The 57671-nt window shown below is 69.6% G+C and carries 53 protein-coding genes (1 of these 53 running past the window's edge); 39 read left to right on the top strand and 14 right to left on the bottom strand.

The genetic code is table 11. From position 1 onward, the window contains the following. The 3 genes from truB to VB080_RS07880 form a co-directional block, all read left to right on the top strand. Positions 1-653 carry the 3' portion of a tRNA pseudouridine(55) synthase TruB gene (truB, locus tag VB080_RS07890; RefSeq protein WP_416339618.1) on the top strand. It extends 277 nt beyond the left edge of the window, so 653 of the gene's 930 nt are visible here — the last part of the coding sequence; its start codon lies beyond the left edge, outside the window; the stop codon is at positions 651-653. Between the two features lie 105 nt (positions 654-758). Next, positions 759-1685 carry a bifunctional riboflavin kinase/FAD synthetase gene (locus VB080_RS07885; RefSeq protein ID WP_323417890.1) on the top strand — a complete coding sequence of 309 codons (927 nt, stop codon included), beginning with the start codon at positions 759-761 and terminating at the stop codon, positions 1683-1685. A 44-nt stretch (positions 1686-1729) separates the two neighbouring features. Further along, the gene (locus VB080_RS07880) at positions 1730-2170 is read left to right on the top strand and encodes a hypothetical protein (RefSeq protein WP_323417889.1); all 441 of its coding nucleotides are present in this window, start codon (positions 1730-1732) and stop codon (positions 2168-2170) included. 5 nt (positions 2171-2175) lie between these two features. Here VB080_RS07880 and VB080_RS07875 read toward each other — a convergent pair whose 3' ends face one another. The 3 genes from VB080_RS07875 to VB080_RS07865 all read right to left on the bottom strand — a co-directional run bounded on the left by VB080_RS07875 (position 2176) and on the right by VB080_RS07865 (position 5783). Then, positions 2176-2673: a GNAT family N-acetyltransferase gene (locus tag VB080_RS07875; RefSeq protein WP_323417888.1), complete on the bottom strand. Its 498-nt coding sequence runs from the start codon at positions 2671-2673 to the stop codon at positions 2176-2178. A 121-nt stretch (positions 2674-2794) separates the two neighbouring features. Beyond that, positions 2795-4222 (bottom strand): Re/Si-specific NAD(P)(+) transhydrogenase subunit beta, encoded by a 1428-nt coding sequence (pntB, locus tag VB080_RS07870; RefSeq protein ID WP_323417887.1) that lies wholly within the window; start codon positions 4220-4222, stop codon positions 2795-2797. A gap of 4 nt (positions 4223-4226) precedes the next feature. Beyond that, positions 4227-5783, bottom strand: a complete 1557-nt coding sequence (locus VB080_RS07865) for a Re/Si-specific NAD(P)(+) transhydrogenase subunit alpha (RefSeq protein WP_323417886.1) — start codon at positions 5781-5783, stop codon at positions 4227-4229. Between the two features lie 266 nt (positions 5784-6049). Here VB080_RS07865 and rpsO point away from each other — a divergent pair, with 266 nt between their 5' ends. Continuing rightward, entirely contained in the window at positions 6050-6313 is a 264-nt protein-coding gene (gene rpsO, locus VB080_RS07860) for a 30S ribosomal protein S15 (protein WP_323417885.1), read from the top strand. Between the two features lie 259 nt (positions 6314-6572). Next, positions 6573-8780 carry a polyribonucleotide nucleotidyltransferase gene (locus VB080_RS07855; RefSeq protein ID WP_323417884.1) on the top strand — a complete coding sequence of 736 codons (2208 nt, stop codon included), beginning with the start codon at positions 6573-6575 and terminating at the stop codon, positions 8778-8780. A gap of 107 nt (positions 8781-8887) precedes the next feature. On the opposite strand, the gene VB080_RS07850 is transcribed toward VB080_RS07855, so the two are convergent. Next, positions 8888-9394 (bottom strand): hypothetical protein, encoded by a 507-nt coding sequence (locus VB080_RS07850; protein ID WP_323417883.1) that lies wholly within the window; start codon positions 9392-9394, stop codon positions 8888-8890. Positions 9395-9530: 136 nt separating this feature from the next. Between VB080_RS07850 and VB080_RS07845 the strand changes: the two genes are divergently transcribed. From VB080_RS07845 to VB080_RS07830, 4 genes are read left to right on the top strand one after another with little or no spacing between them, the layout of a single operon-like run. Next, complete coding sequence (locus tag VB080_RS07845) at positions 9531-10799, top strand: HNH endonuclease (protein WP_323417882.1); 1269 nt, start codon at positions 9531-9533, stop codon at positions 10797-10799. A 41-nt stretch (positions 10800-10840) separates the two neighbouring features. Beyond that, on the top strand, positions 10841-11527 hold the full coding sequence (locus tag VB080_RS07840) for an ATP-binding cassette domain-containing protein (RefSeq protein WP_323417881.1): 687 nt from the start codon (positions 10841-10843) through the stop codon (positions 11525-11527). Between the two features lie 47 nt (positions 11528-11574). After that, complete coding sequence (locus VB080_RS07835; RefSeq protein ID WP_323417880.1) at positions 11575-14481, top strand: YhgE/Pip domain-containing protein; 2907 nt, start codon at positions 11575-11577, stop codon at positions 14479-14481. A 13-nt stretch (positions 14482-14494) separates the two neighbouring features. Beyond that, on the top strand, positions 14495-15112 hold the full coding sequence (locus tag VB080_RS07830; RefSeq protein WP_323417879.1) for a TetR/AcrR family transcriptional regulator: 618 nt from the start codon (positions 14495-14497) through the stop codon (positions 15110-15112). Positions 15113-15123: 11 nt separating this feature from the next. On the opposite strand, the gene VB080_RS07825 is transcribed toward VB080_RS07830, so the two are convergent. After that, on the bottom strand, positions 15124-15726 hold the full coding sequence (locus VB080_RS07825; protein ID WP_323417878.1) for a YdeI/OmpD-associated family protein: 603 nt from the start codon (positions 15724-15726) through the stop codon (positions 15124-15126). Positions 15727-15804: 78 nt separating this feature from the next. On the opposite strand from VB080_RS07825, the gene dapB reads away from it, so the two are divergent. Both dapB and VB080_RS07815 read left to right on the top strand, forming a co-directional pair. After that, the gene (gene dapB, locus VB080_RS07820; protein WP_323417877.1) at positions 15805-16545 is read left to right on the top strand and encodes a 4-hydroxy-tetrahydrodipicolinate reductase; all 741 of its coding nucleotides are present in this window, start codon (positions 15805-15807) and stop codon (positions 16543-16545) included. A gap of 1 nt (position 16546) precedes the next feature. Beyond that, entirely contained in the window at positions 16547-17245 is a 699-nt protein-coding gene (locus VB080_RS07815; RefSeq protein ID WP_323417876.1) for a DUF2993 domain-containing protein, read from the top strand. A 3-nt stretch (positions 17246-17248) separates the two neighbouring features. Here VB080_RS07815 and VB080_RS07810 read toward each other — a convergent pair whose 3' ends face one another. Then, the gene (locus VB080_RS07810; RefSeq protein ID WP_323417875.1) at positions 17249-17803 is read right to left on the bottom strand and encodes a GNAT family N-acetyltransferase; all 555 of its coding nucleotides are present in this window, start codon (positions 17801-17803) and stop codon (positions 17249-17251) included. A 95-nt stretch (positions 17804-17898) separates the two neighbouring features. Here VB080_RS07810 and VB080_RS07805 point away from each other — a divergent pair, with 95 nt between their 5' ends. After that, complete coding sequence (locus tag VB080_RS07805; protein ID WP_323417874.1) at positions 17899-19581, top strand: ribonuclease J; 1683 nt, start codon at positions 17899-17901, stop codon at positions 19579-19581. Between the two features lie 215 nt (positions 19582-19796). Further along, on the top strand, positions 19797-19982 hold the full coding sequence (rpmB, locus tag VB080_RS07800; protein WP_323417873.1) for a 50S ribosomal protein L28: 186 nt from the start codon (positions 19797-19799) through the stop codon (positions 19980-19982). Positions 19983-20026: 44 nt separating this feature from the next. Here rpmB and VB080_RS07795 read toward each other — a convergent pair whose 3' ends face one another. Both VB080_RS07795 and VB080_RS07790 read right to left on the bottom strand, forming a co-directional pair. After that, positions 20027-22813 (bottom strand): DUF2804 family protein, encoded by a 2787-nt coding sequence (locus VB080_RS07795; RefSeq protein WP_323417872.1) that lies wholly within the window; start codon positions 22811-22813, stop codon positions 20027-20029. Continuing rightward, on the bottom strand, positions 22810-24093 hold the full coding sequence (locus VB080_RS07790; RefSeq protein WP_323417871.1) for an MFS transporter: 1284 nt from the start codon (positions 24091-24093) through the stop codon (positions 22810-22812). Before VB080_RS07790 ends, VB080_RS07795 begins: the two co-directional genes overlap by 4 nt. A 51-nt stretch (positions 24094-24144) precedes the next feature. On the opposite strand from VB080_RS07790, the gene VB080_RS07785 reads away from it, so the two are divergent. From VB080_RS07785 to VB080_RS07720, 14 genes are all read left to right on the top strand, one after another. Then, positions 24145-26358: an ATP-dependent DNA helicase RecG gene (locus VB080_RS07785; RefSeq protein ID WP_323417870.1), complete on the top strand. Its 2214-nt coding sequence runs from the start codon at positions 24145-24147 to the stop codon at positions 26356-26358. Positions 26359-26374: 16 nt separating this feature from the next. Further along, positions 26375-26962: an RsmD family RNA methyltransferase gene (locus tag VB080_RS07780; protein ID WP_323417869.1), complete on the top strand. Its 588-nt coding sequence runs from the start codon at positions 26375-26377 to the stop codon at positions 26960-26962. Continuing rightward, positions 26959-27456 (top strand): pantetheine-phosphate adenylyltransferase, encoded by a 498-nt coding sequence (coaD, locus tag VB080_RS07775; protein ID WP_323417868.1) that lies wholly within the window; start codon positions 26959-26961, stop codon positions 27454-27456. Before VB080_RS07780 ends, coaD begins: the two co-directional genes overlap by 4 nt. Beyond that, positions 27449-27946, top strand: a complete 498-nt coding sequence (locus VB080_RS07770) for a hypothetical protein (protein WP_323417867.1) — start codon at positions 27449-27451, stop codon at positions 27944-27946. Before coaD ends, VB080_RS07770 begins: the two co-directional genes overlap by 8 nt. Before the next feature lie 87 nt (positions 27947-28033). After that, positions 28034-28570, top strand: a complete 537-nt coding sequence (locus VB080_RS07765; RefSeq protein WP_323417866.1) for a YceD family protein — start codon at positions 28034-28036, stop codon at positions 28568-28570. A gap of 46 nt (positions 28571-28616) precedes the next feature. Next, positions 28617-28808, top strand: a complete 192-nt coding sequence (rpmF, locus tag VB080_RS07760) for a 50S ribosomal protein L32 (RefSeq protein WP_323417865.1) — start codon at positions 28617-28619, stop codon at positions 28806-28808. A 17-nt stretch (positions 28809-28825) separates the two neighbouring features. Next, positions 28826-29533 carry a ribonuclease III gene (gene rnc, locus VB080_RS07755; protein ID WP_323417864.1) on the top strand — a complete coding sequence of 236 codons (708 nt, stop codon included), beginning with the start codon at positions 28826-28828 and terminating at the stop codon, positions 29531-29533. Between the two features lie 6 nt (positions 29534-29539). Next, the gene (mutM, locus tag VB080_RS07750; RefSeq protein ID WP_323417863.1) at positions 29540-30382 is read left to right on the top strand and encodes a bifunctional DNA-formamidopyrimidine glycosylase/DNA-(apurinic or apyrimidinic site) lyase; all 843 of its coding nucleotides are present in this window, start codon (positions 29540-29542) and stop codon (positions 30380-30382) included. 153 nt (positions 30383-30535) lie between these two features. Next, positions 30536-31030, top strand: a complete 495-nt coding sequence (locus VB080_RS07745) for an O-acetyl-ADP-ribose deacetylase (RefSeq protein ID WP_323417862.1) — start codon at positions 30536-30538, stop codon at positions 31028-31030. Between the two features lie 56 nt (positions 31031-31086). Further along, entirely contained in the window at positions 31087-31635 is a 549-nt protein-coding gene (locus tag VB080_RS07740; RefSeq protein ID WP_323417861.1) for a GtrA family protein, read from the top strand. Beyond that, positions 31635-35198: a chromosome segregation protein SMC gene (smc, locus tag VB080_RS07735; RefSeq protein ID WP_323417860.1), complete on the top strand. Its 3564-nt coding sequence runs from the start codon at positions 31635-31637 to the stop codon at positions 35196-35198. Before VB080_RS07740 ends, smc begins: the two co-directional genes overlap by 1 nt. 59 nt (positions 35199-35257) lie before the next feature. Further along, the gene (locus VB080_RS07730) at positions 35258-35515 is read left to right on the top strand and encodes a hypothetical protein (protein ID WP_323417859.1); all 258 of its coding nucleotides are present in this window, start codon (positions 35258-35260) and stop codon (positions 35513-35515) included. A 109-nt stretch (positions 35516-35624) separates the two neighbouring features. Further along, the gene (locus VB080_RS07725; RefSeq protein WP_323417858.1) at positions 35625-36173 is read left to right on the top strand and encodes a sigma-70 family RNA polymerase sigma factor; all 549 of its coding nucleotides are present in this window, start codon (positions 35625-35627) and stop codon (positions 36171-36173) included. After that, on the top strand, positions 36166-38259 hold the full coding sequence (locus VB080_RS07720; RefSeq protein WP_323417857.1) for a beta-propeller domain-containing protein: 2094 nt from the start codon (positions 36166-36168) through the stop codon (positions 38257-38259). The genes VB080_RS07725 and VB080_RS07720 overlap by 8 nt, the downstream gene beginning before the upstream one ends. Positions 38260-38280: 21 nt before the next feature. Here VB080_RS07720 and VB080_RS07715 read toward each other — a convergent pair whose 3' ends face one another. The 6 genes from VB080_RS07715 to VB080_RS07690 all read right to left on the bottom strand — a co-directional run bounded on the left by VB080_RS07715 (position 38281) and on the right by VB080_RS07690 (position 44534). After that, positions 38281-39273, bottom strand: coding sequence for a hypothetical protein (locus VB080_RS07715; protein ID WP_323417856.1), 993 nt, complete (start codon positions 39271-39273; stop codon positions 38281-38283). A gap of 13 nt (positions 39274-39286) precedes the next feature. Beyond that, positions 39287-40126, bottom strand: coding sequence for a carbohydrate ABC transporter permease (locus VB080_RS07710; protein WP_323417855.1), 840 nt, complete (start codon positions 40124-40126; stop codon positions 39287-39289). Beyond that, positions 40123-41064 (bottom strand): sugar ABC transporter permease, encoded by a 942-nt coding sequence (locus tag VB080_RS07705; RefSeq protein ID WP_323417854.1) that lies wholly within the window; start codon positions 41062-41064, stop codon positions 40123-40125. Before VB080_RS07705 ends, VB080_RS07710 begins: the two co-directional genes overlap by 4 nt. Before the next feature lie 10 nt (positions 41065-41074). Further along, entirely contained in the window at positions 41075-42358 is a 1284-nt protein-coding gene (locus VB080_RS07700) for an extracellular solute-binding protein (RefSeq protein WP_323417853.1), read from the bottom strand. A gap of 5 nt (positions 42359-42363) precedes the next feature. Further along, positions 42364-43269 (bottom strand): N-acetylglucosamine kinase, encoded by a 906-nt coding sequence (locus VB080_RS07695; protein WP_323417852.1) that lies wholly within the window; start codon positions 43267-43269, stop codon positions 42364-42366. Between the two features lie 119 nt (positions 43270-43388). Then, a complete protein-coding gene (locus VB080_RS07690; protein WP_323417851.1) occupies positions 43389-44534 on the bottom strand; it encodes an ROK family transcriptional regulator in 1146 nt (381 codons plus the stop codon). 109 nt (positions 44535-44643) lie between these two features. Here VB080_RS07690 and ftsY point away from each other — a divergent pair, with 109 nt between their 5' ends. The 12 genes from ftsY (at position 44644) to VB080_RS07630 (ending at position 57595) form a co-directional block, all read left to right on the top strand. Next, positions 44644-45789 carry a signal recognition particle-docking protein FtsY gene (gene ftsY, locus VB080_RS07685; protein WP_416339620.1) on the top strand — a complete coding sequence of 382 codons (1146 nt, stop codon included), beginning with the start codon at positions 44644-44646 and terminating at the stop codon, positions 45787-45789. A gap of 49 nt (positions 45790-45838) precedes the next feature. Beyond that, positions 45839-47395 (top strand): signal recognition particle protein, encoded by a 1557-nt coding sequence (ffh, locus tag VB080_RS07680; protein ID WP_323417849.1) that lies wholly within the window; start codon positions 45839-45841, stop codon positions 47393-47395. Between the two features lie 5 nt (positions 47396-47400). Further along, positions 47401-48510 (top strand): amidohydrolase family protein, encoded by a 1110-nt coding sequence (locus tag VB080_RS07675; protein WP_323417848.1) that lies wholly within the window; start codon positions 47401-47403, stop codon positions 48508-48510. A gap of 40 nt (positions 48511-48550) precedes the next feature. After that, entirely contained in the window at positions 48551-49330 is a 780-nt protein-coding gene (locus VB080_RS07670; RefSeq protein ID WP_416339617.1) for a radical SAM protein, read from the top strand. Between the two features lie 11 nt (positions 49331-49341). Next, entirely contained in the window at positions 49342-51759 is a 2418-nt protein-coding gene (gene hypD / locus VB080_RS07665; protein ID WP_323417847.1) for a trans-4-hydroxy-L-proline dehydratase, read from the top strand. A 207-nt stretch (positions 51760-51966) separates the two neighbouring features. After that, positions 51967-52407, top strand: coding sequence for a 30S ribosomal protein S16 (rpsP, locus tag VB080_RS07660; protein ID WP_323417846.1), 441 nt, complete (start codon positions 51967-51969; stop codon positions 52405-52407). A 2-nt stretch (positions 52408-52409) separates the two neighbouring features. Continuing rightward, a complete protein-coding gene (locus VB080_RS07655; protein WP_323417845.1) occupies positions 52410-52664 on the top strand; it encodes an RNA-binding protein in 255 nt (84 codons plus the stop codon). 10 nt (positions 52665-52674) lie between these two features. Continuing rightward, the gene (gene rimM / locus VB080_RS07650) at positions 52675-53253 is read left to right on the top strand and encodes a ribosome maturation factor RimM (RefSeq protein ID WP_323417844.1); all 579 of its coding nucleotides are present in this window, start codon (positions 52675-52677) and stop codon (positions 53251-53253) included. Then, entirely contained in the window at positions 53243-53965 is a 723-nt protein-coding gene (trmD, locus tag VB080_RS07645) for a tRNA (guanosine(37)-N1)-methyltransferase TrmD (RefSeq protein ID WP_323417843.1), read from the top strand. The genes rimM and trmD overlap by 11 nt, the downstream gene beginning before the upstream one ends. 200 nt (positions 53966-54165) lie before the next feature. Next, the gene (locus VB080_RS07640; RefSeq protein ID WP_416339619.1) at positions 54166-54807 is read left to right on the top strand and encodes a succinate dehydrogenase cytochrome b subunit; all 642 of its coding nucleotides are present in this window, start codon (positions 54166-54168) and stop codon (positions 54805-54807) included. Next, positions 54804-56837 (top strand): fumarate reductase/succinate dehydrogenase flavoprotein subunit, encoded by a 2034-nt coding sequence (locus VB080_RS07635; RefSeq protein ID WP_323417842.1) that lies wholly within the window; start codon positions 54804-54806, stop codon positions 56835-56837. The genes VB080_RS07640 and VB080_RS07635 overlap by 4 nt, the downstream gene beginning before the upstream one ends. Then, positions 56834-57595, top strand: a complete 762-nt coding sequence (locus VB080_RS07630) for a succinate dehydrogenase/fumarate reductase iron-sulfur subunit (protein ID WP_323417841.1) — start codon at positions 56834-56836, stop codon at positions 57593-57595. The genes VB080_RS07635 and VB080_RS07630 overlap by 4 nt, the downstream gene beginning before the upstream one ends. Positions 57596-57671 lie beyond the last annotated feature (76 nt).

The raw sequence follows: 57671 nt of genomic DNA, 5'->3' as shown, positions 1-57671 counted from the left end.
ACCTGATCGAGGCGCGCGGTGCGGCGGGGGTGAGCGTCGACCAAGTCTCGGCTGCGGTCGACGGCTACCGTGGCAGGATCACCCAGGTGCCCTCGGCGGTCTCGGCGATCAAGATCGACGGCGTGCGCTCCTACGCCCGGGTGCGGGCCGGTGAGGACGTGCAGCTCGCGGGCCGTGAGGTCACAGTCTCCCGCTTCGAGCTGATCAGGACACGGTGGGCGGAGGTGGGAGACGAGGGATACCCCCTCGACGTCCTCGATGTCGACGTCGAGATCGACTGCTCGTCCGGCACCTACATCAGGGCGCTGGCGCGCGACCTGGGCCGTGATCTCGGCACCGGCGGGCATCTGACCCGGCTGCGCCGCACCCGGGTCGGTCCCTTCACCTTGTCGGAGCCCCACCTGTCGCCCCATGGCCTCGACGCGGAACCGGGAGCGGAGGTTCCGCTGCTCGGGCTGGCCGAGGTCGCCAGGCGCTGTTTCCCGGTGGTCGAGGTGGACGGTGCCGGAGCCACCGATGTCCGCCACGGCCGGGCCCTCGCGGTGCCGGTCCCCGCCGATCCCACTGCTGTCATGGCAGGGGAGGAGTTCCTGGCCCTCTACCGTCCTGCCGGTGCCCGCTCCGTCCCCGTGGCAGTCTTCACCACCGGCTGAGCCCCCAGACACCGATGCCGCGCCCGTCCGGCACCTGGGGGGCGCTCCAGGTCGGGGGAGGCTGAGGGTTTTGCTATCGTTCATCGGGGCTCGGAAAGGGTGGTCGTGGAGCGTTCTGTCGTCGTCATCGGCAACTTCGACGGCGTGCACCCTGGGCACCAGGCGGTGCTCGCGGAGGCCCGCCGACGTGAGCCCGGGTTGCCGGTGGTGGTGGTCACCTTCTGGCCGCACCCGGTCTCGGTGCTTCGTCCGGAGTCCCCGCCGATGCTGCTGACCAGTCTCGACGAGCGAATCGAGTTGCTGACCGCTGCCGGGGCCGACCGCGTCGAGGTCGTCACTTTCACTCGCGAGTTCGCTGGCTGGCCGCCGGAGCGGTTCGTCGAGGAGGTGCTGGTGCCGCTGAACCCCGCGCGGGTGGTGGTGGGTACCAACTTCCGGTTCGGACGCGGCGCGTCTGGCACCGTGGCGATGCTGACCGACCTGGCCGCCGGCCGCTTCGCCGTGGACGGGTTGACTTTGGTGACCTACGGCGACACCGAGACCTGTTCGACGCTGATCCGCCAGGCGCTCGGTGACGGCGACGTCGAACTGGCCGCCGAGCACCTCGGCCGGCCGTTCTCCTTCCGCGGCGAGGTGGCCCATGGCGACCGCCGAGGACGCGAGCTGGGCTTTCCGACGGCGAACCTGCCGGTGCCTGCCGACCTCGCCTGCCCGCAGGACGGGGTGTACGCCGGGTGGCTGACCCGGCGGGACAACCTGGGTGCGCACGGTGAGCCGTTGCCGCCCGGCGGGCAGCCGCAACGCTGGCCGGCGGCGATCTCGGTGGGCACCAACCCCACCTTTGACGGCGTCGACCGCCGGGTCGAGTCCTACGTTCTCGACCGCGACGACCTGGAACTCTACGGAGCCGCGGTGACGGTGGAGTTCATCGCACGGATCCGCGGCCAGATCCGGTTCACCAGCATCGAGGCGCTGGTCGAGCAAATGACCGAAGACGTCGACCGGTCCCGCCGGATTCTCGCCGCCGGCTGATCCGGCCCCTGTCCCCGCCCGGTGAACACGCCCATAATTGAGGCATGTGGGCCGTGGACGGATTGCGGTCGTGGTTCCGGCGCACCACCGGTGCGGCGGCACTCGGCTCTGACCTCTCGCTGAGCCCCCAGGACGCCAGGGAACTCGCCGAACTGGCCGTGCGGGTGGCCAGCGAGTTCTCCGCCTGGTCGCCGGAGGTGATAGCCGGCTCACTCGGGCGGTTGCTGCGCCGGCGGGTGCCGCTGCGGGCGGTTCGGGGTCGCGAGGGTGCCCCCGGCGTCGGCGATCTGTGCTTCGCCGACGGGACGGTGGTCATCGTCCGCGCCGAGCATCCCGGTGAACTGGGACGGGTGGCGGTCGGCCTGCTCGCCGGCGGTGTGGTGCTGTCCTGTTTCGCCGCCGAGCGTGACCAGGTGGTGATCGAGATCGGTATTCTGCAGCGGCGGCTCCGGATGACCGCGCTCGGCGTCCTGCAGCCGCGCTGAGGAGCTCAGCGGGTCAGCAGCAGTGACTTGCGGTAGACCGCGTCGGTCTGGGTGCGGGTGTTGGCGCTACCGGTGGCGTCCACCCACTGGTAGTCGGTGGCGATGTGGTCACCGGTGGGGGTGTAGTCCAGGCCGATGTACATCGGGATCGCGGCGGCATTGTCCGGGTCGACCCGGAGAAAGACCTCCACGAAGCCGAGTTCACGGGCCTGGCCCTCCAGGAAGGTGGTGAGCGCCCGGGCGGCACCCTGACGGCGCGACTCGGGGTAGACCCACAGGCTCTTCAACTCCGGGCACAGCGAGCCGGACGGGTCGCAGTCGAGCGCGCTCATCCCGAGGATCACGCCCTGGGACTCGGCGAGGGCATAGAAGTAGCCGCCCGCCTGCTGTCTGTCCAGATGCCGCTGTGCCAGGTGCGCGTCGGGATGGGCCTCCCTGGCGTGCAGCGCCGCCAGATCCGCTGCGGTGATCAGCCGGACGGTGATCTGGTCGACAGCCATCATGCGGACTCCTCTGGTCGGGGACGCGGAACCCCAGTCTGACGGGTGGGTCACCTCCAACGCCACAGTCTTGCCCATCGGGCGAGGAATTCACCGCCGGCTCTGCAGCCGATCTGCGGTGTGTTCAGCCCAGCGCCTTCAGGATGTCGTCGACCCGCTGCTTGGCGTCGCCGAACAGCATCTGGGTGTTCTCCTTGAAGAACAGCGGGTTCTGCACCCCGGCGTAACCGGTGGCCATCGAGCGCTTGAAGACGATCACGCTGGCCGCCTTCCACACCTCCAGTACCGGCATGCCGGCGATCGGGGAGGTGGGGTCGTCCAGCGCTGCCGGGTTCACGGTGTCGTTGGCGCCGATCACCAGCACGACATCGGTGTCGGCGAAGTCGTCGTTGATCTCGTCCATCTCCAAGACGATGTCGTAAGGTACGTGCGCCTCGGCCAGCAGCACATTCATGTGCCCGGGCAGCCGTCCGGCAACCGGGTGGACGCCGAACCGCACGTCCACGCCCTGTGCCCGCAGCTTCGCGGTCAGGTCCGCGACCGGGTACTGTGCCTTCGCCACCGCCATGCCGTAGCCCGGGGTGATGATCACCGAACTCGCCGTGCGCAGCAACTCGGCCGCGCCGGTAGCATCGATCTCGCGGTACTCGCCCAACTCGGCCTCGGAAGTGCTGGCCACCGTCCCGCCCTCGCTGCCGAAGCCACCCAGGATGACCGACATGAACGAGCGGTTCATCGCCTTGCACATGATGTAGGACAGAATCGCGCCGGAGGAGCCGACCAGCGAGCCGGTGATGATCAGCAGGTTGTTGTTCAGCATGAAGCCGGCGGCAGCCGCCGCCCAGCCGGAGTACGAGTTGAGCATCGAGACCACGACCGGCATGTCGCCGCCGCCGATCGCGGCCACCATGTGGAAGCCGAGGGCGAAGCCGATCACGGCGATCGCGATGATCAACGCCCAGCCGAGCGCATTGTTGTGCTCCGAGGCGATGACGAACCAGATCATCAACGCGAAGAAGATCAGGAAGCCGATCAGGTTGATCAGGTTGCGTCCGGGCAGGGTGAGCGGCTTGGACTTCATCTTCGCCGACAGCTTCAGGTAGGCCACCACCGAGCCAGTGAAGGTGTAGGCGCCGATCAGGACGCCGAGCGCCACCTCGACCAGGTGGACGGTGTCCCCGGCCGCCTCCGGCGCGGCGAAGGAGTTGAACCCGACCAGGACGGCCGCCATGCCCACGAAGGAGTGGAAGGCGGCGATCAGCTGTGGCATCTGGGTCATCTCGACCTTGCGGGCGATCGGGGTGCCGATCGCGGCACCGATCGCCAGCACGACCACGATCAACAGCAAAGTGATCGCCGGGGAGAGCCGGTTCGGCTCGGTGGCCGACAGGTTGACCGAGTGGATGATGGTGGCCGCCAGGGCGAGCACCATGCCGATCATGCCGGCGAGGTTGCCCAGGCGTGCAGTGGTCTGCTTGGACAGCCCGGCCAGCGACAGGATGAACAGCACCCCGGCGACGATGTACAGGCCCTGGATGAAGTGGAGCAGCATGCCCTCACGCCTCCTTCTTGAACATGCTGAGCATCCGGAACGACACCAGGAACCCGCCGAAGATGTTGATCGAGGCGATCGCCGCCGCGATGAAGGACATCACCAGGACGGCGATGTCGGTCGACCCCAACTGCAGCAGGGCGCCGACCAGGATGATGCCGGAAATGGCGTTGGTCTGCGCCATCAGCGGGGTGTGCAGCGAGTGGGAGACGCCGCTGATGACGTAGAAGCCGACCACGACTGCCAGGGCGAACACGGTGAACGCGCCGACGAAGCTGGCCGGGCTGAAGGTGACCGCCAGGATCACCAGCGCGGCGGCGATCGCCGACCAGATCAGCCGGCGCCGCCCGGCGGCCTTCGCCTTCGTGGCCTCCTGGGCTGCCTTGGCCGCCAACTCCTCGGCGGTGGGCGGGGCGACCGCCGGTGGTGCGGCCGAGACCTGGACCGGTGGCGGTGGCCACAGCCGTTCGCCCGCCCGCTGGACGGTCATGCCACGCAGCACCTGGTCGTCCAGATCGAGCACCAACTCACCGTCCTTGGCGGGGGTGAGCAGCTTGAACAGGTTGACCACGTTGGTGCCGTACAACTGGGAGGCCTGGGTGGGCAGCCGTCCGGCGAGGTCGGTGTACCCGATGATCTTCACGCCGTTGGCGGTGACCACCAGCTGGTCGGGCCTCGAACCCTCGACATTGCCACCGTTGGCGGCCGCCATGTCGACGATCACCGAGCCGGGCTTCATCAGGGCGACCATATCGGCAGTGATCAGCCTGGGCGCGGGCTTGCCCGGGATCAGGGCGGTGGTGATGATGATGTCGACGTCCCCGGCCTGCTCCCGGTAGAGCTCGGCGGAGGCGCGGTTGAAGTCGTCCGAGGTCTCCTTGGCGTAGCCGTCGGTGGAGGCCTGTTGCTGGGCGACCTTGACGGTCAGGAACTCCCCGCCCATCGACGCCACCTGCTCGGCGACCTCCGGACGGGCGTCGGTGGCGCGGACGATGGCGCCCAGCGACTTCGCCGTCCCGATCGCCGCCAGGCCGGCCACGCCCGCGCCTGCGACCAGAACCTTCGCCGGGGGTACCTTGCCGGCGGCGGTCACCTGACCGGTGAAGAAGGAGCCGAACTCGTTGGCCGCCTCGATGACCGCGCGGTAGCCGGCGATATTGGCCATCGACGACAGCACGTCCAGCGCCTGGGCGCGGGAGATCCGGGGGACCGCGTCCATCGCCAGCACGGTGATCGACCGCTCGGCCAGCCGGTCGAGCAGTTCGGGGCTGCGGGCCGGGGCGATCTGCGCGATCAGGGTCGCGCCGTCGGCCAGCAGCGCGATCTCCTCGGCGGTGGGGGCGTTGATCGTCGCCACGACCGGCGCGGACCAGACCTGCGTCCGGTCACCGATAGTGGCACCGGCTGCGGCGTAGTCGGCGTCGGGGTAGGACGATTTCGCGCCCGCGCCCGCCTCAACAACGACCGTGTGGCCCAGCTTGATCAACTGGGCGACGGTCTTCGGGGTCGCGGCGACCCGCGTCTCCCCACCCAGGGTTTCCAGGGGGATCCCGATCAGCATCTTCGCGAGGTTCCTTTCCGGCCGAGGCTGCGCCAGCGTGGCCGATGGCAGCCTAGTGGGCAAAACCGGCCGTCGGAGCCGATTCGGAGAACCCTCCGGGCCGATTCGGAGATTAGGGTGCCCACCGGGTAGAGTATGGGCGCCGTCACGACGGCCGCGGACGCGTAAGAGCTCCCAGCGATGGGCGGATTCGACCCTGGATTCCCTTCGTTGCCTTCCGGCAGCGGGAGCGCCGCGCAACGGGAAACCGAGAGGAGCAGCCCTTCATGGATGCCGAGACCAAGCAGAAGATCATCGAAGAGTACGCCATTCACCCGGGCGACACCGGTTCGCCGGATGTCCAGATCGCGCTGCTCACCAAGCGGATCGCGCACCTGACCGAGCATCTCAAGGAGCACAAGGGCGACCACCACAGCCGTCGTGGCCTGATGCTCCTGGTCGGCCAGCGCCGCCGCCTCCTGAACTATGTCGCCAAGCAGGACGTCGAGCACTACCGGTCGCTGATCGCGCGCCTCGGCCTGCGTCGGTGACCTTGACCATCGCAGTAGTAGGGAGTGGCCGGTCCGGCCGCTCCCTACCGTCATAACCAGGGTCGTCGTCGCGCCCGTCGCGACCACGATCACCTGCCGGTCAGCCGGCAGAACCACCAACTGCCACCGCTCACCAATCCGGGCCTCGGTCCTCGGTAGTGGCTTTCGGGGCCAGTTCTTCAGGGACTGGCTCCCGCGGGCCTCGATCGAAGACCGGGACGGCGCTGATCGAGTGGTGGCGTGACCGAAAGGAATCCCTATGGAAGGTCCTGACCTTCACTACACCGAGGCCGTCATCGACAACGGCTCCTATGGCAAGCATGTCGTCCGGTTCGAATCCGGCCTGCTCGCCCGCCAGGCCAACGGATCGGCCTGTGTCTACCTGGACGGCGACACCATGCTGCTGTCGGCCACCACGGCCGCCAAGAGCCCCCGGGACGCAATCGACTTCTTCCCACTGACCGTGGACGTGGAGGAGCGGATGTACGCCGCCGGCCGGATCCCCGGCTCCTTCTTCCGCCGCGAGGGCCGTCCGTCCGAGGGAGCCATCCTGGCTGCCCGGCTGACCGACCGTCCGCTACGTCCCTGTTTCGTCAAGGGGCTGCGCAATGAGGTCCAGGTCGTCATCACCGTGATGGCGCTGAACCCGAACGTTCGCTATGACGTGCTGGCGATCAACGCCGGCTCCGCCTCCACCACGCTGGCGGGCCTGCCGTTCTCCGGCCCGGTCGGCGGCCTGCGGGTCGCGCTGATCGGCGACCAGTGGATCGGTTTCCCGACCGTCGAGCAGTCGGCCGACGCCACCTTCGAGATGGCGATCGCCGGCCGCGTCCTGCCTGACGGTGATGTCGCGATCATGATGGTCGAGGCCGAGTCCACCGAGGCCACCTGGGATCTGGTCCGCTCCGGCCGCACCGCTCCGACCGAGGAGGTCGTCGCGCAGGGCATGGAGGCCGCCAAGCCGTTCATCAAGGCGCTGTGCGACGCGCAGGCCGAGTTGGCCGCCATGTTCGACAAGCCGGTCGAGCAACTGCCGGTCTTCCTCGACTACACCCCGGAGGTGTTCGACATCGTCGCCGAGGTGGCCACCGGCCGTCTCACGGACGTCATGAGTATCGCCGGCAAGCAGGAGCGTGAAGCCGCCGAGACCGATCTCAAGGGTGCTGTCAAGGCCGAGCTCGCCGAGCGCCTGCCCGATCAGGAGAAGGCGATCTCTGCTGCCCTCGGTGCGCTGACGAAGAAGGTCGTCCGGCACAAGACCCTGACCGAGCAGGTCCGGATCGACGGCCGTGGCGTCCGCGACATCCGGACGCTGTCGGCCGAGGCCGGCGTGTTGCCGCGGGTACACGGTTCGGCGCTGTTCCAGCGTGGCGAGACCCAGATCCTGGGCGTTTCCACGCTGAACATGCTGGACATGGAGCAGAAGCTCGACACCCTTTCGCCGGAGACGACGAAGCGGTACATGCACAACTACAACTTCCCGCCGTACTCCACCGGCGAGACCGGCCGGGTCGGTTCCCCGAAGCGCCGCGAGATCGGCCATGGGGCGCTCGCCGAGCGTGCCCTCGTCCCGGTGCTGCCCAAGCGCGAGGAGTTCCCGTACGCGATCCGGCAGGTGTCGGAGGCACTGGGTTCGAACGGTTCCACCTCAATGGGCTCGGTCTGCGCCTCGACGCTGTCGCTGCTCAATGCGGGTGTCCCGCTGAAGGCCCCGGTGGCCGGTATCGCCATGGGGCTGATGAGCGAGGAGATCGACGGTGAGACCCGCTACGTTGCGCTGACCGACATCCTGGGCGCTGAGGACGCGCTGGGCGACATGGACTTCAAGGTCGCTGGCACCCGTGACTTCGTCACTGCCCTGCAGCTGGACACCAAGCTCAACGGCATTCCCGCCGAGGTGCTGGCCGGTGCGCTGCTGCAGGCCCGCGAGGCCCGGCACACCCTGCTGGACGTGATGGCCGAGGCCATCGACGCCCCGGACGAGATGAGCCCCTACGCGCCGCGGATCATCACCGTGAAGATCCCGGTCGACAAGATCGGCGAGGTGATCGGGCCGAAGGGCAAGATGATCAACCAGATCCAGGACGACACCGGCGCCAACATCTCGATCGAGGACGACGGCACCATCTACATCGGTGCCGACAACGGCGAGTCTGCCGAGGCCGCCCGCGCCCTGATCAACGCGATCGCCAACCCGACCATGCCGGAGAGGGGCGAGCGCTACCTGGGCACGATCGTGAAGATCATGCCGTTTGGTGCCTTCGTCTCGCTGCTGCCCGGCAAGGACGGCCTGCTGCACATCTCGAAGCTCCGCGCCCTGGCCGGTGGCGGCCGCGTCGAGAACGTGGAGGACGTGGTCAGCGTCGGCCAGAAGCTCCAGGTGGAGATCTCCGACATCGACGACAAGGGCAAGCTCAGCCTGATCCCGGTCGTGGAGGAGAAGGAAGAGGCTCCGGCCGAGGCCTGATCGGCTGGTTCCAGCGTGAAGCGCCGCCCCTGGGGGCGGCGCTTTCGCGTTCCGGGAGGTCGTCGTGGTCCCGGCCGTCGTCATGGTCCCGGCCGGGCGCACCGGGGTCAGCCGGAGGTGGCCACCGGGTGCTGAAGGCGCCGCCGGGAGCCGACCCAGCGCACGACGGGGATCCCGAGCAGCGCGACCAGGCTGGTCGCGTACAGCGGTGCGGACCAGGGCGAGTAGTCCCCTGCGTTGATCCCATAGGTGTCGGCCAGGGCCATGCCGGCTCCGAAGCCAGCGAAGAAGGAGGCGGGCGCGCCCAGGGTGAGCAGCCCCAGATAGCCGAGGACGACCGAGCGGGGCTCGGCATGCGGGTCTCGCCAGAACCGCATCAGGAGGGCAAGGCCCCCGACGACGCCCAGGCCGAGGATGGACACCACCACCGGCATTCCCAGCGAATCGTGCTGGGCGGCGAGGTCGGCGTTGATCTGGCCGAGCGAGTGCCCGGGCACTGCGGCCAGCGGATTGAGCACCAGGATCTGGAGGCCGGCGAGAGCGGCGTAGCCGACCACGAGAACCGTACCCGCGACGGCCAGAAGCCGGGCCGGGTCGAGGTGCGACCGTGACATGCCTCGAGCATACGAGCCGCGCGGAATATCGGCCAGGTTGCTCGCGCGTCCTGCCGGGGGCCCGACGTCGACGGTCATGACGACGCCCTGGTCGGGCCGCGACGAAACTGTCAGTGGGGCTGGTTAGCGTTGGATCATGGAGATGCAGCTCAGCAATCAGACCCTGGCCGCGGTGGCCGGCGGTCTGGCCGTGCTGGGCGATGCCGCCAGCGATGTCGAACTGCTCGAACGCGTCCGGTTGCTGGAGACCGTGAAGAACGCGGCGGCAGCCGCGCAGGCCCGCGCGGCGGTGGCACTGCGCGAACTTCGCGAGGAACAGCAGCGCTCTGCTGGCCGCCCGGTCGCCGGGACGGAGGCATCGGTGTCGGCCGAGATTGCCCTGGCCAGGCGGGAGTCGCCGCATCGCGGAAGGGTGCTGGCCGGGTTGGCGATGGTATTGCTGCGGGAACTGCCGCACACGATGAGCTTGTTCAGCGCCGGGGAGGTCTCGGAGTACCGCGCCATGCTGGTGGCGCGGGAGACAGCCTGCCTCTCCCGGGCCGATCGGGGCCGCGTTGACGCCGCGCTGGCCGGGGAGCTTCCCCGGTTGGCCGACCGTGAGATCATCGCCCGGGCCCGGCAGGTGGCCTACCAGCTGGATCCGCTCAGTGTGGTGGAGCGGGCGTCGCGGGCCGAAGCCGATCGCCGGGTGACGATCCGTCCGGCGCCGGACACGATGGCGCTGGTGTCGGCGCTCCTTCCGGTGGCGCAGGGTGTGGCGCTGTATGCCGCGCTGGCTCAGGAGGCTGACCGGGCGTGCGCGGCAGGCGACCCCCGGAGTAGGGGTCAGGTGATGGCCGACACCCTCGTCTGCCGGGCGACCGGCCAGGCCGCTGCGCAGGCGGTCCCGGTCGAGGTGCAGTTGGTGATCTCGGACGAGGCCCTGCTGGGTGACGGTGAGGCGCCGGCGCGGTTGGTGGGGTACGGCCCGATTCCGGCGGGTGTTGCCCGTCGTCTGACCCTCTCGGCGTCGAAGGTCGGGCAGGCCTCCTTGCGGCGGCTGTACGCCCGCCACGGCCGACTGGTGGCGTTGGAGTCGAAGCGCCGGAGGTTCCCGAAGGGCCTGCGTCGGTTTGTCGCGATCCGGGACGAGGTCTGCCGCACGCCGTGGTGCGGCGCCCCGATCCGTCACATCGACCACGCGGTGCCGGCCCGGCTGGGCGGGGCGACCAGTGCGGCGAACGGCCAGGGGCTGTGCGAGCAGTGCAATCAGGTGAAGGAACATCCGGGCTGGCGGGCCAGACCCGGGCCGCTCGGCGCGGTGACGATCATCACACCGAATGGTGATCGTTATGCAAGCCTGCCGCCGCCCTTGCCCGACCTTCACTATCGGGAGGTCAGGTTGCGGCAGGGCATAGCAGCTTGAGGTTCGCCGGATGCTGGCGCGGTGTTACGATACATTTTGTAATGAACGGTCAGTATGAATATATCGAAGCCCACCACCTGCTGCTGGACGGCAACCGCGGCCGGGTCTACGGCCCGCTCGATCTGTCGCTGGGGGAGGGAGAGTTGCTGCTGGTGACCGGTCCGGCCGGTTCCGGACGGACCTCACTACTGCTCACCCTGGCAGGCCGGCTGAAGCCCTCCCGCGGTTCGCAGCTGACCGTGCTCGGCCATGAGCTCCCGCGTCAGGCTAGGGCAGTGCAGCACCGCTCCTCGGCGGTCGGCTTCGCCGGTCTGGACGACTTGGACGAGGAGGTGACGGTCGGCGCCACGATTCGGGAACGCGAGGCCTGGTTGGCGCCGTGGTATCGCGTCGTCCGCCGTCCTGACGACGCCCACGTGGCGCAGGTCTGCAACCGGGTCTTCGCCGACCGCCCCGTCCCGGCTGCCCGTCAGGTGGTGCACTCCTTGGACGAGACTTCGAACCTGATGCTGCGACTCTCGCTCGCCATGCTCAGCAACCCCAGCCTGCTGGTGGTCGACGATCTCGACCAGCTCCGCGATTCCGGCAGTCGGGTGGCGATCTGGGAGAGTCTGCGCCGGCTGGCCGAGTGCGACGGGGTCACCGTTGTGGTTGCGTCCGCCACTGCTCGCGAGCTCGCCAGCCTCGACTGGCCCAACCCACCGCGGCAGCTCGCCCTCGCGTCCTGACCCACCGCTGCCAGCAGCCAACGACAACCCACCTGAGAGACGCCTTGATGTTTGCCTGGACCTCGCACGGAACCGAACTCGCCCGTTTCGCCCGCCACCCGATCACCCGTGCGGCCATCGCCGTCATGCTTCTCATCCCGCTGCTCTACGGCGCGATGTACGTCTGGGCGTTCTGGGATCCGACCACCCGGATGGACCAGCTCCCGGTCGCTCTGGTGAATACCGACGTGCCGGCCGCCGACAGCGATGGGAAGCTGGTCAACGCCGGCCAGGATGTGGTCGACGAACTGGTCGACCAGGCACCCCTGCAGTGGCACCAGGTGAGTCCAGGGCAGGCCGAGGCTGGGCTGGAGGCCGGGACCTACTACTTCGCGGTCACCATTCCCCGGACCTTCTCGGCCTCGATTGCCTCGCTGAACGGTGACGATCCGGTGCCGGCCAGCATCAACGTCACCTACGACGACTCGAACTCGTTCCTGGCCTCGACTCTCGGCCACAGTGCGATGGTGCAGATCAACGACGCCGTCCGCACCAGGATCGGCGACCGGGCAGTCGACACCCTGCTGGTCGGGTTGGGGGACGCCCGTGACGGCTTCGGGACGGCATCCGATGGGGCTTTCACGCTGTCGGACGCCCTGACCACCGCCGCAAAGGGCGCCACCAGGCTGAACGTCGGCGCCCAGGATCTCAAGGATGGCGCGGATCACCTGGCCGAGGGTGCTGACCGGCTGGCCGCCGGTACCGGGACGCTCACCGCCAAGACCGGGCCGCTGTCCTCTGGGGTGGCCGACCTGTCCGCCGGCGGCTCCCAACTCGTCGCCGCACTCGACACCCTCGCGGACCGCACCCCGATCCTGACCGACGGGCTGGGACAGCTGAGCGGTGGCCTCACCGCCGCGTCCGACGGTGCGAACCGGCTCGTCGACGGCAGCGGACAGCTCAACGCCGCTCTGGGCCAGGCCCGTGACGGCGTGGCGCAACTCGCCGCCGGCACCGGGAGGCTGAATGCGCTCACCGGTGGTCTGGCCCAACTGGCCGCCCCGGTCACGGGCGCGCCGGCGCTGGCTGCCGGTGCCACCAGCCTGCAGGCGGGCTACGGCGAGTTGACCGCCGGTGCCACCTCCTTCGCCGGCGGCGCCGACGACTACGCCACCGGAGCCGGCAGGTTCGCTGGCGGCGCCCAGCAGTGGCTGGTCGGCGCCCGGGAGGCGACCGCCACCGACGGACCGCTCGGGACGCGCACCGCCGACCTCGCCGCGGGCGCAGGCCGGCTCGCCGATGCGACCGGGAACGGCTCCGAGCTGGCCGACGGTGCCGCCACGGTGGCGGACGGGACCACACAAACCGCCCGGCAATTGGCCGACCTCGACGATGCGCTCGCCAAGGCACAGCAAACGCTGGAGGCCGGGGACACCGAGGCCGCGGCAGCGATCCTCGACCAGGTGCGCCAGGGAACCGCCGTGGCCCACGACAGGGCCGGACAGCTGGCCCGGGCCGCTGCCGACCTCAACTCCGGGATCGGCGACCTCCACGACGGGGCCACCGACCTCGCCTCGGGAGCAGGAAAGCTGCAGGCCGGCTGGCAGCAGGTCAGCGTAGCCGTCGCTCCCGGCGGGCAGCTGGCGTCCGGCGCCGACGACCTGGTCACCGCCCAGGCCGACCTCGTCACGGGTGCTCAGCAGCTGGCCTTCGGCGCTGCCACCCTCACCAGCCCGCAGGCCCGCGGTCAGGTCGACGCCCTGGCGGAGGGCGCCAACCAGATGGCGATCGCACTCACCACGCTGAGCTCGGCCGCTTCCGACCCCGCCACCGGCATCCCCGCCCTGCAGGCCGGTACCCGGCAACTGCTGACCGGCTTCGACAACCCCGACCCCGACCACGGTCTGCTGGCGGCCGGCTCGGCCCTCCACGACGGGGCGACCACGCTGGACGATGGACTGGAGCAGCTGAACGACGGTGCCGGTCGGCTCGGTCAGGGCGCCGGCACCCTGGTCGACGGCGTCGGCCGGATAGCGGGCGCGTCCCACGAACTCTCGGACGGCCTGGCCACCCTGAAGGACAACACCCCGGCTCTGGTAGCCGGTGTCGAGAAACTGGACGATGGCGCCCGCCAGTTGGCTGACGGCACCTCCACCCTCGTCGAGGGCACCACCAGGCTCACCGACAAGACCCCCGAACTGCTGGACGGACTGCACCAGCTGGGCGACGGCGCCGGCGACCTGGCGACCTCCCTGGCCAAGGGCACCGATCAACTGCCCGAGGACAACGCCAGCCTGCGCAGCCAGCGTGGCGAGGCGATCGCCACCCCGGTCGAACTGTCCGACACCCACATCTACCAGGCCGAGTCCTGGGGTGAGGGTTTCGCGCCCTTCTTCATCCCACTGGCGCTGTGGGTGGGTGCGCTGATCACCTGGCTGCTGCTGCGGCCGCTGCAGAGCCGCGCGTTGATGACCTCGGTGAACGGCTTCCGGATGGCGTGGGGGGCACTCAACCCGGCGCTGGGCCTGGGCCTGGGCCAGGTAACCATCATGCTCACCGTGATGCACCTGGCGATCGGGCTGGACGCCGCCAACTGGGTGGCCACCTTCGGCTTTGCGCTGCTCGCTGCGGCCGCCTTCTTCGCCCTCCAGCAGTTCTTCCAAGTCGCCTTCGGCTCCGCGGTCGGCAAGGTGATCGTGATCGTGCTGCTGATGGTGCAGCTGGCGTCCAGCTCCGGCACCTACCCGATCCAGACCACGCCGGAGTTCTTGCAGGCGATCAGCGGCTGGATGCCGATGACCTACGTCGTGGCCGGGCTGCGTGAGGCGATCACCGGCGGTCTGGAGACCCGGTTCTGGTCCAGCGTGGTGGTGCTGGCCGGTATCTTCGTGGTCTCACTGCTGGCGACCTCGATCGCCGCCTCCCGCAAGCGGATGTGGACGATGTCGCGGCTGCACCCGGCGCTGAGCATCTGAGAACGGAGGCTCCATGAACCCCCACCTGGACGCGACCGTCACCGACGGCCGGGTGGCCCGCCGGGTCGGCACCCGGGAGGTGATCCTGGCCGCAGCCACGGAGCTGTTCGCCGCCCGGGGGGTGACCTCGACCTCGATCGAGGACATCGCCGAGAAGGCCGGTATCGCCAAGGGCAGCATCTACTACAACTTCGGCTCCAAGGCCGGGCTGGTCGAGGCGGTGCTGGGCGAGCACAGTGCGCTGCTGAAGCAGCTGCTGGCTGAGGCGACCGCCGGGCTGGCCGGCCCGGCCCGCCGGGCGGCAGTGGTCACCGCCCTGCTGCAGGCGATCCGGTCCCACGCCGACGCCGCGCGGGTGATGGTCACCGAGATGTTCCGCACCGAACGCTCCTGGCTGGAGTCGATCGAGGCCTGGCGTTCGATCATCCAGGGCTCGCTGACCGACGACTTCCTGGCCGAGCACCCGGACTCCTCGCCGGCGCTGGCCTCGGTGCAGGCGGCGACCATCATCGGTGCCGCGCTCACCGCCGGGCTGGACTGGCTGGCGTTCAACCCGGAACTTCCGCTTGAGAACGTTCGCGACGCCGTCCTGCGCACTCTCGGGCTGCCGGGCGAGCCGGGTGGACGCTGAGCCGGGGCGGTTCAGCCCTGGAGCTTGCGCTGTTGCGGGTAGATGGTCTCGCCGCGTTCCAGCATGGCCACGTACCCCGCGATCCGGCGTTCCCGGGTCGCCTGCTGTTTTACCTGGTGCAGCCGGAACAGCAACGCGTACCGGTTCTGCGAGGTGAGCAACTCGAAGTTCGCGGCGGCGCGCGGGCTGGCGGCGAGCGCGGTCGCCAGATCGTCGGGCACTGCGATGGTCCGGCTGCCGGCGTAGGCGGCCTCCCACCTGCCGTCCGCCCGGGCGCGTTCGACCTCGGCCAGCCCTCGCGGACGCAGCCGGCCGGCTGCGATCAACTCCTCGACGATCCCGACATTGCGCACCGACCAGGTCGAGCGGGCCCGCCGCGGCGTGAACCGCTGCAGCCGGGTATCGGCGTCGCGTCCCCGGCTCATCGCATCGATCCAGCCCGAGCACAGCGCCTCGGCCAGGGCCGCGTCGTAGTCGAGCGTGGTCGGGGAGGGTCTGCCCTTGCGCGCCAGCACCAGCCAGATGCCCTGCGGGGTGTCGTCCTCGTGCAGATCGAGCCAGGCCCGCCAGCCGGTGGCGTCGGGCAGGATCAGCGGTTCCTCGGCAGCGTCCATGCGGCGATGGTACGGGCCGGGACCGACGGCTGGCGCGATCCGGCGCCCTAGGATGGGCTCGAGTCGAGGAGGAGCCAGATGATCAGGGTTGCGGTGTTCGGGGCCGGCGGACGGATGGGCGGCGAGGTCTGCCGGGCGGTGGCGGCCGCCGACGATCTTGAGCTGGTGGCGGCGGTGGACGCCGACGAGCCGCGCGAGGAGGTTGAGGAGAAGGCCCAGGTGGTGGTCGACTTCACCACCCCGGACGCCGTGATCGGCAATATTGCCTGGTGCCTGGAGCGCGGCATCCACGTGGTGGTGGGCACCTCCGGGTTCACCGCCGAACGGCTGGACCACGTCCGGGAGCTGGCGGCACTGGCGCACCCCACCGGGGTGCTGGTCGCCTCCAACTTCTCCATCGGAGCAGTGGTGATGATGCACGTCGCCGAACAGGTGGCCGGCTTCTTCGAGTCCGCCGAGATCGTCGAGCTCCACCACCCGAACAAGCTGGACGCTCCCTCCGGAACGGCCCTGGCCACCGCTGCCCGGATCGCAGCCGCACGGACGGCAGCCGGGCTCGGCGCCGTCCCCGATGCCACCAGCAGCGATCCTGACGGCGCCCGTGGCGCGATGGTGGACGGGATCCACGTCCACGCCGTCCGGCTGCGCGGCCTGGTCGCCCACCAGGAGGTACTGTTCGGCACCGCCGGGGAGACCTTCACTCTGCGGCACGACTCCTACGACCGGGTGAGTTTCATGCCCGGCGTGCTGCTCGCGGTTCGGGCGGTCTCGGACCTGCCGGGGCTCACGGTCGGGATCGACTCCCTGCTGGGAGTGTGACGTGGCAGTGCTGAAACCGCTGGCCATCACCGGTGGCGTACTCGTCCTGCTGGCCGGCGGCGCCGTGGTCGGTGACAACCTCGTCCGCGACCAGACCGAGCAGCGGGTGGCCACCTCCGTCCAGGCCGACCTCGGGCTGGAGGCCACACCGGAGGTCAGCCTCGGTGGCGTACCGTTCAGCGCCGTGTTCATCACCCGGAAGGTGCCACAGGGGTCGCTGGTGGCCACCGATGTACCGGTCCAGGTCTCCGGCCAGGCGGTGGCGCTGGACAGCCTCACGGTCCACGCGCAGGACATTGCACTGTCCGACACCGAGGTCGAGTTCGGCTCGGCGACCGGCGAGGCGATCCTGCCGTACGCCGCGCTGAGCGACCTCGCCGCGGCACCGGTCGAGTCGGTCGGGGACGGCCGACTGCAGATCAGTTACACCGCCCACCTGTTCGGCAAGGACCGGGTCGCCGCGGTCTCCGCGGTGCCGGAGTTCGACCCGGCCAGCCAGCAGCTGACGCTCACCCAGACCAGGATCAGCATCGCCGGCTTCCCGCTCAGCGACGACGTGTCGCAAGCGATCATGGACGCGCTGGTGAAGCCGATCCCGCTGGAACTGCCGCTGGGGATCAAGCTCGACACGCTGAACGTGGAGACTCCGGGGCTCCGGCTGACCGCCACCGCAGACGGGCTGCGGTTCCCGCTGGAGTGATCCTCAGGCGCTGATATCGGTGTGCAGCCGGAGCAGCTTCACCCTGGCCTGTTCGTCCTCGGTGCCCAGTTCGGTGTGCGCTCCGTCCGGAGCCCAGCCGGCGATGCCGAGGAAGCCCCGCAGCGGGTCGTCGCTGGAGCGCACCCACCAGGTCGCGCGCGTGAAGCCGTCGGCGCGCAGCGTGTCGACGCAGGCGTGCAACAGGCGGGAGCCGTGTCCCTGGCGCTGGGCGAGCGGGTCGACCGCGAACTCGGCGACCAGCCCGTCACTGGCCGGATCAGCGTCCGGGTCGTCGCTCGGACCGACCGCGGCGAAGCCGACCACGCGATGACTGCCGCTGCCGGAGTCGAGTGCCACCAGGACGCGCAGGCTGGCCAGCGGCGGACGCGCGATTGCGCTCTCCCAGGAGTCGGCCATCGCCGCCAGGCTGAACTGGTCCAGCAGTTGGGCGGCCACCGGCTCGGGGTAGAGCTGCGTCCACGAACGACGCTGGACGGCCGCGATGGCGGCGGCTTCGGACGGCAGGGCCAGCCGGACGGAGTGAGGTTGCGCGGTCACCGGCCCAGCCTAACCGTCCGGCACCCTGTCGCTGATCGGTCGGGGACGGGCCGCCCGTCCGGCGGTATCGGCGAGCGGGGGAATATGGTTGTGCCGTGCGAGAGACTCTGAAGAAGCCGCCCCGACTGACCTCCGACACACTGCGGATCATCCCGCTCGGTGGGCTGGGTGACGTCGGGCGCAATATGACCTCCTTCGAGCTCAACGGTGAGTTGCTGCTGGTTGACTGCGGCGTGCTGTTCCCCGACGAGGACCATCCCGGCGTCGACCTGATCCTGCCCGGCCTTCACCTGGTCGCCGACCGGCTGGACGAGGTCCAGGCGCTGGTGCTCACCCACGGCCACGAGGACCACATCGGCGCGGTGCCCTACCTGCTGCGCCGCCGTCCCGACCTCCCGATCCTCGCCTCCCGGCTCACGCTCGCCCTGGTGCGCGAGAAACTCCGCGAGCACCGGCTCCGTGACGTCGACCTGCGGGTGGTGGCCGAGGGCGACCGGGTGAAGGTGGGCGGTTTCGATCTGGAGTTCCTGGCGGTCAACCACTCCATCCCCGACGCCCTGGCAGTGGTGATCCGGTCGGCGGCGGGCACGGTGCTGCACACCGGCGACTTCAAGATGGACCAGCTGCCACTGGATCACCGGCTCACCGACCTGCGCGGTTTCGCCCGGCTCGGCGAGGAGGGTCTTGACCTGTTCATGGTCGACTCCACCAATGCCGAGACCCCGGGCTTCACACCGCACGAGATCGACATCGAGCCGGCCATGGAGCGGGTCTTCGCCAGCGCGAAGCAGAAGCTGATCGTGGCCTGCTTCGCCTCCCACGTCCACCGGGTGCAGCAGGTTCTGGATGCCGCCGTCCGGCACGGCCGCAAGGTGGTCTACGTCGGGCGCTCGATGGTGCGCAACATGACCGTGGCCCGGGAACTGGGCTACCTGCACGTGCCGGAGAACACCCTGATCGATCTCAAGCAGATCGACAACTACCGCGACGACGAGGTGGTGATCATCTCCACCGGCTCCCAAGGCGAGCCGCTGTCGGCACTGTCGCGGATCTCCAACCACGAGCATCCGGTGATCACCGCCGGCCCCGGCGACGTCGTGCTGCTGGCCAGCTCGCTGATCCCGGGCAACGAGAACTCGGTCTACCGGGTGATCAACGGCCTGGCCCGCAACGGCGTCACCGTGGTGCACAAGGGAAACGCGATGGTGCACGTCTCCGGCCACGCCAGCGCGGGGGAGTTGCTCTACTGCTACAACCTGCTCAAGCCGCGCAATGTGCTGCCCGTCCACGGCGAGATCCGACACCTGATCGCCAACGCTGAACTGGCCCAGCGCACCGGTATCCCACCCGAGCGCACGCTGGTCGTCGAGGACGGCGCGGTGGTCGACCTGGCCAGGGGGAAGGCGCGCGTGGTCGGCAAGCTGGAGTGCGGCTACATCTTCGTGGACGGCTCCACGGTCGGCGACATCGGCGACTCCGAACTGACCGACCGCAAGATCCTGGGTGAGGAGGGCTTCATCTCGATCGTCGTGGTGGTCAACTTCCACGACGACACGATCGTCAGTGGCCCGGACATCCACGCCCGCGGTTTTGCCGAAGACGACTCGGTCTTCGACGCCGTCCGGCCGGAGCTGGTGGGGGTGATCAGCAATGCCCTGCGCGACGGGGTGGAGGACACCTACCAGCTGCAGCAGGTCGTCCGCCGGACGATCGGGCGCTGGGTGAACAACAACTACCGCCGCCGTCCGATGATTCTGCCGATCGTGGTGGCGACCTGACCGCGGCCGCCCCGCCAAATCCGGTTCCAGGACGTCGCCGGAGGGAACATACCCCTCGAACAGGTTTTCGGAACCGGATTCTGCGGGCCCGATCGGCCTAATTAGGTGAGCGGAGCGGGCATCGGGTATCGTGGACAGGTCCCCGTTTCGGTGGACCATCCGTGAGTGCCCGGTTGGTGCGCTTCGGACGCAACGAGACAACAAGGAGTACTCCGGTGGCTGCCGTATGTGACGTCTGCGCCAAGGGCCCGGGCTTCGGCCACAATGTGCCCTGGTCGAAGAAGAAGACCAACCGTCGCTGGAACCCGAACATCCAGCGCGTTCGGGCGGTCGTGGACGGTACCCCGAAGCGTCTCAACGTGTGCACCTCCTGCCTGAAGGCCGGTCGCGTCACCCGCTGAGCCCGCTCACCCGAGAAGACCCGCTGTGGCGGGTCTTTTTGCTGTCACCAACGCTGGTGGACGTCCTCGGCCCAGCCGAACAGGTCGGTCAGCCCGATGGTCAGGCCGTCGACGGCTACCTGACCCGACCAGGTGCCGAAGCACTGGTGGGTGTGGGACGAGACCAGCTTCAGGTCGGTCGCCGAGACCTTGTCGTACTCGGGGGCGAAGACCAGGTCGACGCCGTCCCCGGTGATCTGCCAGGGGGCCAGCCAGTCGTCGGTGTCGTAGGTCCAGACCAGTTCCTGGTTGATCTTGTGCAGCCGGCCGTCGGCCAGCAGCGCGTTCTCGGTGCTGCCGCTGCCGTCAGTCCATTTCCCGCCGACCTGCAAGCCCAGCACCCGACCGCCGGTGCGGCCGCAGCCGACGCCCCAGTTCCAGTGGACGCGGTGTGGCCAGCGACCACGGCCGTGGTCCAGGGTCGCCCAGGCCTCGCCATCTGGCAGGTCGTGGGCGGCACCGTCCAGCCAGATCGTGCCGCTGGCCGGCCGTGCCACATCCTTGACGGTGTACTGGAACAGCCGGTCGTTCCACGGCACCACCACACCCAGGCACTCATGACCAGCCGGACGGTGGACCAGCACGTCCACCCGTACCCGGTCACTGCCGGCCTCGATCCGGGTGCCGCCTTCGACCTCGGTGATGGCCACCTGGAGCTGCCGGGTGCGCAGGGTGGCCGGCCGGTCGCCGAGCGTGCCGGGCAGGTCGATTCCGCTGCCGAACGGGGTGATCACGTCCACCGCGACCGGAGTCCGGGTGGCCCGGTCGAACAGCCACAGGCCGCTCACCCCGGCATAGTCGATGTCGGAGACCACGATCGTCAGCACGTGGTGGGGGGTGGTGATCGCCCAGTACTCCCAGCGCTTGTTGCGCAACGCGCCGACCCGGCCGTGGCCGATTCGGTCGGTGATCACCAGTGGGGTGCGCGACCAGCCGATCGCATTGCGGTTCAGGTGACCGGTTGAGGTGGTGAGCGGCACCGGCGCGGTGAGTTCACGCTCGGTGACGGTCACTGGGGACGACGTCGGCGCGATGGCAGTGGCAAAGGCCGCCCGCAGCCGGGCGTTCGACGCCCGGACGGCCTCGGCGTCCAGTTTCACCACCCGGCGGTCGTAGGTCAGCAGGCCGTTGGTCTCCTGCTCGACATCGGCCAGCTGGGTGTAGACGAAACCGGCCAGGCCGCGATCGAGCGCGGGCCGGAGCTGGTCGTCCTGCAGGGCGAGGAAGGCCTGCTGGAAGGCGTCGCGGTCCGGGATCCGGCGGTAGCCGAACTCGGTGTCGCCGGCGACGTGCCCGGCCACCCGGTGGGAGTAGCCGCCGTATTCGCTGAGCACCGCCGCCCGCGGGTCGCGTTCATCTGCTGCCGAGAGCCGGTAGGGACGGAAGTAGACGTGCCGGCTGGCCATATCCCCCGCACCCTGGTCGTGCCAGCCGCTGGCATGGTCGATCAGCCGGGACGGGTCGAGCCGCCGCACCAGCCCAGCGACCGCTGCGGCGTCGAACTGGCCCCACCCCTCGTTGAACGGCACCCAGCTCACCACGCTGGGGGAGTTCCGCAGCAATGCGATGGTCTGCTCGGCCTCGGCGAGGAACTCCTCGCGTCCGGCGGCGTCCTGGCGTCCGAACCAGGCGTAGTGGCGGTCGTCCAGCCGCAGCCGGCTGACCGCAGGCGCGCTGACCACCCACGGGCGGTACCGCCGTCCGCCGTTGACCAGGTCCTGCCAGACCAGCATGCCCAGCCGGTCGCAGTGGTGGTACCAGCGCAGCGGCTCCACCTTGATGTGCTTGCGCAGCATGGTGAAGCCGAGGTCCTTGGCGGTGGCGACGTCGTGGATCAGCGCGGCGTCGCTGGGCGCGGTGAGCAGCCCGTCAGGCCAGTAGCCCTGGTCGAGCAGTCCGGCGTGCAGGAAGGGCTCGCCGTTGAGCAGCAACCGGGTACGTCCGGCGGCGTCGGAGCCCAGGCCCACCGAGCGCAGCGCGGCATAGGAGCTCACCCGGTCGTCGCCGTAGCGCACCTCCAGGTCGTAGCAGAACGGATCCTCCGGCGACCACGGACGGACCTCGGGCACCCGCAGCCAGTGGAGCTGGTTCGGTGAGCACTCGGTGGCGGTGATCGTCCGGCCTTCCGCGGCGAGGGTGAGCTGGACGGCGCCGGCCTCCGGACCGTTGCCGCGCACCCGGACGCCCAGCCGGGCACCGGCCAGGTCGGGGACGAGTTCCAGATCGCGGATCCAGCTGGCCGGGGTCGACTCCAGCCAGACGGTCTGCCAGATCCCGGACTGGGCGGGATACCAGATGCCACCCGGACGGAGGGTCTGCTTGCCGCGGCTGCGGTAGGAGGTGTCGGTGAGGTCCCGCACCCGCACCAGCAGTTCGGCCTGGCCGTCGCCCAGAGCGTCGGTGATGTCGACGCTGAAGGGCAGGAAGCCGCCGGCGTGCCCGCCGACCCGCAGGTCGTTGACCCAGACCTCGGCCTCGGAGTCGACCGCGCCGAAGTGCAGCAGCACCCGGTCGCGGCAAAAACCCGCCGGCAGGGCGAGGCTCCGCCGGTACCACAGCGCCTCATCGGGCTGCAGCGTACGTCCCACCCCGGACAGGGCTGCCTCGGGCGAGAACGGCACCAGGATCCGGCCGTCGAACCGTGGTCGTGTGGTCTGGCCCGCCGGGGTGATCGCGTAGTCCCAGTACCCATTGAGGTTCAGGTACGACTCGCGGACCAGTTGCGGACGGGGGTACTCCGGCAGCACCTGATCGGGGTCCAGGGCTTCACCCCACGGGGTCAGCAGGCTCATGGCCGGTACTCCAGAACGGGCGCCGCGGTTCGTCGCAACAGCCGGGCTGGCAGCGTGGAGACCACGGCGACCGCCGCAGCGGCGATGAAGATCCAGGGGGTCGGAACCTGCTTGACCACGCCCAGGTCGACGTAGGTCTCGGCGGCATTGGAGATCACCGCCGCGCCGATGAACGGTCCGATCACCATCGGCACCAGCACCACCGCGATCATCCGCACCCCCTGCACCTGCCCGGCACTGTCGGACGGCGTCAGGTTGCGGACGGTCGCCGACAGCGCGGCACCGGCCAGCAGGTAGGAGCCCATCATCACGATGCCGGCCAGGATCACCGGCACCAGCCCGCGGGCGAAGAACATCGCGACCAACCCCACGACGAAGCCGCCAGTGGCCGGGATCACGGCGGCGACCAGGTCGCGCCGGCCCAGCAACCGCGCGCCCAGCACGCTGACCAGCGATGCCCCGATCAGCACGCAGGCCAGTACCAGTGGGTACTCCGGCATCGCCAGGTAGGTGTTGACGTAGATGATCAGATAGGGCAGGAAGACCTGGAAGCTGATCCCCAGTACCGCCCAGGTCGTGAAGGCCAGGTAGAGCCTGGGCTGGCGGCGGACGGTCGCCGGCCGCAGGCCGTGCAGCACGGTGTCGAGGTAGGTACCACTCGGTTGCGGGGTGGCCGTGTTCCCGACCCCGAACCAGGCGATCACCCCGACCACGGCGGTCACCCCGCCGACCAGGCCGAAGAAGGCCGTCCACTGGCCGGCCTGGGTGAGCGGGTCGAGCGCACCGAACACGATCAGCATGCCGAGCAGTGGCAGGGTCTGGATCACCCCGTCCACCTTCGCCCGGTTGGCCGCGGTGGTGGAGTCGGTCACCCAGGCCTGATAGGCGGCGTCGTTCGCGCCCGAGCCGAGGAAGCTCATCACGGCGTCAAGCGTGATGATCGACACCACCGCGATCGCCACACCGTTGGGTAGCGACGGATCGACGCCGACCAGGCCGAAGCCCGCCGTGGTCAGCCCCCACAGCAGGTAGCCGATCGCGATGAACTCCCGCCGCCGGCCCGCCCGGTCCGACCAGGCGCCCACCAGCAGCGTCGCCAGGGTCGCCGCGGCGGCCGAGATGGCCACCATCGCGGCGATCGCGTTCGGGGCGTCGGTGATGGTCTGGTAGACGAACACGTTGAGGTACATGTTCTCGATCGTCCAGGCGAGTTGCCCGGTCAGTCCGAGCAGGATCACCCACAGCCACAACCGTCCGCCGACCCTGGCATCGTCCGTCACACCGTGCAGCCTAAGGGGGTTCGTCAGCCGGGGCCATTACGCTGGGCGATCGTGGATCCGGAACTCGGCGGCTGGCGGACGGAGTTGGTGGCGGCGCTGCATGCGCCGCTGTCCGGTGTGCTGGGCGCCAAGACCGCCAAGGAGTTCACCGCGCTGCGGATCCACACCGTCGGCGACCTGCTGCGGCACATTCCGCGACGCTACCTCAGCGGCACCGAGCTGACCGACCTGGCCACCCTCACCGAGGGCGAACTGGTGGCGGTGTTCGCCCGGGTGGCCCGGATCAACCGGGTGGACGGCAGCGACGGCGGTCCTGGCCGGCGACCGCGTCCCGGCCGCCTGGAGGTGCTGTTGACCGACGGTTCCGGACACCTGGCGGTCACCTTCTTCGGCCGCACCCGGCTGCTGCACTGGTGGGAGAACCAGCTCAGCAACGGCGTCGCCGGGCTGTTCGTCGGCAAGGTCGGCAGCTTCCGTGGCCAGCTGCAGATGACCCACCCCGAGTTCGTCATGCTGGACGCCGCCGGCCGGATCGTCGGCAAGTCCGAGGAGAAGGCCCGGATGGCGACGCTGGCCCAGTCCGGCCTGGTGGGCATGTACCCGGCCACCGCCAAACTGCCCACCTGGACGGTGGCCGAGTGCGCCCGGCTGGCGCTGGCCACGCTGCCGGCGGCGGAAGATCCCTGGCCCGACTGGGTGCGGGAGCGTGCCGGGGTGCTGGGGCTGGCCGACGCCTTCACCGCCGTCCACGCCCCGCTCGACCTCGATCAGGCTGAACGTGGTGCCCATCGGCTGCGGTTCGACGAGGCCTTCGCCACCCAGCTGACCATGGCCTACCGGCGCAATGACGCCAGCGCACATTCCGCTCGTCCCCGGGTCCGGCTGGCCGGCGGCATCCTGGACGCCTTCGATGCCCGGTTGCCGTTCCGGCTGACCAGCGGCCAGGTGGAGGTCAGCACGGCCATTTTCGAGGAGTTGGCCCAGGACCGGCCGATGCAGCGGCTGCTGCAGGGTGAGGTCGGTTCGGGCAAGACCGTGGTGGCACTGCGGGCCATGCTGGCGGTGGTGGACGCCGGCGGACAGGCGGCACTGCTAGCTCCCACCGAAGTGCTGGCCGCGCAGCACTACCAGACCATCAAACGGCTGCTCGGCGACCTTGGTGGCGGCCGGATGCTCGGTGCCCCGGAGATGGCCACCGATGTCGTGCTGCTGACCGGCTCGGCGCCGGCCGCCGCGCGGCGGGAGACGCTGCTGCGCGCGGCCAGTGGCGAGGCGGGGATCGTGATCGGTACCCATGCGCTGCTCTCGGACCGGGTGCAGTTCGCCGACCTGGGGCTGATCGTGATCGACGAGCAGCACCGGTTCGGGGTCGAGCAGCGCGCCGTGCTGACCGGCAAGGCAGACGCTCACCCGCACCTCCTGGTGCTGACTGCCACGCCCATCCCGCGATCGGTGGCGATGACCATCTTCGGTGACCTGAGCGTCTCCACACTGGCCGAGATCCCGGCCGGACGGCAGCCGGTCAGCACCGTGGTGGTGGACGCGTCGCTGCGTCCGGGCTGGGTGGAGCGCGCCTGGCAGCGGGTGACGGAGGAGGTCGCCGCAGGCCGACAGGTGTTCATCGTCTGCCCGCGGATCGGTGGCCAGGGGAGTGCCGACGGTCTGGGCGTGGTCGAGCTCGCCGAACAGCTGCGCACCGGTCCGCTGGCCGACCTCCGGCTGGGCGTACTGCACGGCCAACTGCCCAGCGACACCAAGGACCAGGTGATGGCCGCGTTCGCCGGTGGCGAGTTGGACGTCCTGGTCGCCACCACGGTGATCGAGGTCGGCGTGGACGTCCCCAACGCCACCATGATGGTGGTCTGGGACGCCGACCGGTTCGGCATCTCGCAACTGCACCAGCTGCGTGGCCGGATCGGACGCGGCGAGCACCCCGGAGTGTGCCTGCTGATCACCCGGGTGCCGCCGGGCGAAACGGCCCGTGATCGGCTGGACGCGGTCGCCGCCACCACCGACGGCTTCGCCCTGGCCGAGCTCGATCTCGAACAGCGCCGCGAGGGCGACGTGCTGGGCGCCAGCCAGTCCGGGACGCGCTCCAGCCTGCGGCTGCTGCGGGTGCTCGACCACGCCGACCTGATCGCCGAAGCCCGCGAGCTCGCCGAGGAGGCCGTGCGGCGCGACCCACAGTGCCGGACTCCGGGTTTCGCCGACGCCGTCCGCGAGACCGGCCTGCTGGCCGAGGGTGACTGGCTCGAGAACGGCTGATCAGTAGCCTGTGCCCATGAGTCGCATCATCGCCGGCTCGGCCGGCGGCCGCCGGCTGACCATGCCGCCACACAGCCTGACCCGGCCCACCACCGACCGGGTGCGGGAAGCCGCGTTCAGCCTGCTCGCCGACTGGGCGGGCAGCAGCGGCTCAGCGGGGGAGGAGCAGCTCGCCGGGCTGTCCTTCCTCGACCTCTACGCCGGCTCCGCGGCGGTCGCCCTGGAAGCGGCCAGCCGGGGCGCCGCCCCGACCTCGGCGGTCGAGCGCGACCCCGCCACCGCCGAGGTCGCGCGCCGCAACGTCCGAAACACCGGCCTGAGTGTCACCGTCGTCACCCGTGCGGTCTCCAGCTTCCTCGCCGCGCCGCCGGCGACCGGCTTCGACGTGGTGTGGGCCGACCCGCCCTACGACCTGCCTGCCGAGGAGCTCGACCAGGTGCTCACCACCGTCGTCACCGGTGGCTGGCTGGCGGCTCGTGGCCTTGTGGTAGTCGAAAGGAGTGGTCGAGGGACGCCGCCGGAATGGCCGGCCGCAATGGAGGATTCCTGGCACCGGGACTACGGTGAGACGACGCTGCACTTCGCGATGAAGGGGGACGTGTGACGGCGATCTGCCCGGGTTCCTTCGACCCGGTGACCTTGGGCCACCTGGACGTCATCCGACGTGCGGCTGCGATCTTCGGCGAGGTGATCGTCGCTGTCGGCCAGAACTCTGCGAAGAATTACCTCTTCGATGCTGCCGAACGGGTCGAGCTGGTGCGGGCGGCCACCGCAGCCATCCCGGGGGTGAGCGTGCTGCCGCTGGACGGTCTGCTGGTTGACTTCGCGAATCAGCACGGCGCACGGGTGATCGTCAAGGGTCTGCGGTTCGCTTCCGACTTCGACTTCGAACTCCAGATGGCGCACATCAACCACACGGTGGGCGGGGTGGAGACGGTCATGTTGCCCGCGTCCTCACAATGGTCCACGCTATCTTCGACAATGATCCGGGAGGTCGCCTCTTACGGCGGCGACGTCTCGGCGTTCGTGCCGCCGCTGGTGGCCGAACGGATCGGTGCACGAGTGAACTCGCAGGGCAAGGAGCGGACGAATGGTTGATCGCACACTGGCGGTGTTGTCCACCCTCCGAGACCTCGTCGAGACCGCGAAGTCCGTACCGATGTCCGCCTCCTGCATGGTCAACCGTGCCGAGGCGCTTGCCCTGATCGAGAAGGCCCAGTCGGCGCTGTCCGAGGACGTGAAGGAGGCCGAGCGGGTCACCGCCACCTCGCTGGAAACCCTCGAACGGGCTCAGCAGGAGGCCGCCCAGATCATCCGCGCCGCCGAGGAGAAGGCCAGCTTCCTGGCGGGCACCACCGCGGTGATGGAATCGGCCAAGGCCAAGGCCGCCGAGCTTGAACGACGCTCGATCGCCGAGGTCGAGGCACTCCGCAAAGAGGCCGACGCCTATGTCGACAACCGGATCGCCTCCTTCGAGGCGCAACTCACCAAGACCATGACCCAGGTCCGGACGATGCGTTCCCGGCTGGCCAGCCGCTCGATGCTGGACGACACCGAAACCACCGCGCTGCCGAAGCTGACCTCCTGAACCGCTGGTTTTGTTACCCCCGCCGGTCCACGGTAGAGTTGATCCTTGGTTGTGACCAAGTCACGCCTTCCGCTGAAGGGATCCGCTGTGACACATCGTCATCCCGACCACCGCTCCGGGCTCGTCCTCGACACCCATGAGCTGGTGCGTCGGGCCGGTGAGTTGAAGCAGTTCACACGGATCGCCGAGGCTCCGGAGGGTATTGGCCTGGACATGATCGGAGTGCCACCCGGCTCGCCCATCGACCTGGATCTGACGATCGAGGCGGTGGTGGAGGGGGTGCTGGTCACCGGAACCGCCGAGGTCCGTCTCGGGGGGCAGTGCGCACGGTGCCTGGAGGAACTCGCCTCGGAACTCGAGGTTGACCTGCAGGAACTGTTCGTCTACCCCGGCAAGGACGACGACGATCCCGACGCCAGCCGCATCGAGGACGACCTGATCGACCTCGAACCCCTGCTGCGAGACGCCGTGGTGCTCGACCTGCCGTTCACGCCACTGTGCCGGCCGGACTGTGCCGGGTTGTGCCCCGAATGCGGGGCGAACCTGAACCACGATCCGGAGCACGGTCATGACGACGCCATCGATCCCCGATGGGCCGGCCTGAACCAGTGGACGCAGGAGTAAGCCGAACCCGGCCTGCGCCGCAGACCGACGAACAAGGAGTAACGACGTGGCAGTTCCCAAGCGGAAGATGTCCCGCAGCAACACGCGGGCCCGCCGTTCGCAGTGGAAGACCACCGCGCCGACCCTGGTGACCTGCGCCAACGCAGCCTGCCAGGCCAAGCACCTGCCGCACACCGCCTGCCCCGAGTGCGGGCAGTACGGTCCGCGCGCCGCCCGCCGCCAGGTCACCGAGGCCTGAACGTCCGCCCAGCGGTCATGAGCCGCGCGCGGCAGCTCTTCGACGAGCTCGGGATCGACATCGACCCCGAGCTCTATCAGCTTGCCCTGACCCACCGTTCCTACTCCTACGAGAACGGTGTCATCCCGCACAACGAGCGGCTGGAGTTCCTCGGCGACTCGGTGCTGGGCGTGGTGGTCACCGAGTACCTGTATCGCACCTTCCCCGACCTTCCGGAAGGACGTCTGGCGAAGCTGCGGGCAGCGGTGGTGAACGCCCAGGCGTTGGCCGGGGTGGCCCGCGACCTGGACCTCGGCAGCGAGTTGCTGCTGGGACGCGGCGAGATCTCCACCGGCGGCGCCAACAAGGCGTCCATCCTGGCAGACTCGCTGGAGGCGGTCTTCGGTGCCGTCCTGATCTCAGCCGGCCGCGATGGTGCCGACAAACTGCTGCACCACCTCTTCGACCCGCTGGTCGACAAGGCTGCCACCGTCGGTGCCGGCCTCGACTGGAAGACCAGCCTGCAGGAGATCTGCGCCCGGCTGGAGCTCGGGCTGCCGTCCTACCGGCTGACCGAGACCGGCCCCGACCACGACAAACGATTCACGGCTGTCGCCGTGGTCGGTGAGGAGTCCTTCGGCGCGGGCCACGGACGTTCGAAGAAGCAGGCCGAACAGCAGGCTGCTGAGGCCGCCTTCGGGGCGCTGACCGCCAGGCGGGACCAGGACGCGCCCGCCGCCGACTGAGCCGGCATGCCCGAACTGCCCGAGGTGGAGGTCGTCCGCGCCGGCCTTGTCCCCGTCGTCCAGGGACGCACGATCGTCGGGGTGCAGGTGCTGCACCCCCGTTCCGTCCGCCGTCATGCTGGCGGCCCGGACGACTTCGTGGCTACGCTGCCCGGCCGGACGTTCGGCGAGCCCCGGCGGCGTGGCAAGTTCTTGTGGCTGCCGTTCACCGACGGCGACGCCCTGGTCGCCCACCTGGGGATGAGCGGGCAGTTCCGGGTGGACGCCGCTGACGCGCCGCTGCTGCTGCACACCCGCGTGCGGCTCGACTTCACCGATGGCGAGCCGCAACTGCGGTTCATCGACCAGCGGATGTTCGGCGGGCTGTGGCTCAGCCCGGGCGGCGCCGAGGTGCCCTCCGACCTGGCGCACGTCGCTCCGGACCTGCTCGAACCGGACCTCGACCTGGTCGGGTTGGCGGACTCGGTGCGCCGGCACCGCAGTGGCATCAAGCGCGTCCTGCTGGACCAGAAGGTGGTCTCCGGGATCGGCAACATCTACGCCGACGAGGCGTTGTGGCGGGCCCGGGTGCATTTCGACACCCCTGCCGACGGCATGAGCCGGGCCAGGGTGCTGCGGGTGCTGGCGGCCGCCCGGGAGGTGATGGCCGAGGCGCTCGCCCAGGGCGGCACCTCCTTCGACGCGCTGTACGTCAACGTCAACGGCTCGTCGGGTTACTTCTCCCGCGCGCTGTCGGTCTACGGCCGGGAAGGCCTGCCCTGCCCGCGCTGTGGCACCCCGATCCGCCGGGTCGCCTTCGCAAACCGCTCCAGCCACTTCTGTCCACGCTGCCAGCGTCGCCGGGCCTGACCGACCAGGTGCTGGGCGCCGGATCACCGACGAGCACCGGCTGGTCCATCTCGTCAACGGTGGCGATCTCGTGGTTCCTCAGGCTCGGTATCACGACGGAATGCGTAGGGCTGCTGCCATGTCAATCCCGCCCCTGGCAGGCACACTGAACCCATGGAGATCCAGGTGGTTTCAGGTGACATCACCGGCCAACAGGTGGACGCCGTGGTGAACGCTGCCAACTCCGGGATGCGCGGCGGCGGCGGGGTGGACGGTGCGATCCACGCTGCCGGCGGCCCGGCGATCCTGGCCGACTGCATCCGGCGGTTCCCGGACGGGCTGCCCACCGGGCAGGCTGGCTGGACCACGGCCGGCCGGCTGCCCGCCCGCTGGGTGATCCATGTGGTGGGCCCGATCTACGGCCGGGGTGATCGTTCCCAACTGGCGTCCTGCTACGCCAATGCCCTGGCCGTGGCCGACGAGGTGGGAGCGGAGTCGGTGGCCTTTCCGCTGGTCTCGGCCGGCGCCTACGGCTGGCCGGTCGACGACGCCGCGCAGGTGGCTGTTGACACGCTGCGGGCCTCCCGCAGCCAGGTGAAACGCTGCCTGCTGGTCGGGTACTCGCCCCGTACCACCACCGCGCTGCGGGCAGCACTGGCACGCCACTGACGAGTCGGCCGGGCTGGCGCGGAGGCCGGTGGTCCGACCGGTAGAGTAGGCGCACTGTGAGCCCGAGCGACCTGTATCAGCGCCACCGGCACAGCCTGTTGCAGTTCGTGCGCTTCGGGTTGGTCGGCGGCGTGGGCGTGCTGGTCAACCAGGTGGTGCTGGTGATCACCAACGTGATCGCCCGGGACTGGTTGGGGATGCACAACAACAACATCGTGTTCCCGGTCCCGTTCACCTCGTTCAACGTCCGCCACTACCACGTCTACGTGATGATCGCGTTCCTGGTAGCCAATCTGTCCAACTTCCTGCTGAACCGGCACTGGACGTTCAACAGCGCCAAACACGCCGGAGTGTGGAAGGAGTACTGGCCCTTCCTGACCGTTGGGCTGGTGGGCCAGATGGCCGGCCTGCTGCTGATCACCGCCCTGATGCATCCGCACTCACCGATCGGGCTGCCCAGTGACGTCTTCGACAACTCCACCGGCTTTCGCACCAAGCTCTACTGGGCCAATCTGATCACGATCGCCTGCGTCACGCCGATCAACTTCGTGCTGAACAAGCTGTGGACGTTCCGCGCTGTGCGCCGCAGGGGAGAGGGGGACTGATGTACCTCAAGAGCCTGACCCTGCGTGGGTTCAAGTCCTTCGCCTCCACCACCACCCTGCGGTTCGAACCCGGGATCACCTGCGTGGTGGGTCCCAACGGCTCGGGCAAGTCCAATGTGGTCGACGCCCTCAGCTGGGTGATGGGCGAGCAGGGCGCCAAGACGCTGCGCGGCGGCAAGATGGAGGACGTCATCTTCGCCGGCACCTCCGGCCGGGCACCGCTGGGCCGCGCCGAGGTGCAGCTCACCATCGACAACACCGACGGCGCGCTGCCGATCGACTACACCGAGGTCACCATCTCCCGGACGATGTTCCGTTCCGGCGGCTCGGAGTATGCGATCAACGGCCATCCGGCCCGCCTGCTGGACGTCCAGGAGTTGCTCGCCGATTCCGGGATCGGCCGCGAGATGCACGTCATCGTCGGCCAGGGGCAACTCGACAGCATTCTGAACGCGACCCCCGAGACCCGGCGCGGGTTCATCGAGGAGGCCGCCGGTGTCCTGAAGCACCGCAAGCGCAAGGAGAAGGCAGAGCGCAAGCTCGAGGCCACCGCCGCCAACCTCGCCCGGCTCAACGATCTGCTCGGCGAGCTGCGCCGGCAACTCAAACCGCTGGGCCGGCAGGCCGAGGTCGCTCGGCGCGCAGCGGTCATCCAGGCCGAGTTGCGGGACGCGAAAGCCCGGTTGCTGGCCGAGGACTACACCCGGGCGGCGGGATCGCTGGCCACCGACCGGCAGGCCGAACAGGATCTGCGTGACCGGCGGACGGCGATCGAGGCGGCGCTCACCCAGGCCCGCGCGGCCGAGCAGGCCGCCGAACAGGCCGTTCGCGAGGCGGTGCCGGACCTCACCCGGGCGCAGGAGACCTGGTACTCCCTGGCCGCGTTGGCGGAGAAGGTGGGTGCCACCGCATCCATCGCCGCCGAGCGGCTCCGGGCGGCCGAGTCGATCGGGGCGGACGACCGTCCGGGACGCGACCCGGCGGCGATCGAGCGCGAGGCGGCCTCGGTGCGCGAGGCCGAAGCCGCCTTGCGGGCCGAGATCGAGGCGAAAGCCGAGGTGCTGGCCGGCGCCACCGGGCAGCGGCAGGCCGCGGAGGTCGCCCTCACCGAGGCGGAACGGCAGTTCCAGGCCCAGCAGCGCGCGATCGCCGACCGTCGCGAGGGCCTGGCCCGGCTGACCGGTGAGGTGAACACCCTGCGCGGCCGGGCAGAATCGGCCGCCGCGGAGATCGAACGGCTGGGCGCCGCGAAGGCCGAAGCCGAACAGCGGTCCGCCGAGGCTCGGCGCGGGTTCGCCGTGCTGGAGACGAGACTGGCCTCCCTCAGCGCCGGCGAGTCCGGGCTCGACGCCGCCTACGAGGCCGCCGAGGCCGAGGTCGCCGCGCTGCAGGCGCGCCACGACGAGCTCAAGGCCGCCGAGGCCGCCGCCAACGCCTCCCGGGCCGCGCTGGCCGCCCGGGTTGAAGCCCTCCAGCTCGGTCTGGAGCGGCGGGACGGCTCGGCCGCACTGCTGGCGGCCAGCGACCGGCTGGACGGTCTGCTGGGCTCGGTGGCGGCCCTGATCAGCGTCGACGCCGGTGCCGAGGTGGCGGTGGCTGCCGCGCTGGGCGCTGCCGCGGACGCGGTGGCGGTCACCGGCCTGACGGCGGCGGTCGATGCCTTCGACCACCTCAAGGCGGCCGATCTCGGCCGGGCGGGACTACTGCTCGGCGGGCCGGCGGTGACCGTCGACCCGGCCGGCTGGCCGGCCCTGCCGTCCGGCGCCAGCTACGCTCGCGACCTGGTCGACTGCGACACTGCACTGCGTCCGGCCCTTGACCGGCTGCTGTTCAAGGTCGCGGTCGTCGAGCAGCTGTCCGATGCCAGGGAATTGGTCACCTCGCTGCCCGACATCACCGCCGTGACCCGCGAGGGCGACCTGCTGAGTTCGTGGTTCGCCGCCGGCGGGTCGCAGTCACAGCCGTCCCTGATCGAGGTGCAGGCGGCAGTCGCCGAGGCCACCGAACAGCTCCAGGCCGCCAGCGCGGAATCCGAACGGCTGAGGTTCGCGCTGGCCGCCGCCGAGGCCCAGCTCGCCGAGGCGCAGGAACGTGCCGAGGCGGCACTGGCCCGGCTGAACGAGTCGGACGCAGCTCACGCCGGCCTGGCCGAGGAGGCCGCCGACCTCAACCAGTCGGTGCGGGCGGCGGCTGCCGAGATCGGCCGGCTGGAGACCGCCATGGAACGGGCCCGCGAGGTGCAGCGCACCGCGGTGGAGACCCTGGAGGGCCTGGAGGAACGCCTCGAACTGGCCTCGGCGCAGACCGATCTCGGCGAGGTTGACCCGACCGATCGCGAACGCGCCGGCGACGCCTCCCGGGCGGCCATCCAGGCCGAGATGGAAGCCCGGCTCGCGCTGCGCACCGTCGAGGAACGTGCCCGCGCCCTGGCCGGGCGGGCGGAGAGCCTGTTGCGTTCGGCCCAGGCCGAACGCGAGGCCCGAGAACGAGTCGCGCTCCGGCGGGAGCAGCTGCGCCGCGAGGCGGTCACCGCTGCCGCCGTCCAGCAGGCGGCCAGTTGGTTGGCCGGCCGGATCGCCGCCTCCCTGGAGCAGGCAGGCCGGGAGCGCGAGGCAACCCAGGCGCGGCGCGCCGATGCCGAAGCTGCGCTGGCCTCGGCCCGCAGCCAGGGACGGGAGCTGTCGCGGCAGTTCGAGGAACTCGTCGACGTCGCCCATCGCGACGAACTGGCTCGCGCCCAGCAACAGATGAAGGTCGAGGCGCTGGCCGAAAAGGCGCTGACCGAGCTCGGTCTGGAGGTCGAGGCGCTGCTGGCCGACTACGGGCCGGAGAACCTGGTCGAGATCCTGGTCAACGACCAGGGGGTGCCGTTCGCGCCCGACGAGCCCCGACCCGACCCGGTGCCCTACCTCCGTGCCGAGCAGGAGAAGCGGCTGCGGCGCGCCGAGCGCGACCTGGCGGTGCTGGGCAAGGTCAACCCGCTGGCGCTGGAGGAGTTCGATGCCCTGCAGGCCCGGCACGCCTTCCTGGCCGAGCAACTGGAGGATCTCCGCAAGACCCGCGCCGATCTGGCCGGGATCATCGACGAGGTGGATGCCCGGGTGCAGCAGGTCTTCGCCGAGGCCTATGCGGATGTGGAAAAGGCCTTCGAGGAGTCCTTCTCACGGCTCTTCCCCGGTGGCGAAGGGCGGCTGGTGCTGACCGAACCGGGGGAGTGGCTGACGACCGGGGTCGAGGTCGAGGCCCGTCCGGCTGGCAAGAAGGTGAAGCGGCTGTCGCTGTTGTCCGGTGGCGAGCGCTCGCTGGTGGCGGTGGCCTTCCTGGTCGCGCTGTTCAAGGCCCGGCCGAGCCCGTTCTACATCCTCGACGAGGTCGAGGCGGCGCTGGACGACGTCAACCTCGGCCGGCTGCTGGCGATCTACGAGGAGTTGCGGGAGAACAGCCAACTGCTGGTGATCACCCATCAGAAGCGCACCATGGAGATCGCCGACGCGCTCTACGGCATCACCATGCGCTCCGACGGGGTGTCCACGGTCATCAGCCAGCGACTGCGCGACGAGTAGCCCTTGGGCGGTGGGGGATAATGGGCCTTGCCTGCCCCGCCCTGACCCCGAAGGATCCCATGAACCTCGCGACCATCATGATGCTGGTGATCCTGGCGCTGGCGCTGGCGATCATCGCTGTGGTGGCGGTTGGCATGCAGGGTGACCTGCGACGATCCTCCCGGGTGGCCGATGCGATGGGCCGGACCGCCGAGCACCTCAGCGGCGACGCCGCCCCGCCCCAGGGGTTGGTCGACTTCATGGGCGAGCTGCCGCGGCCGGGCCGCTCGCAGCCCTCCGATCAGGCGACTGCCCGGCCGTCCTCGTCACAGGACTGAGTTCCGCGCTGCTGCTGCCCGCTGCCGTCGGCAGTTCCCTGTTACCTTTTCGCTGTCCGGCGGTAGTTACCGTTGAAGCGCCCGGACGGCGGGCCCGCAGGGAGGCATGGTGGACGCGAGCATGGCGGCCGGATCGGACGGCACGGCTGCCGGTACCCCGCTGCTGCCGGGGGACACCCACCTGGTGGTGGAGCGCTACGAGTCGATGGTCTACGGGATCGCCCTCACCCACACCTCCTGCCGCGGCGACGCCGACGATGTCTTCCAGGACGTCTTCCTGGCCTACCACCGCCGGCAGCCGCCGTGTCGCAGCGAGGAGCACCGCAAGGCCTGGCTGATCACCACCACTCTCAACTGCGCCCGCAAGGTGGCGGGCAGCTCCTGGCGGACCCGGGTGGTGCCGCTGACCCCGCAGGACGCCGAGCGGATCCCCGAGCAGTTCCGGTTCGCCAGCGACGAGCAGAACGTGCTGTTCAAGGCGCTGCGGTCGCTGCCGGAGAACTACCGGACGGTGCTGCACCTGTTCTACTTCGAGGACCTGTCGATCGCCGGGATCGCCGCCCTGCTCGGCCTGGAGGCCGGAGCCGTCAAGATGCGGCTCTCCCGCGGCCGGGCCCTGATGCGCGACCAGCTGCAAGGAGGACTGTTCGATGAATGACGAGATCTTCGCCGCGATGGCCCGGCAGATGAAGCCGGACGCCGAGGTCCGCAACCAGTTGCTGGCAGAGCTCCGGCCGAATCCGGCAGCGGCGGCGGAACCCACCGTCCGTCGGCGCCGGGCAGGCTGGATCGCGGTGGCCGCCTGCGCGGCTGCGCTCGCCTCAGCCACCCTGCTCCCGGGCGCGATCGGGCACGGCCGTCCGGTCGAGCTGGGCGACCCGCCACAGGCGCCGCCGGCACCGGTGACGCCGGAGCCGTCCACCACCACCCCGGCCGACGCCCGCGGAGCGGCCGGCGACTACGGCACCCTGTTCGCCGCGGTCCGGGAGGCCAGCCGGAACTGGCAGCAGTTCGAGAGGTGGACCACGGCCGACAACTCCGGCCTGGCCGCCTCGGCGGCCCCGGTCCCGGTGCCGGCGATCCCGGCTTGGGGTGCCCAGGACGCCGGTGCGACGAAGACCGACGGCGCCTACCAAACCAATGCCCAGGTCGCCGGGATCGACGAGGGCGACCTGGTGAAGTCCGACGGCAGCTCCCTCTTCGTCGCCTCCGGCAGGCAGGTGGCGATCTTGGCCGCCGACGGCGCGAAGACCCGTGAACTGGCCAGGATCGACACCGGCAGCGGTCCGGCGGCCGATGCCTCCGCGGTCAAGGGAGTGATCGGCCAGGGCCCGGTGGCCGACCTGATGCTGTATGACCACACCCTGGTGGTGCTGGTCACCGACTACGCGGCCCGGATCGGGGTACTGCCGGCCAGCCAGACCAGCACCTCCGTCCCGCTGGACGCTGCCCTCACCCGGGCGCTGCTCTACGACGTCTCCGACCCGGCCCGGCCGCGTTACCTGGCCAGCCTGGGCCAGAGCGGTGCCCTGGTCACCTCCCGGCTGGCGGACGGCATCCTCTACCTGGTGACCGAGTACCTGGTCAGCGATCCGGATGGGATGAAGCCCGACGACCCCGAGACCTTCGTGCCGGTCACCACCAGCGACGCGAAGCGGGCTGCCGTCCCGGCGCCGGACTGCATCCCGCTGCCGTACGCCGACGGTCCCCGCTATGCGGTGGCCAGCAGCATCGACCTCGCCAGCGGCGAGCGGATCGACACCGAGGCGGTGCTGGGCGGGGCGCAGACCGTCTACCTCAGCGCGCAGAACCTCTATCTCGCCGCCACCGACGGCAACGCCACCCTGACCCGGGCCCAGCTCCGGGCGGCCGGGGCCGGTGACCTGCGGGTCGCGGACGCGACGGTCACCCACCTCGCCCGGATCGGTCTCGACGCCGGCAGGCTGACCCTCCAGGCCCAGGCCAGCGTTCCCGGTCAGCTGGTCAACCAGTTCGCCCTGGACGAGTACCAGGACCACCTGCGGCTGACCACCACGGTCTCCGGTGAACGCCGGGACGGTTCCGGGGAGTGGGTGACGCGGCCGGCACTGTACGTCCTGGACCGGTCGCTGAAGACGGTCGGTTCGTTGCCGAAGCTGGCCAAGGATGAGACCGTGCAGTCGGTGCGGTTCGACGGTCCGGTCGGCTACGTGGTCAGCTTCCGGCAGCGCGACCCGCTGTTCGCGATCGACCTGGCCGATCCTGCTCGGCCGAAGGTGCTGAGCGCGCTGAAGATTCCCGGTTTCAGCACCTACCTGCACCCCTGGGCGGACGGGCGGCTGTTCGGCCTGGGCATGGACGCCACCGGCGACGGTGCAGTGACGGGGATGAAGCTGTCGATGTTCGACACCTCCGACCCGTTCGACGTCACCCAGCGGACCACCCTCACGGTCGCTTTCGACACCTCCGAGGCGCTGGCCGACCACAAGGCCGTGCTGGTCGACACTGATCGCGGCCTGATCGGCTTCCCGGTGGCGGCCTGGAACAGGTCCGGCGGGGCCACCGTCCGCTACCTGGTGTACGGCTATGACGAGAAGGCGGGCTTCAGCCGACGCGCCACGCTCGCCGTGGCAGGGGACGGCGACGCCCAGGACGCCGTCCGCGGGTTGCGGATCGCCGACTCGCTCTACGTCGCCTCCGGTGACGGGGTGGCGGTCTACGACACCGACGACTTCGCGAAGCTGGCTGCCGTCCGGCTCGGCTGAGCCGACGGCGGCAGCCGGACCTCAGGCGAGCTTGGTATCGGGCTGCGGAAACCGCCAGTTGCCGATCCGCATGCTCCGGCGCCGGGCGAGCTCGGCGACGATCACCTGAGTGAACACGACCTCGGCCACGGTGGTGGCCAGACCGGTCGTCGACCGTCCCAGGTGCAGCGCATCGGCGCCGCTGGTGTCGGACACGAACCGGATCACATCCACCCCGGCCTGCGCCAGTTGGGTGGTCAGGGCCCGCTCCCGGCCGTCGCCGAAGACCAGCACGCCCAGTGGTGGACGGACGCCCTCCATCGGGCCGTGGAGGTACTGGTAGGTCTCATACGGGGCCGAGGCGAGTCCTGCGGCCTCGCGAACCAGCAGGGCCACGGCCACCGCGCTGCCATAGCTGGTGCCCTGACCGACGATGTCGAGTGAGCTGAATCCGTCCAGCCGCTCGGCCAGGGCCGCGGCGTGCGGCGCGGCAGCCGCCAGCGCCTGCGTGGCAACACCGGCGAAACCGGCCGGATCGCCGAGGTCGACCCCGGCGGTGCGGGCGAGCCGCGCCAGGGCCACCAGGGTGGTGGTGTAGCCGATGGTGTAGACCCCGGAGTCGGTGAAGCCTCCCAGCGGGATCACCACGTCGCCGTACTGCGCCAGGGGCGCGCCCGGGTCGTTGGTGATCACCACCCGGCGTCCGGCCGGCAAGGTCTGCGCGACGGCGATCGGCTCGGGGCTGCGGCCGGATTCCGAGATCAGCACGACGTGGTCGGCCAGCCGGTCGACCGGGTATCCGCTGGCGGCGGAGGCGTCCAGGTTGACCGCCCGCACCCCGGCTTGCCGCAGTCCCTCGACGAAGGCGGTGCCGGCATTGGTTGCCGCGCCCATGCCGATCACGGCGACAGTCTCGCCCGGCGCCCAGGCCGGCAGGGGATGGGCGGCCAACGCCAGGGCGGCCAGGCTGTCGGCCCGCTCCAGCCAGCGGGGCTGGGACGCGAGGGCGTCGCCGAAGTCGATCCGGTTCTCCACGGGGTTCCTTTCCTCAGGCTTTCACCGAGCCACTCACCAGACCCGAGACAACATAGCGCTGGAACACCACGGCCAGCAGCACCGGCGGCAGCGCTGCCAGCACACCGCCGGCGGCGACCAGGCCGAAGTCGGTGGAGTAGCGGCCGGAGAACTCCGCGATCGCCACCGGCACCGTCTTCGAGGCGTTCGAGGAAGTGAAGATCAGGGCGTACATGAACTCGTCCCAGGCCAGCAGGAAGGCAAACATGCCGGCGGCGAACAGTCCCGGCCGGGCGGAGGGGAGCACGATCCGCCACAGTGCGCCGAACCGGGAGGCGCCGTCGATCCAGGCCGACTCCTCCAACTCCAGCGGAATGGTGATGAAGTAGTTCGACAGGATCCACAGCACGAAGGGCACCACCAGCGAGCAGTCGACCAGCACCAGACCCCAGACGCTGTCGAGCAGGTTCATCCCGGACAGGATCATGTACAGCGGGATCAGCAGCGCGATCTGCGGCAGCATGTAGGTGAACAGGAAGGTCATCAGGATCGCCCGGCGGAACCGGAACCGCAGCCGGGCAAAGGCATAGGAGCCCAGCACCCCCACCAGCATCGAGACCACCACAACGCAGGTCGCCACCACCAGCGAGTTGAGCAGGGCGGCCCGGAAGTCCTCACCTGACCGGTCGGTGAAGATCGCCAGGTAGCGGTCGGGGTAGAACTCCTGCGGCCACCACGGCAGTGGACGCCGGACGAGTTCGGCCTGGGTCTGGAAGGAGGCGATCACCATCCAGCCGAACGGGGCGAGGATGGCCACGCAGGCGACGACCGCGGCGACATACTGCCACAGCCGGATCCACTGGCGGCGCTTCACAGCAGGCTCATCTCGTTGCGGCGCAGCGCCCGCAGGTAGAGCGCCGACAGGATCATGATCACGGCCACGATCAGGTAGGACAGTGCCGACCCCACCCCGTACTGCTGGTCGGAGAAGGCGGTGGTGTAGGTGAAGTAGGCGATCGTCTTGGTGCCATCGGCGGGGCCGCCGCGGGTCATCGCATAGACGATGTCGAAGACCTTGAAGGCCTCGATGATTCGCAGCACCATCACGATCGAGATTGACGGCAGCAACAGCGGCAAGGTGATGTGCCACAGCGTGCGCAGCGGCCCGGCCCGGTCCAGCCGGGCGGCCTCGTAGACCTCGCCGGGGATCGCCGAGAGCCCGGCGAGCAGCATGAAGGCGACCACCGGCACGGTCTTCCAGACATCGGCGAGGATCACCATGTTGAGCGCCAGGAAGGGCGACCCGAGCCACACCTGGTAGTCGTCGATGATTCCCAGCTGGCTCAGCAACGCGTTGAGCGAGCCGTACTGGGCGTTGAAGATGCCCTTCCACAGTGCGCCGGCCACCACTGTCGGCACCGCCCAGGGGATCACCACGATGGTGCGCAGCAGCCAGCGTCCCCGCAGGTCGAGGTTGAGCAACCCGGCCAGGCCAAGGCCGAGGACCAACTCGATGGCGGTGGAGACGAGCGTGAAGTAGAGCGTGCGCCACAGCGACCACCAGAAGTTCGGGTCGGCAGTGGCAGTGGCGAAATTGGCCAGGCCGACGAAATCGGCCTGGGTCTGCATTGCGGACGTGACGTCAGTGACCGCCATGACGCCGGTCCGGATGATCGGGTAGACGATGACGCCGAACACGACCACCACCGCCGGCAGCAGCAGCCACAGGGCCATCCGGCCCTGCCCGGCGACCCAGCGGCCGGGACGGTGCGGTCGCTGCGACCGGCGTGCGGTGGTCGTGTCGGTGGTCATCGTCGAGGAATCAGCCGTTCGCCGCCGCGACCGCGTCGTCGAGCGCCTGCTGCGGCGTCTTCTGCCCGGTGAGCGCGTTCTGGATCTCCAGCTGCAGGTCGGCGGAGGTCGAGTTGTAGTTCGGCACCGTCGGACGCAGGATCAGCGAGGCGTAGCCGGTCTCGGCTGCCGTGAACAGCTCGGGGGCGTTCTTGGTGATGCTCTGGTTGGTGTAGCTCGACTTCCAGTTCGGCAACCAGCCGGTCGGGTACTTGTTCTGGTTCTCCTGGCTGGTCAGATAGGTGATCAGCTGCCAGGCCTGGTCGACGTGGGCCGATTTGGCCGGGATGGACAGCGCCATTGCGCCATTGATACCGGGACGGTCGCCGTTCGGGCCCTTCGGGGTGGGCAGCAGGCCGATCTTGCCCACCACATTGGACTGGCTGGAGTCCTGCAGAGCGGCGAAGGTGGCCTCCCAGTTCAGCGCGAAGGCGGTCTCGCCCTGGGCCAGGGACTTCTGCACGTCGTCCTCCAGGAAGGTGGTGGACGCCGGGTTGGTGAGGCCGTCGTCGAGCGACTTCTTCATCCACTCCAGCGCCTGCACGCCCGGTCCGGTGTTGACCGACAGCGTGCCGTCGGCACCGGTGAACTGGCCGCCCATCGCACCGAGCAACTGACCGTAGTCACAGATCACTGCCTCGGCCTGTGCCCAGCTCCAGGCCAGCGGGTACTGCACGTAGCTGGCGTCCTTGAGCTTCTTCGCGACGGCGAGGACGCCGTCCCAGGTGTCCAGGTCGGCCTGCGTGGCGCCCACCTTCTCAACCAGTTCCTTGTTGTAGTAGAAGAACTTGGTGGACGGGCCCCAGGGCACTCCCCAGAACTTGCCGTCGTACTGGGCCGTGGAGTACGCGCCACCCAGCATCTGGTCCTTCCATTCGGCCGGGTACTTGTCGGTCACATCCAGCACGATGCCGTTCTTGGCGAACTCGGCCGGCCAGATCACGTCGATCAGGACCACGTCGTAGGTGCCGGCCGGTGCCGAGGTGACGATCTTGTCGTGCAGTGCCTCGTAGGCGACATAGGTCGGATTGACCTTGATCGTCGGGTTGGCCTTGGTGAACGCGTCGAGCATCTCGTTGATCTGCTCCTCGCTGTAACCGGCCTGCTTCATGAACAGGGCGTTGATCTCGGTGGTGCCACCACCGGCGGGGGCACTGGTTCCCGGCGCCGTTGTCGAACAGCCGACCAGTACCGTGGCGGCCATGGCTGCCGTCAGGCCGGCCAGCCAGGTCCGTCGTATTCCGGGTTTGCGCATCTGAATCACTCCTTCATCACTGTGGGTCGTTGAAGGTGCCGGGCCAGGGCCACCGCGCCGGTCACCGGCGACCGGTCGAGGACGGTGACCCTGAGGTCCGGTTCCTGACGTTGAAGGGCGCCGATCACGGCGTTCGCGAGCCGGGGTTGGGCGACCGCCACACCGCCACCGAGAACCACGTCGGTGGCGCAGACGCCGAGCCGGCGCAGCCGGCCGACGTCATGGGCGAGGGCGTCGGCGTCGGCCTCGATCACCGTCAGCGCGAGCGGGTCGCCCGCCTCGGCGGCGTCGAAGACCAGCGGGCACAGGCCACCCCAGTGGGTGATCTCGGCGTCGTCGGTGAAGTCGTAGGCCAGCCCGACCGGGTCGGGCGAGCCGTAGTGGGCCATCAGGGCGGTGGCCAGCGGCCCGGGCCGTTCGCCGTCGTCATCGGCGCGCAGGATCTCGATCACGGCGTGCCGGACCAGACCGGGTGCGCTACCGGGATCGCCGAGGATCCAGCCGTGACCGCCTACCTTGACGATGCGGCCGTCGCGGTCGCGTCCCACCACGATCGAGCCGGTGCCGGCGACCACGTTGATCGACCTGCCGCGTCCCATCGCCGGGCCGAAGAGTTCGGCGTCGTTCACCACCTGCACCGGGCCGGGATGGCTGTCACGCAGCCAGGTGGCGAACCGGGAGCACTGCTCGTCGGTGTCGCAGCCGCTGATCCCGACCGCCAGTGCGACGTCAGCCCGGCCGATCGCCCTGCCCGGCACCTGGTCCAGCAGCCGCACCGCATTGGCCGGGTCGGAGAACAGGGTGCCACGCCGCCAGGCGGCGGTGGCGAAGCTGCTCTCGGCGACAACGGCCGACCCGGAGGCAACCACGACCCGGGTGTGGGTACCGCCGACGTCTATCCCGACTTCCATGACACCTCTGTCAAGCGCTGGGGACCTACTTTGTGACTTTTGTTTCACATCGTCTGGATTGAAAGCTAGGCCTTTCGTTGCCCCGCGGCAAGGGGGTGGGAGACAACGAAACCTGATCGTTACCGGCTGCCCACGCTGGTCAGTGCGAGCTGGGCCGCTCCGACCACGATGGCTTCCTCGCCGAGGCCGGCAGGTTCGATCCGGGGCACCCGCAGGATTCGTCCGAGCAACCGTTCGTTGATGCGGGGAACCATCGCCTCCACCTCGGCGGCCACCGGACCGCCGCCGAGGATCACCAGTCCGGGGTCGAGCACGACGCACAGCGCCGACACCGCCAGGGCGATGTAGTCCAGGAGATCCTCGGCGAACGCGCCGGCCTCGCCGCCCGTGCTCGAGCCGGCGGTGATCAGATGGGGGAGGGTGGCCCCGCCTGGGCCGAGGCTGAGCCCGAGCCGCTGGGCCTGGATGGTGAGCCGTTCGGAGCCGATCAGGGTCTCCAGTTCGCCCCGGCCGGGGAACAGTCGGCGCAGTGACTCGCGGCCGGTGAGCAGGTAGCCGATCTCGCCCGCCTCATGGTGTGAGCCGCGGTAGAGCCGTCCGTTCATGATCAGCCCCGCGCCCAGTCCGCTCCGCACGACGATCGCCACCAGGTCGTCCACCTGGCGTCCGACACCGCGCACGTGTTCGCCGATGGCAAGGCAATTCGCATCATTTTCCAGCAGCACGGGGACGGGGCTGCGGCGGGTCAGCACCGAACCGAGGGCAAGTCGGTCCCAGCCGAGTTCGTGGATCGCGGTCACGGTGCCGTGCTCGTCGCCGACCACGCCCGGCACGGCCACGCCGACCGCGAGCGGGGGGTCTGCGGGGGCGACCACCAGTGAGTCGAACAGTCGCAGGGTGTGGTCGAGCCGCTGCTCAGGAGTCGGGTGGTGCCCTGGTTGGGTCTCGAACGGCTCGAAGCGACGGGTGAGGATCTCGCCGTCGAGGGACATCACCACGCCGCTGGCCGATTCGTCGGTGACCGAGACGCCGGCGACGGTCAGCGCCGACCCGTTGTAGCGCAGCAACTCCGACGGCCGTCCACCGGTGGACGGCCGATGTCCGCCTGCCACCAGGATCCGGGCACGGCCGAGCCGGGCGGTCACCCGGTTGACGGTGGCCGGGCTCAGCCCGGTGAGGGCGACCAGTTCCTGGCGGGAGAGCGGACCGTGGTCACGGACTGCGCGCACCAGCAGTTCCTGGCTCGTCGGCAGCTGCGGAGTCATCGGCGGTCCCTTCCGGGACTTTGATATCACCCTTGGTGTAAGAAAGTAAATGCACCAGGGTCCGAACTCGCCTACCATGACCGGCGTGGACTGGATCTTCTGGCTGATCATGGCCGGGGTTGCGGTGGCGATCCTGGTGGCCTCGACGGTGATCGTGGTGGGCAATCGACGTGCCCGCCTTGAGGGTGGCGCGCCCGCCGCCACGCTGCCGCCCGCCCCCGCGCCGCCGGAGGCGCCGACACCGGATGTCGTGCCGGTGGTGCCGGAATCCGGGGAACCTGCGTCCGTCGTCCCCGAGCTGGCTGCCGCTGCGGCGGTCGAGCGGCCGGAGGCCCCGGCATCGCGGATGGCTCGGCTGCGCCGGCGGCTGTCGGCCAGCAACAACCCGTTCGCCCGCGGGCTGCTGGGCCTGCTCTCGGCGGACCAGCTGGACGAGGAGGCCTGGGAGGACCTGGAGGCCACCCTGATCACCGCCGACCTCGGGGTCGGCCCGACCACCGAGCTGGTCACCGCGCTGCGCTCCGAGCTGGCCATCGACGGGGTGGCCGACCCGGCCAAGGCCCGGCAGGTGCTGCGGTCGGAGCTGGTGAAGCTGGTCGACCCCACCCTGGACCGCTCGCTGAATGTCACCGGCTCCGACGGCGCGCCCGGGGTGGTGCTGGTGGTCGGCGTGAACGGTACCGGCAAGACCACCACCATCGGCAAGCTCGCCCGCGTCCTGGTGGCCGAGGAGAAGAGCGTCCTGCTGGGCGCCGCGGACACCTTCCGCGCCGCGGCGGCCGACCAGCTGCAGACCTGGGGCTCCCGGGTGGGCGTCGACGTGGTTCGCGGCCCGGAAGGCGGCGACCCGGCGTCGGTGGCCTACGACACCATTGAGCGCGGCCTGGCCGACGGCACCGACGTGGTGGTGATCGACACCGCCGGCCGGCTGCACACCAAGACCGGCCTGATGGACGAACTCGGCAAGATCAAGCGTGTGGTCGAGCGCCGGGCACCGGTCACCGAGGTACTGCTGGTGATCGACGCCACCACCGGGCAGAACGGCCTGATCCAGGCCCGGGTGTTCGCCGAGGTGGTGGATGTCACCGGCATCGTGCTGAGCAAGCTGGACGGTTCGGCCAAGGGCGGCATCATCGTCGCCGTGCAGCGCGAACTCGGCGTGCCGGTGAAGCTGATCGGCCTGGGTGAAGGCCCCGACGACCTGGCGCCCTTCGAGGCGGAGTCCTTCGTCGATGCCCTGCTGAGCGAGGCTTAGCCTGCCGGTAAGCTTGCGCGGGTACCCCTAGCGTGAGGAAGTTTCCGCCTTGTTCGACACCCTGCAGGACCGCCTTTCGGCCGCCTTCCGCACCCTGCGGGGCAAGACCCGGCTGACCCCGGCCGATATCGAGGCAACCACCCGCGAGATCCGGCTGGCGCTGTTGGAGGCCGACGTCAACCTCGGCGTGGTCAAGGACTTCATCGCCGCGGTGCGGGAACGCGCCAGCGGTGCCGAGATTCACCAGGCGCTCAACGCCGGCCAGCAGATTATCAAGATCGTCAACGAGGAGCTCATCACCATCCTCGGCGGCCAGGCCCGTCCGCTGCGATTCGCCAAGACCCCGCCGACGGTGATCATGCTCGCCGGCCTGCAGGGTTCCGGCAAGACCACCCTGGCCGGCAAGCTGGGCCGCTGGCTGCGCAGCCAAGGCCACTCGCCGCTGCTGGTCGCGGCCGATCTGCAGCGTCCCAACGCGGTCAACCAGTTGCAGGTGGTGGGGGAGCGGGCGGGCGTCCACGTCTTCGCCCCCGAACCGGGCAACGGGGTGGGCGACCCGGTCCAGGTGGCACGCGACTCGATCGCCCACGCCCAGGCCAAGCTCTACGACGTGGTGATCGTCGACACCGCCGGCCGGCTCGGGGTGGACGCCGAGCTGATGCAGCAGGCGATCGACATCCGGAGCGCGGTCAACCCGACCGAAGTGCTGTTCGTGGTCGACGCCATGATCGGCCAGGACGCGGTCAACACCGCCCAGGCCTTCGCCCAGGGCGTCGGCTTCGACGGTGTGGTGCTGTCCAAGCTGGACGGTGACGCCCGCGGTGGCGCCGCGCTGTCGATCGCCCGGGTCACCGGCCGGCCGATCATGTTCGCCTCCAACGGCGAGGGGCTGGACGACTTCGACGCCTTCCACCCCGACCGGATGGCCAGCCGGATCCTCGGCATGGGCGACGTCCTGACCCTGATCGAGCAGGCCGAGAAGACCTTCGACGCCGAACAGTCCGCCAAGGCCGCCCAGAAGCTGCTGCAGGGCAAGGGCGAGTTCGGGCTGGACGACTTCCTGCAGCAGATGCAGGCCGTGCGCCGGATGGGTCCGCTGTCGAAGATCCTGGGCATGATGCCCGGGATGGGCCAGATGAAGGACCAGATCAACGCCATCGACGAGCGTGAGATCGACCGGCTGGAGGCGATCATCTACTCGATGACCCCGGCTGAGCGGGCGAACCCGAAGATCCTCGACGGCTCCCGCCGGGCACGGATCGCGGCCGGCTCGGGAACCAAGGTCTCCGACGTGAACGGCCTGGTCAACCGCTTCTTCGAGGCCCGCAAGATGATGGCAGGACTGGGGCAGATGGCCGGGATGGGCATGCCCGGAGCCCGCCGCCAGCCGGCGAAACAGCAGGCCAAGAAGGGAAAGGGGCGGCACAAGGTCTCCGGCAACCCGGCCAAGCGCGCCCAGGGTGCGGTGACTCCCGCACCGGAGCCGACGCCGACCGCGTCGGCGTTCGGTACCCCGGCGGTGCCGTCCGAGGCCGACCTGGCCAAGGCGATGGGCGAGTTCCAGCTCCCGCCCGACCTGCAGAAGCTGTTCAACCAGGGTTCCTGAGCGCCATGGGCATCGAGCGACGCACCGGGCCGGAACCCTCCTGCCTGCACCTGCGCGGGACGGTGCTGCCCGACGGCGAGGTCCGCGACCTGTGGCTGGTCGACGGCCTGGTGCGCACCCAGCCGGCAGCCGGCGCCGTGACGGTTACCACCGAAGGCTGGATCATGCCGGGCCTGGTGGACGCCCACTGCCACATCGGACTGGACAGCGCTGGCGGGGTCGACCGTCCCACCGCCGAGGCGCAGGCCCGTGCTGACCGGGACGCCGGCACCCTGCTGGTCCGAGACGCCGGCTCGCCGATCGACACCCACTGGATCGACCAGCGCGAGGAACTGCCGCGGATCATCCGGGCGGGCCGGCACATCGCCCGGCAGAAGCGCTATCTGCGCAACTACGCCGTCGAGATCGACCCCGAGGCGCTGCTCGCCGAGGTCGACCGGCAGGCCAGAGCGGGTGACGGCTGGGTGAAGCTGGTCGGGGACTGGATCGATCGCGAGGTCGGCGATCTGGCTCCGTTGTGGCCGGCCGACCTGGCCGCGGCCGCGATCGCCCGGGCACACGAACTGGGCGCCCGGGTGACCGCGCACTGTTTTGCCGAACAGTCGGTGCAGGAACTGGTCCGGGCCGGGATCGACGGCATCGAGCACGGCACCGGTCTGGACGACGACACCATCGCCCTGATGGCCGAACGCCAGGTGTCGCTGGTGCCGACGCTGATCAACCTGGAGAATTTCCCCAGCTTCGCCGCGGCCGGCCAGGCGAAGTTCCCGACCTACGCGACCCACATGCGCGAGTTGTTCGCCCGCCGTCTCCGGACCATCGGTCAGGCAAAGGACGCCGGTATCCCGATCTTCGCCGGCACCGACGCCGGCGGCACCATCCCGCACGGCATGCTACCCGCGGAAATCGCCCTGCTCGCCCGGGTCGGCGGTGGCGACTTCGCACTGGGGGCCGCGTCCTGGCGGGCCCGCGCCTGGCTGGGGGCGCCCGCCTGCCTGGACGAGGGCGCCTGGGCCGATCTGGTGGTCTATGACGCCGACCCGCGGACCGACGTGGCGGTGACCCGGGCGCCCCGGCTGGTGATCCTGCGGGGCCGGGTGGTGGCCCGCGGCTGACGTCCGCCCGGCACTAGGATGAGCGCCGAGAGGAGGCGCGGTGTCGATCCCCTGCGTGTTCAACATCCAGCGCTTCTGCGTCCATGACGGCCCCGGGCTGCGCACCACGATCTTCTTCAAGGGTTGCCCGCTGCAGTGCCCGTGGTGCCACAACCCCGAGTCGCAGTCCTTCGACCCCGAACCGATGCCGGACGCCTCCGGCCGGATCGAGCAGGTCGGCCGCCGCTACCCGCTGGACGAGCTCGTTGCCGAGGCCGCCAGCGACGTGCTGTTCTTCGATCAGTCGGGCGGAGGAGTGACCTTCTCCGGCGGCGAGGTGATGGCGATGCCGGAGTTCGACTACGTCCTCGAATTGGCCCGGCGGCTCAGGGCCAAAGGTATCTCGCTCGGCATTGACACCTGCGGCGTGGCCGCCACCACCCGCTTCGAGCAGTTGGCGCCGTTCGCCGACTTCTGGCTCTATGACCTGAAATTCCTCGACTCGGTCGCCCATCGGGCCTGGACCGGCGCCTCCAACCGGCTGGTGCTGCGCAACCTGGAGACCCTCGCGGGGCTGGGCGCCACCATCGACCTGCGGATGATCCTGCTGGACGGCCTCAACGCCGACCCGGCCACGGTCGAGCGAACGCTTGATTGGCTCGCCGCGCACGACGTCCGTCCCCGGCGGCTGCACCTGCTGCCCTACCACCGGCTCGGGTCCGACAAACAGGCCCGACTGGGACGCCCGGCTCAGCAATTCGTCTCCCCGAGCGACGCTACGATGGCCGGGCTGAAGGAACTCGCTGAGCGATACGTGGAGGACGTGGTCGTCGGCGGGTGAGGGAAGGCGAGATGACAGCCACCATGACCGCGGCCACTGCTGGCACCACGGAGGTCACCGGACGCGGATCCACGCCACGCACCCGGCGACTGCGCGAGCAGAGCGAGACCACCCGGCCACGGATCTGTCTGGAACGCGCGCTGATCGAGACCCGGGTGTACGCCGAGCGTGAGGGCAAGGTGCCGGTTCCGGTGCTGCGCGGCGAGTTCTTCCGGCGGTTGATGGCCGAACGGACGCTTTACCTGGGCGACGACGAACTGATCGTGGGAGAGAAGGGTGATGCGCCGCAGGCCGCCCCCACCTTCCCCGAGTTGTGCTGCCACACCCTGGCCGACCTCGACACCATGGACACCCGTGAACGGGTCAGCTTCGCGGTCACCGACAGCGACCGCCGGCTGCAGGCCGAGGTGATCATCCCGTTCTGGGGTGAGCGCGCGACCATGACGAAGATGAACGCCGCGCTGCCCGAGGCCTGGCACCGGCTCTTCGAAGCCGGCCTGTTCACCGAGTTCATGGCCCAGCGTGGCCCCGGCCACACCGTCGCCGACGGCAAGATCTACGCCCGCGGCTACCTCGACTTCATGGCCGACATCGACGCCCGGCTGGCGGCCATCGACTACGGCACCGACCTGGAAGCCGCCAGTCACGCCGCCGAGCTGCAGGGTATGCGGCTGGTCTGCGAGGGCATGGTCATCCTCGGCGAGCGCTACGCCGCCCTGGCCCGGGCAGAGGCCGCCCAGGCCACCGACCCGGTCCGCCGGGCCGAACTGCTCGAGCTGGCCGAGGTCTGTGACGTCGTGCCCGCGCACGCGCCCCAGACCTTCCGGCAGGCCATCCAGATGTACTGGTTCACCCACATCGGGGTGACCTGCGAGATGAACAACTGGGACGCCTACTCACCCGGCAAGCTCGACCAGCACCTGGAGCCGTTCTACGACCGCGAACTCGCCAACGGCAGCCTCACCCGCGAGCAGGCCCGGGAGTACCTGGAATGCCTGTGGGTGAAGTTCAACAACCAGCCCGCCCCGCCGAAGGTCGGGATCACGCTCAAGGAGAGCGCGACCTACACCGACTTCTGCAACCTCAACACCGGGGCACTGCGGCCCGACGGCAGCTGCGGGGTGAGCGAGGTCAGCTACCTGATCCTGGAGGTGATGGACGAGTTGCGGCTGCTGCAGCCCAGCTCCAACGTCCAGATCTCCCGCAAGAGCCCCGAGCATTTCCTGCGCGCGGCGCTGACGATCTCCCGCAAGGGCTGGGGCCAGCCGGCGTTCTACAACGCCGAGGCGATCGTCGCCGAGTTGCTGGCGATGGGCAAGACGCTGGACGACGCCCGCTCCAGTGGCATCGCGTCGGGCTGCGTCGAGACCGGGACGGCCGGCAAGGAGGCCTACGTCCTGACCGGCTACCTCAACGTCCCCAAGATCCTCGAACTGGTGCTCAACCGCGGCTTCGACCACTACACCGGCCGCCAGGTGGGCCTCGACCTGGGCGACCCGCGCGGCTTCGCCGACTACGACGGGCTCTTCGACGCCTTCGTGCGGCAATTGCGCTACGTGGCCGACGTGAAGGTGGCGGGGAACAACCTGATCGAACAGCTGTTCTCCGCCACCATGCCGGTACCGCTGCTGTCGGTCATCACCGACGACTGCATCGCCAGCGCGACGGACTACAACGCCGGCGGGGCGCGCTACAACACCAGCTACATCCAGTGCGTCGGGATCGCCACCATCGCCGACTCACTGGGGGTGATCAAGCAGCACGTCTTCGAGGACGGCACGCTCACCATGGATCGGCTGCTGGCGGCCTGCGAGGCGGACTTCGCCGGTTTCGACGACGTCTTCGCGCTGGCCTTCGACGGCACCCCGAAGTACGGCAACGACGACGATGCCGCCGATGCCCTGGTCCGCCAGGTCGTCCAGGCGCTGCAGGACGAGGTCGCCGGCCGTCCCACCCCGAAGGGTGCGAAGACGATCGTGGAGTTCCTGCCCACCACCTGCCACATCTACTTCGGCCAGGTGATGGAGGCCTCGCCCAACGGCCGCCACAAGGGCGTGCCACTGCCGGACGGGGTCTCGCCGGAGAAGGGCGCCGACCGCAGAGGGCCCACCGCGGTGGTCAGTTCGGCGGCCAAGATCGACCAGCTCAAGACCGGCGGTGCCCTGCTGAACCAGAAGTTCACCCCGTCGGTGGTCGCCGGGGAGCAGGGGCTGGCGGCGCTGGCGGCGCTGATCCGCGGCTATTTCGCGATGGACGGCCACCACCTGCAGTTCAACGTTGTCGACCGGGCGACGTTGCTCGACGCCCAGGCGCATCCCGAGCAGTACACCGACCTGATCGTGCGGGTGGCCGGCTACAGCGACTACTTCAACAACCTCGACCGGGCACTGCAGGACGAGATCATCGCCCGCACCGAGCAGACGCTGTGACTGCGCGACGTTGCGGACCGCCGCCGGTTCGCGTCCGGCGGCCGGCTCTGGCACAATAGGCGCCGCATCTGTGCCCGCCGGAGCCCTCTCACCCCGACGGCGCGGATCCACCCGAACCAGTCGGCCGTTGCCCCACAGCGGACGCCCGGCTCACCCGTCCGGCCCGGTGACGTCACCGAGCCAAGTTCCACAGGAGAAACCACACTCGTGGCTGTCAAGATTCGTCTCAAGCGGCTCGGCAAGATCCGCCAGCCCTACTACCGCATCGTCGTGATGGACTCCCGCACCAAGCGGGACGGCCGCGCGATCGAGGAGATCGGCATCTACCACCCGAAGAACGACCCCTCGGTGATCGAGGTCAAGTCGGAGCGGGCACAGTACTGGCTCGGGGTCGGCGCGCAGCCGACCGAGGCCGTCGTGGCGCTGTTCAAGCGCACCGGCGACTGGCAGCAGTTCACCGGCGAGAAGGTCGAGTCCGGGGTCACCCCGCAGCCGGAGAAGAAGGACAAGGTCGCGATCTTCAACGCCGCCCTGGCCGAGGCCGACGACGCCCCGGCGTCCGCCGCCATCTCGGTGTCCAGGAAGAAGGCCGCCGCCGAGGCCACCGACGCCGCGCCGGAGTCCCCGGCCGAGGCCGACGAGGCCTGATCGTGCTGGCCGACGCACTGGAGCACCTGGTCCGTGGCCTGGTGCCCAACCCGGACGACGTCCGGGTGCGGGAATCCGACCGGGGTCGTGTCCGCACCTTCGAGGTGCGGGTGCATCCCGATGACATCGGCAAGGTGATCGGACGGCAGGGCCGCACCGCCGGCGCGCTGCGTACCGTGATCGGCGCCCTGGCCGGCCGCGAGCAGATCCGGATCGACTTCGTCGATGTCGACCGGCGCCCGAACCGGAGACGCTGACCGCTCGCCCATGGCCGCCGACACGATGGACGTTCTGGTCGGCCGGGTCGGCCGGGCCCACGGCCTGCGCGGCGAGGTCACCGTCCAGACCACCACCGACTCCCCGGAGCTGCGTTTCGCTCCGGGGAGTCGGTTGTACTCCGAGGCCGGAAGGCCGCTGACCGTCCGCTCCAGCCGGCAGCAGGCCGGTACCTGGGTGCTCGCCTTCGAGCAGGCTGGCGACCGGTCCGCAGCCGAGGCGCTGCGCGGCACCGAACTGTGGGCCGCGCTGGCGCCCGGCCAGGCCGGCGATCCCGACGGCGCCTTCCACGACACCGCGCTGATCGGCCTGGCTGTGGTCGATCCCGACGGGCAACCGCTGGGCAGGGTGACGCGCATCCTGCACCTGCCGGCCCAGGATCTGCTGGCGGTCGGGACGCCGGCAGGGGAGCGGCTGGTGCCGTTCGTCGAGGCGCTGGTGCCCGAGGTCGATCTGGCCCGGGGCCAGGTGGTGGTCACCCCGATTCCCGGCCTGCTGGACGACGACGCACAGACCGTGGCCCCGGAACCGCCGCGAACCGAGCCGGAAGGACACACCGATGCGTTGTGACGTGGTGTCGATCTTCCCCGAGTACTTCGCACCGCTGCAGCTGTCCCTGGTCGGCAAGGCGATCGCCGCCGGCCTGGTGGAGCTCGGCGTCCACGACCTGCGGACCTGGACCCACGACCGCCACCGGACCGTCGACGACACCCCCTACGGCGGCGGCGCCGGGATGGTGATGAAGCCCGAACCCTGGGGCGAGGCGCTGGACACGCTGGTACCCGCGGACGTGCAGCCGCCGCTCCTGGTGGTGCCGAGCCCCGCCGGGGTGCCGTTCAGCCAGGCCCTGGCCCAGGAGTTGTCCTCCCGGGACTGGCTGCTGTTCGGCTGCGGACGCTACGAGGGGATCGACGCCCGGGTGGTCGAGCACGCCGCCGGCCGGATGGAGGTCCTCGAGGTCAGCTTGGGCGACTACGTGCTCAACGGCGGCGAGGTGGCGGTGCTGGCCATCATCGAGGCCGTCGTCCGCCTGCTGCCCGGTGTGCTGGGCAACCCCGAGTCGCTCGCCGAGGAGTCCCACGGCACTGAACTCGACGGCCTGCTGGAGTACCCGGTCTACACCAAGCCTGCCACCTGGCGCGGCCTGGAGGTGCCCGCCGTCCTGCTGTCCGGGCATCACCAGCAGGTGGCCCGGTGGCGGGCCGAGCAGTCACTGGCCCGGACCCGGTTGCGCCGGCCCGACCTGCTTCCCGAAGCCATCGAAGAGGGCCCACAGGCCTGATTTACGACAAGGTGTCGTTGTTGAAATCCAGAAATTCGGTCGCTCGTCCAGTCCGCGTCCAGGATGTGGGACGTACGCCTGCTGAATAGGCCAAATGGTCAGACAGCCCCCGTCCGGATCACTAGGCTGTCAGCGTGGAAACAACGACTCTCACCCCGCACCAGAAGGCCCTGCGGTCGACGGTGGTCCTGAAGGTCATCATGGCCATCACAGGGCTGATCATGATCGGCTTCCTGCTGATGCACATGTATGGCAACCTCAAAGCCTTCCTCGGCGCGGAGGCCTTCGACCACTACGCTGAATGGCTCAAGGGCGACATCCTGTATCCGTTGCTGCCGAGCGGCTGGTTCATCTGGATCTTCCGGTTCGTGATGGTGGCCGCCATCGTGCTCCACATCTACAGCGCTGCGACGCTGTGGCGGCGGGCCAAGAGCGCGAACCCGGTGACCTACGAGGCCAAGAAGGCGCTCTCCCGGACCTACTCGGCGCGCACCATGCGCTGGGGCGGCATCATCCTGCTGACCGGCCTGATCTTCCACCTGCTGCAGTTCACGGTGAAGGCGACCCTGGTGTCGGCACCGTACGAGTCCACGCCGTACAACATGGTGGTCCTCGAGTTCCAGAACTGGTGGCTGGTGCTGGGCTACGCGATCTGGATGGTTGCGGTGTGCATGCACATCCGGCACGGCTTCTGGAGCGCCTTCACCACCCTGGGCGCCAACACCAGCCCCAAGGCCCGCGTGGTCCTCAACGGCTGCGCCTGGGTGGTAGCCATCCTGCTCTACATCGGCTTCATGATGATGCCGGTGGCCGTCCTGACTGGAGTGTTGAGTGCATCATGACCACAACTGAAAAGCCCGCGCCCGCGAAGACCCGGGCGCCCCGGGGGCCGAAGCCGGAGGACTTCTACACTCTCGGTGCCGAACTCCACGACACCAAGGCCCCGGACGGCCCGATCGAGGGCAAGTGGAGCACACGCAAGTTCGAGGCCAAGCTGGTCAACCCGGCCAACCGCCGCAAGCTGACGGTGATCATCGTCGGCACCGGCCTGGCCGGCGGTGCAGCAGCGGCGTCGCTGGGCGAGGCGGGCTACAACGTCCTCAACTTCTGTTATCAGGACAGCCCGCGGCGCGCCCACTCGATCGCCGCCCAGGGCGGCATCAACGCGGCCAAGAACTACCGCAACGACAACGACTCGACCTTCCGGTTGTTCTACGACACCGTCAAGGGCGGCGACTACCGCGCCCGGGAGACCAATGTCTACCGGCTGGCCGAGGTCAGCGCGAACATCATCGACCAGTGCGTGGCCCAGGGCGTCCCGTTCGCCCGGGAGTACGGCGGCCTGCTGGACACCCGCTCCTTCGGTGGCGTCCAGGTGCAGCGCACCTTCTACGCCCGCGGCCAGACCGGTCAGCAGCTGCTGATCGGCGCCTACCAGGCCCTGGAACGCCAGATCGCCGCCGGCACGGTGTCGATGTACAACCGGCACGAGATGCTGGAACTGATCGTGGTGGACGGCCGCGCCCGCGGCATCGTCACCCGCGACATGGTCACCGGCGAGATCGAGAGCTGGTTCGCCGACGCGGTGGTGCTGGCCACCGGCGGTTACGGCAACGTCTTCTTCCTGTCGACCAACGCGATGGGCTGCAATGTCACCGCCGGCTGGCGGGCGCACCGCAAGGGCGCCTACTTCGGCAACCCCTGCTACACCCAGATCCACCCGACCTGCATTCCGGTGCACGGCTCGAACCAGTCCAAGCTGACCCTGATGTCGGAGTCGTTGCGCAACGACGGCCGGATCTGGGTGCCCAAGAAGGCCGAGGACTGTGACTCCGACCCGCGTCAGATCGCTGAGGAGGATCGCGACTATTACCTGGAGCGGATCTACCCGGCGTTCGGCAATCTGGTGCCGCGTGACATCGCGTCCCGGCAGGCCAAGAACATGTGCGACGAGGGCCGCGGTGTCGGCCCGCAGGTCACCGAGGTCGACCCCGACGGCAACGAGCGCAAGGTTCGCCGCGGCGTCTACCTCGACTTCTCCGACGCGATCAGCCGGCTCGGCAAGGACGGCGTTTCCGCCCGCTACGGCAACCTGTTCGACATGTACGCCCAGATCACTGGCGAGAACCCGTACGAGACCCCGATGCGGATCTACCCGGCCGTCCACTACACCATGGGCGGGCTGTGGGTCGACTACGACCTGTCGAGCAACATCCCCGGCCTGTACGTCACCGGCGAGGCGAACTTCTCCGACCACGGTGCCAACCGGCTCGGTGCCTCGGCGCTGATGCAGGGTCTGGCGGACGGCTACTTCGTGCTGCCGAACACCATCAACGACTACCTGGCCGCGGCCCCGTTCGAGAAGATCGACGAGAGCCACCCGGCCGCGGTCGAGGCGCTGGAGTCGGTGAAGGGCCGGATCGACAAGCTGCTCAGCGTCAACGGAAGCCGGACGGTCGACTCCTTCCACAAGGAACTGGGGCAGATCATGTGGGAGTACTGCGGCATGGAGCGCCGGGAGGCCGGGCTGATCAAGGCCATCGGCCTGATCCGGGAACTGCGTGAGGAGTTCTGGCGGGACGTCAAGGTCACCGGCGTGAACGAGGATCTGAACCAGACCTTGGAGCGGGCCGGCCGGGTCGCCGACTTCTTCGATCTCGGCGAACTGATGTGCATCGACGCGCTGCACCGCCGCGAGTCCTGCGGCGGCCACTTCCGGGCCGAGAGCCAGACCCCCGAGGGCGAGGCGCTGCGCGACGACGAGAACTTCCTCTACGTCGCGGCCTGGGAGTACGCCGGCGACAAGCCGGTGCTCCACAAGGAACCACTGGTGTACAACTTCATCGAGCTGAAGCAACGGAGTTACAAGTGAACATCACCCTGCGCGTATGGCGCCAAGCGAACGCCCAGGCAGAGGGGCGCATGGTCACCTACCAGGTCACCGATGTGTCCCCGGACATGTCCTTCCTGGAGATGCTCGACCTGCTCAATGAGGATCTCACCGTCTCCGGTGAGGAGCCGGTGGCCTTCGACCACGACTGTCGTGAGGGCATCTGCGGCATGTGTGGTGTCGTGATCAACGGCACTGCCCACGGTCGCGGTGACTCCCCGGTGCCGACCACCACCTGCCAGCTGCACATGCGTTCCTTCGCCGATGGTGCCACCATCGACGTCGAGCCGTGGCGGGCCGGTCCGTTCCCGGTGATCAAGGATCTGGTGGTCGACCGCTCGGCCTTCGACCGGATCATCCAGGCCGGCGGCTACATCTCGGTCAACACCGGCTCGGCACCGGACGCCCACGCGGCTCCGGTCTCCAAGCTCAAGGCCGATCGCGGCTTCGACGCCGCGACCTGCATCGGCTGTGGCGCCTGTGTGGCGGCCTGCCCGAACTCCTCGGCCATGCTGTTCACTGCGGCGAAGATCACCCATCTGGCGATGCTCCCGCAGGGCCAGCCGGAACGGCACCTGCGGATCAAGAAGATGGTCGCCCAGCACGACGCCGAGGGCTTCGGCGGCTGCACCAACATCGGTGAGTGCTCGGCGGTCTGCCCCAAGGAGATCCCGCTGGACACGATCAGCCAGCTCAACCGCGACCTGATCGCCTCGCTGTTCAAGAAGGACGGCAAGTAACCCCAGCCTCTCCACCCCACCCCTCCACCGTTTGTGCGGAGTTCGGCGGGGAATCCGTCCGTCCCTTCCCCGCCGA

Source organism: Propionicimonas sp. (assembly GCF_034927565.1).
Lineage (GTDB): Bacteria > Actinomycetota > Actinomycetes > Propionibacteriales > Propionibacteriaceae > Propionicimonas.
This window is presented reverse-complemented; position numbering and strand designations above follow the sequence as displayed.

Excerpts from the sequence above, each read along its gene's own strand:
- VB080_RS07880 (WP_323417889.1), top strand. The coding sequence starts at position 1,730 with ATGTGGGCCGTGGACGGATTGCGGTCGTGGTTCCGGCGCACCACCGGT.
- VB080_RS07875 (WP_323417888.1), bottom strand. The coding sequence starts at position 2,673 with ATGATGGCTGTCGACCAGATCACCGTCCGGCTGATCACCGCAGCGGAT.
- pntB (WP_323417887.1), bottom strand. The coding sequence starts at position 4,222 with ATGCTGCTCCACTTCATCCAGGGCCTGTACATCGTCGCCGGGGTGCTG.
- VB080_RS07865 (WP_323417886.1), bottom strand. The coding sequence starts at position 5,783 with ATGCTGATCGGGATCCCCCTGGAAACCCTGGGTGGGGAGACGCGGGTC.
- rpsO (WP_323417885.1), top strand. The coding sequence starts at position 6,050 with ATGGATGCCGAGACCAAGCAGAAGATCATCGAAGAGTACGCCATTCAC.
- VB080_RS07855 (WP_323417884.1), top strand. The coding sequence starts at position 6,573 with ATGGAAGGTCCTGACCTTCACTACACCGAGGCCGTCATCGACAACGGC.
- VB080_RS07850 (WP_323417883.1), bottom strand. The coding sequence starts at position 9,394 with ATGTCACGGTCGCACCTCGACCCGGCCCGGCTTCTGGCCGTCGCGGGT.
- VB080_RS07845 (WP_323417882.1), top strand. The coding sequence starts at position 9,531 with ATGGAGATGCAGCTCAGCAATCAGACCCTGGCCGCGGTGGCCGGCGGT.
- VB080_RS07840 (WP_323417881.1), top strand. The coding sequence starts at position 10,841 with ATGAACGGTCAGTATGAATATATCGAAGCCCACCACCTGCTGCTGGAC.
- VB080_RS07835 (WP_323417880.1), top strand. The coding sequence starts at position 11,575 with ATGTTTGCCTGGACCTCGCACGGAACCGAACTCGCCCGTTTCGCCCGC.
- VB080_RS07830 (WP_323417879.1), top strand. The coding sequence starts at position 14,495 with ATGAACCCCCACCTGGACGCGACCGTCACCGACGGCCGGGTGGCCCGC.
- VB080_RS07825 (WP_323417878.1), bottom strand. The coding sequence starts at position 15,726 with ATGGACGCTGCCGAGGAACCGCTGATCCTGCCCGACGCCACCGGCTGG.
- dapB (WP_323417877.1), top strand. The coding sequence starts at position 15,805 with ATGATCAGGGTTGCGGTGTTCGGGGCCGGCGGACGGATGGGCGGCGAG.
- VB080_RS07795 (WP_323417872.1), bottom strand. The coding sequence starts at position 22,813 with ATGAGCCTGCTGACCCCGTGGGGTGAAGCCCTGGACCCCGATCAGGTG.
- VB080_RS07780 (WP_323417869.1), top strand. The coding sequence starts at position 26,375 with ATGAGTCGCATCATCGCCGGCTCGGCCGGCGGCCGCCGGCTGACCATG.
- VB080_RS07770 (WP_323417867.1), top strand. The coding sequence starts at position 27,449 with ATGGTTGATCGCACACTGGCGGTGTTGTCCACCCTCCGAGACCTCGTC.
- rnc (WP_323417864.1), top strand. The coding sequence starts at position 28,826 with ATGAGCCGCGCGCGGCAGCTCTTCGACGAGCTCGGGATCGACATCGAC.
- mutM (WP_323417863.1), top strand. The coding sequence starts at position 29,540 with ATGCCCGAACTGCCCGAGGTGGAGGTCGTCCGCGCCGGCCTTGTCCCC.
- VB080_RS07745 (WP_323417862.1), top strand. The coding sequence starts at position 30,536 with ATGGAGATCCAGGTGGTTTCAGGTGACATCACCGGCCAACAGGTGGAC.
- smc (WP_323417860.1), top strand. The coding sequence starts at position 31,635 with ATGTACCTCAAGAGCCTGACCCTGCGTGGGTTCAAGTCCTTCGCCTCC.
- VB080_RS07730 (WP_323417859.1), top strand. The coding sequence starts at position 35,258 with ATGAACCTCGCGACCATCATGATGCTGGTGATCCTGGCGCTGGCGCTG.
- VB080_RS07720 (WP_323417857.1), top strand. The coding sequence starts at position 36,166 with ATGAATGACGAGATCTTCGCCGCGATGGCCCGGCAGATGAAGCCGGAC.
- VB080_RS07705 (WP_323417854.1), bottom strand. The coding sequence starts at position 41,064 with ATGACCACCGACACGACCACCGCACGCCGGTCGCAGCGACCGCACCGT.
- VB080_RS07700 (WP_323417853.1), bottom strand. The coding sequence starts at position 42,358 with ATGCGCAAACCCGGAATACGACGGACCTGGCTGGCCGGCCTGACGGCA.
- VB080_RS07695 (WP_323417852.1), bottom strand. The coding sequence starts at position 43,269 with ATGGAAGTCGGGATAGACGTCGGCGGTACCCACACCCGGGTCGTGGTT.
- VB080_RS07690 (WP_323417851.1), bottom strand. The coding sequence starts at position 44,534 with ATGACTCCGCAGCTGCCGACGAGCCAGGAACTGCTGGTGCGCGCAGTC.
- ftsY (WP_416339620.1), top strand. The coding sequence starts at position 44,644 with ATGGCCGGGGTTGCGGTGGCGATCCTGGTGGCCTCGACGGTGATCGTG.
- VB080_RS07675 (WP_323417848.1), top strand. The coding sequence starts at position 47,401 with ATGGGCATCGAGCGACGCACCGGGCCGGAACCCTCCTGCCTGCACCTG.
- hypD (WP_323417847.1), top strand. The coding sequence starts at position 49,342 with ATGACAGCCACCATGACCGCGGCCACTGCTGGCACCACGGAGGTCACC.
- rimM (WP_323417844.1), top strand. The coding sequence starts at position 52,675 with ATGGCCGCCGACACGATGGACGTTCTGGTCGGCCGGGTCGGCCGGGCC.
- trmD (WP_323417843.1), top strand. The coding sequence starts at position 53,243 with ATGCGTTGTGACGTGGTGTCGATCTTCCCCGAGTACTTCGCACCGCTG.
- VB080_RS07640 (WP_416339619.1), top strand. The coding sequence starts at position 54,166 with ATGGCCATCACAGGGCTGATCATGATCGGCTTCCTGCTGATGCACATG.
- VB080_RS07635 (WP_323417842.1), top strand. The coding sequence starts at position 54,804 with ATGACCACAACTGAAAAGCCCGCGCCCGCGAAGACCCGGGCGCCCCGG.